This is a genomic window from Streptomyces sp. NPDC001709 (assembly GCF_053596375.1).
Window position 1 is genome coordinate 1 of the sequence record NZ_JBSFGB010000007.1, and the last position, 57671, is coordinate 57671.

The window sequence follows — 57671 nt, forward strand, 5'->3', positions numbered from 1 at the left end:
GCAGCCCGATCGGCCCCGTGACATACGGCAGCTCGTCACTGAGCACGTCCTTGCCGAGCAGCGCCTTCGCCACGCCCGCGCCGAGCAGCTCGTCTCGGTCGGCTGGGAGGGCGCCGTCACGGGGTCCGACTCGGGCGGATGAGAAGGCGCCCCGTCACGGGCCCGACTCGGGTAGCTGGGAGGGCATCCGTCATCGGGTCCGAATCGGGCGGATGAGAAGGACCATCACGGGGCCCGACTCGGACAGTTGAGAAAGCGCCCTCATGGAGTCCGAATCGACCAGCCGAGACGGCACCATCACGGGCCCGTCACGAGGCCCGGCTCGGGCGGATGAGAAGGCACCATCACAGGCCCGTCTCGGTCGGCCGGGAGGGCGCCGTCATGGGGTCCGGGTCGGGGCGCTCGGTGGTGGTTCTCAGATCACCGCTCGTGCCAGGCGGGTCGCCATCGCCGCCCTCGGGCCGCTGTCCGGCGGGCGGCGTTTCGGGTGGACCGTGTTGGCCAGCAGGACCAGGAACGTGTCCGTTCTCGGGTCGAGGACGAGGGACGTGCCGGTGAAGCCCGTGTGCCCCGCCGCGCCGCGCCCGGACAGCTCGCCCATGAACCACGGCTGGTCGACGGCGAAGCCCAGCCCCGGTGGGGTCAGCAGCAGCTCGACGAAGTCGGGGCCGAGGATGCGGGCGGGGCCGTAGGAGCCGCCGGCGAGCAGGGCGCGGCAGAAGACGGCCAGGTCGCGGGCGGAAGAGAAGAGCCCGGCATGGCCGGCGACGCCGCCGAACGCGAAGGCGTTCTCGTCGTGGACCACGCCCCGCAGCATCCCGCGGTCCGCCTTGGCCCACGGCCGCCGCTGGTCCTCGGTGGCGGCGGCGCCGGGGCACGGCCCGAAGCAGGTGGCCGTCATGCCGAGCGGGCGCGTGATGCCGTCCTGGACGAGGACGTCGAGGGTCCGGCCGGTGATGCGCTCCAGCACCGACTGGAGCAGGAGCATGTTCAGGTCGGAGTACAGGTAGCGGCCCGGCTCGCTCGTCGGAGGCTCGGCGCGCAGCAGGGCCAGCCGGCTCGCGTCGTCGGGGCAGTCGTACAGGGGCAGTTCGGGGCGGAGCCCGGAGGTGTGGGTGAGCAGGTGCCGCACGGTGATGCCGTGGGCGGCCGCGGCGTGGAAGTCGGGCAGGTAGTCGCCGACCCGGGCGTCCATCCCGAGGGTGCCGCGCTCGATCTGCTGTACGGCGGCGACGGAGGTGAACAGCTTGGTGAGGGAGGCCAGGTCGAAGGGCGTGTCGACGGTGGCCGGGACCCGGGCGGCGGGCGGCAGTTCGACGCCGGTGTCGGTCTTGGGGTCGTAGGCGGAGTAGCGCACGGCCCAGCCCGCGGCCTCGGCCACGGCGATCACCGGTCCGCGGCCGGCCAGCACGACGGCACCGGCCGCCCAGGGTCGGTCTCCGGCGGTGAGGGCGTGCACATCGCCGATCAGGTGGCCGAGTTCCACGGGGTCGAGCCCGGCCCGCTCCGGTGTGTCGGCGCGCAGTTTCGGTGCGCTCAGTTCTCGTCTCCCTCCGGCCCCGCACATGTGTTCCCACGCGTGCTCCAGGGACGGCACATTCCCACGAAGCAGGCCGTCGCGACCAGTGCTCCCACCAGTTGGACCACCGCCATGGGCACGGCGCTGTGCTCTCCGGCGACGCCGACGAGCGGCGAGGCGACCGCCCCGACGAGGAAGGAGGAGGTGCCGAGCAGCGCGGAGGCGGAGCCCGCGGCATGGCGGGTGCGCAGCAGGGCGAGGGACTGGGCGTTGGGGAGCGTGATGCCCATGGCGGACATCAGGACGAAGAGCGCGGTGGCGACGGGGGCGAGGCCGACCTCGCCGAAGGCACCGGCGGACATCAGCAGCAGGGCGCTCGCGGCGACCACGATCACCGCGAGGCCGCAGGCCAGCACCTTGTCCAGGCCGACCCGGCCGACCAGCACCTTGCCGTTGACCTGCCCGGCGATCACCAGGCCGACCGAGTTGAGGCCGAACAGCAGGCTGAAGGTCTGCGGGGAGGCGCCGTAGATCTCCTGGATCACGAACGGGGACGCGGATATGTAGGCGAACAGCCCGGCGAAGGCGAAGCCGCCGGCCAGCATGTAGCCGGTGAAGGGGAGGTCGGCGAGCAGGGCACGCATGGAGCGCAGGGCCGCACCCGCTCCCCCGGCGTGCCGGTGCGCGGGCGGCAGGGTCTCCGGCAGCCGCAGCCGGACGAGGGCGGCGAGCAGCGCGCCGACCGCCGTCAGGACCACGAACACGCCCCGCCAGTCGGTCAGCCGGAGGATCTGCCCGCCGATCAGTGGCGCCACGATCGGCGCGACCCCGGAGATCAGCATCAGGGTGGAGAAGAAGCGGGCCATGGCCACCCCGTCGTACAGGTCGCGTACGACGGCACGGGCGATGACGATCCCGGCCGCGCCCGCGAGGCCCTGCGCCAGCCGGAAGGCGATCAGCGTCTCGACGTTCGGCGCGAGGGCGCACAGGGCGGTCGCGAGGACGTAGACGGCGAGGCCGGCGAGCAGCGGCCGACGGCGGCCCCAGCGGTCGCTCAGCGGGCCGACGATCAGCTGCCCGAGGGCCATGCCCAGCAGGCAGGCGGTGAGGGTGAGCTGGACGGCCGCGGCGGGCGCGTTCAGGGATCCGGTGACCTGCGGCAGGGACGGGAGGTACATGTCCATCGCGAGCGGGGGTGTCGCGGTGAGGCCGCCGAGGACGAGAGTGACGAGCGGGCCGGTGCGGCGGGCTGCGCCGGACTGCGCCGGGGCAGGGGTGGATGTGAGCCGTCTCTTCGGTGTCGGTGCCGCCGTGCGCCCGTGCATGCGCCCCTCCCTTGTTCAGAAGTCACCTGTCGTACGCGACCGGCACCCATGCTCTCAGCTCGCACAGACTGCCGGGGCACGCATGAGCGGGTGCGGTACCCCGGGGAACCGGTGGCCGTCCTTGCCGGATAACCGTATGGCGGACATGGCGTTCCGCATGGCGGATTTGCCGCCTACGCTGCGGAGCCATGACTGACAGGCAATCGAAGATCGCGGTGGTGACCGGCGCCGGTTCCGGCATCGGGCGGGCCGTCGCCGTGGAGCTGCTGCGGGCCGGCTGGTCGGTGGCGCTGGCCGGCCGGCGCACCGAGACGCTCGAGGAGACGGCGGGAGTGGTGCCGGAGGGCACCTCCCTCGCCGTACGCACCGACGTGTCGCGGCCCGAGGACGTGGACGCGCTGTTCGCGGCGACGGTGGACCGGTTCGGCCGCGTGGACCTGCTGTTCAACAACGCGGGGACCTTCGGGCCCGGCGGCGTCCCGGTCGAGGAGCTGTCCTACGACGCCTGGCGGCACGTGGTGGACACCAACCTCAACGGGGCGTTCCTGTGCGCGCAGGCGGCGTACCGGCGGATGAAGGAGCAGGATCCGCAGGGCGGCCGGATCATCAACAACGGCTCCATCTCGGCGCACACGCCCCGCCCGCTCTCGGTCGCCTACACCGCGACCAAGCATGCGCTGACCGGCCTGACCAAGTCGCTGTCCCTGGACGGGCGGGCGTACAACATCGCCGTCGGGCAGATCGACATCGGCAACGCGGCGACCCACATGACGGCCCGGATGCAGACCGGAGCGCTCCAGGCGAACGGTGAGGTGGTGCCGGAGCCGGTGATGGACGTGGCCGATGTGGCACGCACCGTGCGACACATGGCCGAGCTGCCGCTGGAGGCGAACGTGCAGTTCGCGACGGTGCTGGCGACGGCGATGCCGTACATCGGGCGGGGCTGAGGCCGCTTCGGGCCGGGGTGACCCCATTACCACAAACGGAATTTGAACATCCATGGTATTGCGGCCGGTCGAGCACGTATGCTCAACTTTCCTCCACAAGAGCTTCACAGTTGGGGCACACGGATTCCGCGGCCAACACCGAGGGGGGAGGCGGCGGCCGTTCCACCGGGCCGGAGTTGGGGGTGGACCTCGCGCGGACGCGGGGTACACGCCGGCCGGTGGAACGGCCACCGCACTGTTCAGCGCCGGTGCCGGCCGCCGGGCTCCGTGGCCTCCGCGGCCTCGGCGGCCCCCGCGTCCGGCTCGGCCATCGCGGCCGCCGCGACCGCCCTGCGGCGCCGCTTCACCATCATCACCGCCCCCGCCGTCAGCAGCAGCGCCGTGATCCCCGCCCCTTCCGCCACCCGCCCGGTGGACAACCCTCCGGAGTCCGGCCCGGCCGCGCCGACCCCCGCCTGGGCCGCCTTGCGCGCCGGCGCCGGGCTCGCGCTCGCCCCGCCCTCGCTGAGCGGATCGACCAGCGTGCCCACGGCCTGCACCGAACGCCCGCGCCCGAAGCCCCAGTCGAGCAGTGCGGCGGCCTGTTCGTAGACGGCGTTGCTGCCCTCGGTGGGATGCATGACCGTCACCAGCAGGGTGCGCCCGCCCCTCGTGGCCGCACCGGTGAAGGTGTTGCCGGCGTTGCTGGTGTAGCCGTTCTTGACGCCGATCAGGCCGTCGTACGTCTTCAGGCCCCACGCCCCGGTCAGCAGACGGTCGGTGTTCTGGATCTGGAAGGTCTTCTTGCCGCCCGCCGGGAAGTCGGCGGTCCGCGTGCCGCAGTAGCCGCGGAAGTCGGCGTCCTTCAGGCCGTGGCGGGCGAACAGCGTGAGGTCGTACGCCGAGGAGATCTGGCCCGGGTGGTCGAAGCCGTCGGGGCTGACCACATGGGTGTCCAGGGCCTGCAGGTCCTGCGCCTTCGCCTGCATCTCGGCGACGGTCTTGGCGATGCCGCCGTTCATGTGGGCGAGGACGTGCACGGCGTCGTTGCCGGAGCGCAGGAACACGCCCTGCCACAACTGGTCCACGGTGTAGGTGATGCCGGGTTTGATGCCGACCAGGCTGGAGCCGGCCGGGACGTCGGCGAGGTCGGCGTCGGTGACCTTGTAGCGCTCGGTACGGTCGAACTTCTTCAGCACGGTGTCCGCGAACAGCATCTTCAGCGTGGACGCGGGCGCGAGCCGCCGGTGCGCGTTGAACGAGGCGAGCACCTCGCCGCTCTCGAAGTCGGCGATCAGCCAGGAGCGGGCGGTGAGCTTGCCGGGCACTCCGGAGGCACCGCGCACCTGGACGCCGGTACGGGCCAGCCGGTCACCCCCGATGACGGTGGTCGCGGCGGCCTCGGTAGCCGTGGACAGCGGAAGGGCGGCGGCCGTCAGCCCGAGGACGGCACGCCGGCTGAGCCGGGAACATTCACGCACTCGGGGACCGTACACCGCACCCAGCAGGCAACTCCCCGATCACGGGCCGGGACGGCTCGGAATTTGCCGCGTTATGAAAATACGATGAGTCAGCCCGGTTTCCCGGACGTTCCTCCCCCTTCGCGATCGCGCCGGCGTTCTGCCCGGCGAACACGGCGGCGCGCTCGGGGTCGTCGGCGTCGTTATGCCTGTCCGGTCTCGAAGCGGGAGATCCGTCCGTCGTCCTCGACCGTGAAGGTCCACCGGGTACGCATCTCGCCCCAGGTGTCGTTGCGGTAGCGGGCGAGAAGGGCCCGGCCGCCGGAGGACTCGTTGTCGACGTCCATGTGGCCGTTGGAGGAGAAGATCTCCTGGTCGATCCACTCGGCGAGGTCACGGTCGGAGCCGTCGTCGGACATGGTCGCGCCGGGGGCGAGGAGCGCCATGAAGCCCTCGCGGTCATGGGAGTTGACGGCGTTGACGAAGGCCCGGACGGCCGGGTCGCTGAGTCTGGCTGGCTGAATCGTCATGGCGCAAGGTTCACACCGCCGTGCCGGACCCGCCACCCGAACGCCCGCCACGACGGGCCCACGGGTGCCGGAGCTGCGACGGTGGCTACACGTCCGCCTGTCTGCATGGGAGTCATCGTGACCTGTTACGACCGACGTGATCTGGGCCTGCTGCTGCTCCGGCTGGGGACCGGCGGGGTACTGGCCGCGCACGGCGCGCAGAAGCTGCTCGGCTGGTTCGGCGGGCACGGTCTGGAGGGCACCGGCCAGTTCATGGAGTCCGTCGGCTACGCCCCCGGCAGGGCGAGCGCGACGGCGGCGGGCCTCGCGGAGGCGGGCGGCGGTACCCTCCTCGCCCTGGGCCTGGCGACCCCGGCGGCGGGCTCGGCGGCGGCCGGCGCGATGGCGGGGGCGGCCGCGGTCCACGCACCCAACGGCTTCTTCGCCCAGGAGGGCGGCTACGAGTACGCGGCGACCCTGGGCCTCGCGGCAGCGGGCCTGGCGATCGCGGGCCCCGGCCGCCTCTCCCTCGACCACGCCTCCGGCCACGTCTTCGACCGCGGCTGGATGGTACCGCTGGCCCTGGGGGCCACGGCGGCGGTCACGGCGCTGGTGGTGGGGGCGCGGAACCAGCGGGTGAGGGCGAAGGCGGAGGGCGAGCAGGAGGTGTTGTTCGAGGAGTTCGAGGAGTAGCGGGGGTTTCCGCGACCGGGGCCCGTGGCCGCACTGCGAGGCAGGCAGGCTGCGCAGGCGTGGCAGGCTGCGGGACATGACCGATCTGGACACCACCCCCGCCGCCCTCTGGCCGGCCGTCGACGAGCTCTGGACCTTCCTGGAGGCCACCCGCAAGCACCCCGGCACCGAGGGCCTCCTCCTGCGCGTCCTGAAACTCTCGGAGGAGGTCGGCGAGGTCGCGGAGGCGATCATCGGCGCGACCGGCCAGAACCCCCGCAAGGGCGTCACCCACACCTGGGAGGACGTACAGGCGGAACTGTGCGACGTGGTGATCACGGCCCTGGTGGCGCTGCGCACGCTGACGCCGCAGGCGCGGGAGGTGTTCGAGGGGCAGCTGGACCGGGTGGTACGGCGAACTCGAGGTGCGTGCACGGATGGCGACGGGTAGGACTCCCTCCGTGACGAGCACCGCTGCGCCGGGCACGACGGCGGACACCGCCGGCGCGCGATCCGGGATGCCACGGGCCGGGGTCGTCCGCCTGGGCTTCACCGGCCACCGCGCCGTCCCCGCCTCGCTGCTGCCTTACGTCCGCTCCCGGATGGCGGAGATGCTGGGTGGGCAGGGCCGTGTGGAGGTGGTGACCAGCCTCGCCGCCGGAGCCGACCAGATCTTCGCCGAGGTGGCTCTCGGCCGCGGTGTCCCGGTGACGGCCGTGATCCCGGGCATGGACTTCGAGGGCCACCTCGGTGACGCCGAGACGCGGGCGGCGTACCGGCGGCTGCTCAGGGCGTGTGCCGCACGCGTCGACCTTCCCGTGGAGGCGACGCACGAGGCGGCCTACCGTGCGGCGGGCCGGTGGATCGTCGAGCACGCGGACCGTCTCATCGCCGTCTGGGACGGCTGCCCCGCCCGCGGCCCCGGCGGCACCGGCGACGTCGTGGCGTACGCCCGCGCGTCGGGTGTCCCGGTGACGATACTGTGGCAAACCGGCGTACACCGCGACTGACCGACGCACCCCACACCCCACCGCTCTCGCAGCCCGCCCTCCCCCCATGCCCTCAGCCCTCGTACCGGGCCAGCCAGTCGGTGTACTGGGGGGACATGAGCCGTTCCGCCTCGGTGACCGCGTTGGACCAGGCGGCCTCGGTGATGGTTGCGGTCGTGGCGCGGTGGAAGGTCTCCAGGTCCTGTTCGACCAGGGAGTGCGCGTAGGTCAGCGGACGGTGCCGTCGCACCTCCTGCCAGGCAACCCCGGCGGCGGCCGCGGCGCTGAGCAGCCCGGTCAGGTCCCAGTTCAGCGCGCCCAGGGCCCGGCACGCCGCGGCGACGAGGGCGAGCGAGGTCAGGGCGGTGCCGGCGGCCGACCAGCGCACCGCGGCCTGGCGGGCCTCGGCGGCCCGGTTGCGGTACCACGCGAGCTGTTCGAGCACCCGGTCCCGCAGATAGATGTCACGGCGTGCCACGAACGGCTTGGCCCGCACCCTCCTCATCGCGGGGGTGATCTGGGCCGTGGCCAGGCCGCCGGTGCCCGCGCACCGGTCCTCCCAGCCGACCTTCCGCAGTTCGCGCAGCCGGTCCTCCAGCCGCTCGGCGAACAGCGCGTCCGGGTCGGGTACTTGGGAGTGGAACGGCCCGCCGTGGACCATGTACTGCCAGCCCAGCGACTTCACCGTCTCGGCGGCCGCACGGTGGAGCTGCCAGTGGGCGCGTGCCCGGCGTCTGGAGGTGTGCAGGCCGAGGACGACGGACAGCGCGTACAGCAGGGCGGCGACGACCGCCGGCGCCCGGTTGTGGATCCGGTCGGCCAGTGTGGCGGCGGCGGTCGCCAGGAGCAGTACGGCCAACTGGTGCCGGACAGCGCGGAAGGACTCGCTCTGCCGGTCGATCGCATGCTGGTCGCTGCTGCGGAAGAGCGGAGGTAAGTCGCTCTCGCTCACGGTGGTGCTGGGACCCGGAGTGGCCCTCATCAACGCCCCCGAAGTGGTTGTTTCCCCCGGCACTTTCGAGTATGGAGCCCGATGTGACGGGTGGCCACCCTCGTCGCGGGTCCGGGCATCGCGCCGTCGGCGCGGGATGTCGGCGGAGGGTACTGTGCACCCGATGACCGGCTGTCCGTCCCGCCTCGCCATTCTCATCGGCGGTGCCGCGGGACGACAGGCGGATGAGCAGGAGTAAGGAAGCGCTGTGCCCGATCCCGCGAGTCTCATACGACTTCTCACCGGTCTGGGCGTCCGCCGCGGTGGCGTCCTCATGGTCCATTCCTCCCTCAGCGGCACCGGACTGAGTGCCCTTCAGGTCCGGGACGCACTGCTGAGCGTCCTCGGCCCCGACGGCACATTGATCACGCCCGCCTTCACCCCGGAGAACTCGGACACCTCGCGCGAGCACCTGGCGGCCGTCCGGGGGCTGACCAGGTGGGAGATACGCGAGTTCCGCGCGGCGATGCCCCCCTTCGAACCGGACGCCACGCCCTGTCTCAGCATGGGGGCGCTCGCCGAGTGCGTACGGACGACACCGGGCGCCGTGCGCAGCTCGCACCCGCACACGTCGATGGCCGGACTGGGCCGCCGGGCCGCGGAGTTGCTCGCCCGCCACCATCCGCACTGCCATCTGGGCGAGGACTCCCCGCTGGCCGCGCTGTACGAGGCGGACGCCCGGATTCTGTTGCTCCGCGTGGGGTTCGGGGTGTGCAGCGCGTTTCATCTCGCCGAGTACCGGCTGACCCCGCCGCCACCACCGCGCGTCTACCGGTGCGTGACCGGGCGGAAGGGGAACTGGACGTCGTACGAGGACATCGCCCTGGACGACCGTGACTTCGCGGACGTCGGAGCCGCGCTGCCGCGTGGTCTTCTGGCGGAAGGGGAATGGGCGGGAAAGGCCGTCGTCGTCATCGGAATGCGCGCTGCCGTCGACAACGCGTGTGCAGTAATGTCCCGTATGCGGGCACAAGCCGCCTGAAAAAACGATCCCGTCTGCCCCATCGCCCGCCCTTTCCGGCCAGGTGGCCATTTCCGGCAGGCATCGCACCCTGCACCGGCTTCCCCCACTTGTGCTGTGGACGTGCGAAGAGCACTGACAGAGCATGGACATGGAATCCATCGGGGCACCATCTCGTCAGCAGGCAATACCTAGGGACGCTCAGGGTCAGGGGGAGCAGCAACGTATGGATGCGCCTCAGGAAAGCAGCCGCACCACAGCTCTGGTGGACATCGCCGGAGTGTCACCTCGCCTCTTGGAAACGGCGGCCGCCATGGACACTGCGCTCGGTCATGCCCTGCGGCGCCGGCTTCAGGAGGCCGACCGACCGCAGCGGACGATCGACGTCGTCTTCGACAGCGCGCTGTGAGGGAGGCGGAGCGCGAAACCCTCGCGCCGGGGGACACGCCAGGCGTCCCCTTCCGCCAGTTCCTGCTCAAGATCCACAGCAGGTGCAATCTGGCCTGCGACTACTGTTACGTCTACTTCGCCGCCGACCAAAGTTGGCGGGAGCGGCCCGGTGTGATGGCCCTCGACATCGTGCGCAGGGCCGTGGACCGTATCGCGGAGCACGCGAAGGAGTACCGGCTGCCGTTCGTCCGCGTCATCCTGCACGGGGGCGAGCCGCTCCTGGTGGGAAAGAGACATCTCGCCGATGTCCTCGGCCTCCTCCACGACCGTCTCGCCGGCGTGGCGGAGGTCCACTACTCGCTCCAGACGAACGGAACGCTCCTCGACGAGGAGTTTCTCGATCTGCTGCTCGGCCACCGGGTGGGTGTGGCGGTGAGTCTGGACGGCTCACCCGCCGCGCACGACCGGCACCGGCGGCACGCCGACGGCCGCCCCAGCCACCACCGGGTGGCGGCGGCCCTGCGCCTGCTGAACCGGCCCCGCTACCGGGACCTGTTCGTGGGGATCCTGTGCACGGTGGATCTGGCCAACGATCCGGTCGAGACGTACGAGGCCCTGCTCGGCTTCACTCCGCCGCGCGTCGACTTCCTGTTGCCGCACGGCACGTGGCAGCATCCGCCACCGGGCCTCGAGGGCCGCGTCGAGCCGCCGCTGGGGCCCCCGGATCCCGAGGCGCCGCACGACCCGGTGCCGTACACGCGCTGGCTGACGCGGGCGTTCGACCGCTGGTTCGACGCGCCCCGCAGGGAGACCCGGGTCCGCATGTTCGAGGAGTTGATGTCCGGGCTGCTCGGCGGTGCCGTGAACACGGAGGCCTTCGGGACGGCGCCCGCCGATCTCGTGGTCGTCGAGGCCGACGGGACGCTGGAGAACTCCGATTCCCTGAAGGTCGTCGCGCCCGGGGCCCCGGCCACCGGTCTGGACGTCTTCCGGCACTCGTTCTCCGACGCGCTGCGGACCGAGACCGTGCGGCAGCGCCAGGCCGGCCCCGCCGGCCTGGCACAGGCCTGCCGGGACTGTGTGTTCGGCGGGGTCTGCGGCGGCGGCCTGTACACCCACCGCCACCATCCCGCCACGGGGTTCACGAACCCCTCCGTGTACTGCCCGGATCTGGCGGCGCTGATCGGCCACATCCGCCGCCGGATGGGCGAGGCCGTTTCTGCGCCCCCGTGAGCCGGGCGCGTGATGGCACGCGCCCCGCCGGCCTCCGCATCGCGCGACCGACCGGACGCGTTGAACGCTGCCGAAGGGGGGATATACGGATACGAACTCGGGCTCCGGCACAGGGGGTTCGGGCGGAAAGGGGATGGGGGTATCGTTCGCTGTCTCGGCACGGCTCAACCATGGCGACGACTGAGGGGCACCGGCTGGGGGGTGATGAGGTGTGCAGGCGCGCGGTCCCATACTCGCTTCCGTCGGCGCCGGACGGCGTTCACGGCGCGCACGGCGCCTTGTCCCACGGCCTGAGTCCCGCGAACGCTGCAGGTCAGGGATGCATTGGAACCCTACTTCTTCCTGAGCTACGCGCGCAGGCGAGGACCCCGGGTCCTCATCAAACGGTTTTACGACGACCTCTGCTCGGAGCTGCGCCGATTAGGCGCGGGCGGCAACGGCTCCTTCGGCCGCCCGTTCCTCGACGTCCAGTCCATACAGGTCGGCCAGGACTGGAACGTGGCCCTGGGCCACGCCCTGGGGCACTGCCGGAGCATGGTGGCCCTCTACACCCCGGACTACTTCCGCAGCGACTTCTGCGGACGGGAGTGGAAGGTCTTCGAGGACCGGCAGCACCTCCTGCGGGAGGTGGCGGGCGTGGACGCGCGGGCCCTCATTCCGGTGCTGTGGGAACCCGTGCCGTCCGTCCCCGCCGCTGCCGCCCACATACAGTACGAGAGCATCGACTTCGGCGAGGACTACGCCCGGTGGGGCCTGCGGCGCATTCTGACCGCGGACCCCGGTGGGGAGTACGGCCGCATCGTGCGGCTGCTGGCGCGCCAGGTCCTCGTGGCGGCGGAGCACTTCCGCATACCGGTCTCGACCGACGTGGACCTCACCGCACCGAAGTCGGCCGGCCCGTTCCCGGCCGGCGGCGACCGGGCGGAGCCGGGGAGCCACGCCCTGGTGCTGGTCGCCGCCCGTACGGCGGACGCCGCGCATCCGAGGTCGCGGGACCCCGGCTGCCACGGAAACAGCCCGGCCGACTGGAATCCGTACCACTCCGAACACGCCGAGCCCCTGATCACGCGCACGAGACGGCTCCTGGAGGAGCTCGGTTTCACGGTGCGCACCGAGATCGTCTCGGACCTGCTGGGCCGGCACCTCGACGAGGCCCGCGCGCGAGGGCAGGTCGCGGTCCTCCTGGTGGAGGCGTGGGCCGCGGCTGATCCGGCGTACCGCGACGCCATCCGGAGATACGACCGGGAGAACCACCCCGGCAGTGTCGCCATCGTCCCGTGCGGTCCGGACGACGCAGGCGAGCCCCCGCAGAGCAAGGCCTACTGGGAGACGGTGCGTGGTGCCTTGCCGCTGAGCTGGGCCAGTGGCGCGGGCGAGCCGCTGCCGCTGCTGCAATCGGGGGTTTGCTCCGAGGCATTCGAAGGGATCCTCCATGCGGTCATTGCCAAGGCGCGCAACCACCTTTTCTCTTACTCAGAGGTGCCCGAGCCCGACTCCGCTCCTCTGCCCGTTCTGAACGCCGCGACTTGCCGCCCCCGTACCTTCGAGAGCCGGAGCTAGGAGCAGGACCGATGACCCATGACGACCGCGGCCGGGGCACGATCATCACCTTCTACTCCTTCAAGGGCGGCACCGGGCGCACCATGGCGCTGGTGAACACCGCTTGGATCCTTGCGAGCAACGGCCTGCGGGTCCTCGTGGCCGACTGGGATCTTGAAGCCCCGGGGCTTCATACCTATCTCCAGCCGTTGCTCGCGGATCCCGAGCTGACCGAGAGCCCGGGCGTGATCGAGATGGTCCGGGACTTCGCCCAGCAGACGGTGGCGCCGCCCGTGGGCTCCCGCAGCGATGCCGGGGGCCGGGCCGAGCCGATATTCCCGGACCGTGGAATGCTGCGCGAGCACGCGCGGGTCGACCAGTACGTGGTGGGCACGGAACTGCAGCTGCCGCCGGGCGGGAAGCTGGATCTGCTGCCCGCGGGCGTCCAGGACCCGGACACGTACGCCGTGACCGTCAGTACCTTCGACTGGGGCAAATTCTACCGGATGGGCGGCAACACGCTGCTGACCGCGCTCCGCGAGGACATGGCGGCGCGCTACGACTACGTCCTGATCGACAGCAGGACCGGGCTGAGCGACACGGCGGGCATCTGCACGGTCGTCCTCCCCGACGTCGTCGTGGACTGCTTCACCCTGAGCCGGCAGGGCGTCAACGGCGCCGTCCGGGTGGCCGAGTCGATCCGCCGCAACTCCCACGCCGAACGCAGCATCCGGATCGTCCCCGTGCCGATGCGCGTCGAGGACGCAGGTCAGGACCGGCTGGAGGCCGGCCGCTACCAGGCGCGCAGCCTGTTCGCGCCGTTCCTGGACTGGCTGCCGGCGGAGAAGCAGGACGAGTACTGGAGCAGCGTCGAGATCCCCTACAAGCCGAGCTACGCGTACGAGGAGATCCCCGCCACCGTCGGCGAGCGACGCCAGGACGGCACGCTGCTCGCCGCCTTCGAACGGCTCACCGCCCGGCTCACCGATGACCGGGTGACCCGGCTGAACAACATGCCCGAGAAGTACCGCCAGCATCTGCGGACCCAGTACGAGCGCTCCTCACCGGTCATCCGCAAGGACTTCTACGTCAGTTACGCGAGCGCGGACCGGCTCTGGGCGGACTGGACGGTGGCCGCGCTGCGCTCCGCGGGCCTGGAGGCGAAGCTGGCACCGGTCGAGGCGAGCGACCTGGCCACGGCGACCGCGGCGCTGACCGGTCTGGGGAGCACCCTGGCCGGCGAATCCCGGCTGGTGGTGCTGCTCTCCTCGCAGTACACGGCGCTGCCACAGGCGCAGGAGATCTGGCGGGAGATCAAACGGCGGGATCCGCACGGCTCGACCGCGATGGCCGTACAGGTCCGGGTCGACGACTCCGCGCGCCCGCCGGAGTTCGCGGCGCCGCTCCCGGCCGCGAGCATCTCCGGGGTGCCCGCCGAGGAGGCGGTGCTGCGCCTGCTGGCCGCCGTCGAGGGCAGCGGCCAGACCGAGTCCGGCGCCCGGCATCTGCCTCCGGGTGCGATCCCGGCGGCCAGGCTGCCGGGAACCCCGTCGGTGGTGTCCCGGCTGCCCCAGCGCAACGCCGCTTTCACCGGCCGCCGCGCGCTGATCGAGCGCCTGCGGGACAGTCTGCTCGCCGGTGGCTCCACCGCCGTGCTCCCCCAGGCCCTGTACGGTCTCGGCGGCGTCGGCAAGACGCAGATCGCCCTGGAGTACGCGCACCGCTTCAGCTCCGACTACGACCTGGTCTGGTGGATCAACGCCGCCGAGCGGCAGCAGATCCGCCAGGACCTCAGCGCGCTGGCGCCGCACCTCGACGTGGCCACCGGCGGCAAGGACATGCGATCCATATGCAACGAAGTGCTGGACAGGCTGCGTCGTGGCACGCCCCACCCCCGGTGGCTGCTCGTCTACGACAACGCCGAGAAGGCGGCCGACCTCGACGGCCTGGTTCCGGTGAGCGGATCCGGCCGGCACGTCCTCATCACCTCCCGCAATCCCGGCTGGGAGGAGCGGGCGGCCCGGCTCGAGGTCGACCTGTTCACCCGTGACGAAAGCATCGCCCTGCTCAGCCGCTACAACCACGGGCTGGAGCGGGCCGACGCCAACCGGGTCGCGAAGGAACTCGGCGACTTCCCGCTCGCCGTGAGCCTCGCCGCAGCCTCGCTCCAGCAGTCGGCCCTGCCCGTGGAAACGTATGTGGAGATGCTTCGTAGCCAGATGACCGACATTCTGCGCAGCCAGCCTGCACCCGACTATCCGAGTTCCGCCGCGGCCACCTGGCTGCTCTCCCACAACCAGCTACGGGAGCGCAAGCCCGCCGCCGCGGCACTCCTGCAACTGTGCGCCTTCTTCGGCCCCGACCCCATCCCGCGGAGCCTGCTCAGCGGCAACGCCGCGCTCGAACTGCTGCAACAGTACGACCCGACCGTGTCCGAGCAGCTGCTGATGATGCCGCTCTACACGGAGATCACCCGCCACGGGCTCGCACAGGTCGACCAGCGCGCCGACACCCTCACCCTGCACCGTCTGGTCCAGCGGGTCCTGCGGGACCAGCTCAGTGCCGAGGAGCAGAGCGCGATGCGCGGTCGGGTCCATCGCGTGCTCGCCCAGGGAAACCCCAACAACCCCGACGAGAACGTCAACTGGGACCGCTACGCCGCCCTGCTCCCGCATCTGCGCCCGACACAGGCGGAGGAGAGCGACGAGCGGATCGTACGCCAGTGGATCTGCGACACGGTGCGCTACCTGTGGCGCAGCGGCGACCCGGGGACCGCCGACCAGACGGCCGAGCGCGTGCTGAGCACCTGGACGGCCCGGTTCGGCGACGACGACGAGTTCGTTCTGCGGCTGCGCACCGAGCTCGGCAACGCCCTGCGTGACCAGGGCCGGCTGCCGGAGGCGTTCGCCGTCACCCGGGACGCCTACGAGCGGGCCAGCCGCGTTCTCGGCGAGGACCACCCCTACACCCTGAACGCTGCCATGAGCCTGGGCTCCGACCTGCGTGGTGCGGGCCGGTACCAGGAGGCCATGGAGAGCGACCGGGAGGCGCTGCAGCGGGCCCGCCGCGTCTTCGGGGACACCCACACCCGGACCCTGAGGGCGGCCAACAACCTGGCCGTGTCCGAGTTCCTCTCCGGCGACCGGCAGGCCGCCCGCAACACCAACCGGGAGATCCTCAAGCAGCATCAGGAGATCTCCGGCCCCGACCAGCGCTCCACCCTGAACTCGGCCACGAACTACGCCCGTGACCTGCGCGCCGCGGGAGAGTTCCACGAGGCGCTGAAACTCATCGAGGACACGCTCGAGCGCAGCCGCCGCGCCCTCGGGAGCGATCACCTGATCACCTTCCGGGCCTCGCTCGGGGCCGCTGTGCTCTACCGCCGCCTCGGCGACTTCTCCCGGGCCTACCAGCTGACGAGCGAGACCTACGCCCAGTGCGAGAAACAGCTCGGCCCGGACCATCCCGACACGCTGGCCGTCGCCCAGAACCTCTGCTCGGACCGGTACGACCGGGGAGAGGGCGTGGAGGCGCGGGATCTCGCCAAGGAGACGTACGAGCGCTACCAGCGCGGGTTCGGCCCGGACCACGTCTTCACCCTGACCAGCGCCAGCAACCTCGCGGTGCTGCTGCGCCTCACGGGTGAGCGGGCCGAGGCGCTGGAGCTGTCGGGGCAGACGGTGGAACGGCTGCGCGCGCTCCTCGGGCCCCGTCACCCGTACACGCTCACCGGCATGCTGAATCACGCGACGGACCTGTCCGAGCACGAGCGTCGTGCGGAGGCCGTCGCGACGGCCCGGGAGGCGTACGAAGGGCTCAGGGACGTGCTCGGTGCCGAGCACTACCTGGCCATCGCGGCCGCCTCCAACCTCGCCGCGGAACTGCGGCAGGACGAACCGGAGGAGGCCCGGCGCCTGCACGACGAGGCGGAACGGCTCGCCCGGGAGAGCAGGGAGCTGGGCGGCGAGCATCCGATGACCCGCTCGGTCACCGCGTGGCGCCGTATCGACGCGGACATCGAACCGCCGGTGACCTGACGGGAATTGACGCGACGAGCGGGCGGGCCCGGATGCCGGGCCCGCCCGCCCGCCTGTTCACACGCCGAGCATTCTCAGCGGCGCGTCCCGGACGATCTCGGTGATCCGCGCCTCGTCCAGGCCCGCCTTCGCGAACCAGTCCTGGCTGCCGGTCCGCCACTCCTCGATGTCCATCTGGGAGGTCTGTCCCAGGTCGGAGCTGTAGACCACCCGCGGGACCCGGGCGAGGACGGCGGAGAAGTCGTCCCAGTCCTGGTAGTCCAGCAGGTGGGTGAGTGCGGTCTGCTCGGTCCACACCTGTTCCGCCGACGCGATGTCCAGCAGGTCGGAGCAGGTCAGGCCGGTGAGCGGGTTGGCCGGCTGGTTGAGCATCAGACGGGGTACGCCGAGCTTCACCGCTTCGTCGACCAGCAGGCGTACCTCGTGTCCGTCGGCGTGGCCGGTGGAGATCACGAGCGGCAGGTCGCGGGCCATGTGCAGGATCTCGCGCACCTCGGGGCGCAGTGTGCCGCCCTCGTCGGTGACGGTGAGCGGACGCAGACCCTCCCGGGCCAGCAGCGGGTGGGCCGGGGTTCGGGCCAGACGGCTCTTGTGGGCGCGTCCGGTCACCGTGGGGAGATGGACGACGAGCCGCAGACCGCTGTCCTCCCCGTGCTGGATGACCGCCTGCTCGACGAGCCGGGGGTCCAGGCCGCCCGCGATGTCGTTGAGCACGATCGACCCCGAGACGGGCAGACCCTGTTGACGGGCCTCCCACGCCTGGGCCGCGGTGGATCCCAGGTGGTTCTTCAGGACCACCCATCCGCCGAGCCGGGCGTAGCGGGCGCCGGCCGAGGCCGCGGTGTGCCGTCGTACGTAGGCGTCCGGGCCGACGTGGTAGTGGACGTCGACGAACCCGGCCTGATCGGGGCTGGTGGGCCGGGGGTCAGTGAGCGTCATCGTGCCCCTCGTCCTCCCACGGGCGGGCGTAGCCGAATCGGGCCCGGGCCTCGTCGAGGCGGGTGCCGTCCTGGGCGGCCTCCCGGATGCGCCGTTCGGTGCGTTCGACCGCCTCGGCCCGGCGGACGACCTCCTCGACGAGGCCGGCGGGGATGCGCAGCGCGCCGTTGTCGTCGGCGAAGACCAGGTCGCCGGGCTCGACGACGGTGCCGGCGATGTCCAGGGCGACGCCGGTGCGGTCCAGCACCACCCGGTTCTTGCCGCTGACCATGGTGACGGCCGAGCTGAACAGCGGGTATCCGGACTCGCGGGTCTCGCGCACATCGCGGACGGCGCCGTGCACGACGGTGCCCGCGACCTCCCGGCGCAGCGCCACGGAGGTGAGCAGGGACCCCCAGTTGGTGCAGGCGCCGGTACCGCCGTTGTCGACGACCACCACGGAACCGGGCGGCACGTCGTCGATGTAGTTGGCGGCGTTGTGGAACGCGCCGTCGTCCGCCAGGGGCCGGTAGCGCACGGTGAACGCCGGACCGAACGCCACGGTGCCGGGGACGCGCGCCGCGACGCCCGGCAGCACGCAGGGCGCCGCCCGCAGGCTGTCCACCGCGTCGGAGAGGGCGGCGGTGTCCAGCCGGGCCAGGCGGGCACGCAGGGCGCTGTCCAGGAAGGGGCCGGCGGGTGCGGTGGTCATGCGGTCTCCTCCACAAGACGGCGGGCGAGGGTCCAGGCGGCGAACTGGCAGGCGTACGCGGTGACTTCGGGGCCCCGGTTGGGGACGGTCAGTTCGCCGGTGTGCTTCTGTGCGGGGTCGTTCAGGGTGCACCGGAGGCGGACGGTGCCGCTGTGGTCGTCCGGGCCGCCGCCGTCCCAGGTCGCGTCGAGCGTCACGGAGAGCCGGCCGGATGCGGTCCCGGGCCCGGCCGTGCGCCGTTCGGCGGCCAGCTCGGCCGCGAACCGGCCGCCGGTGACACGGTCGTCCGTCTCCAGGGCCAGGCCGCGGGCGTCGAGCAGTTCGGCCAGTTCCTGGACGGCGGTGCGCTCCCGGCTGGTGACCACGTACGCCCCGAGCATGTCGTCCAGTCGCTTGGCGAGCTCCGCGGCGCTGCCCGGCGGGCAGTCGATCCGGATGTCCACGTAGGGGTAGTGCCAGCGGTAGGCGGGCTTGACGTTCAGCCCCAGGTCGCGGACGAGGGCGTCGACCGCGGCGGCGGCGTCCGCCTCGATGACTCCGAGGGTGCGGCGGAACACCGTGGTGACGGGCTCCGGTTCGGGAAGGTGGCGCAGGCCGTCACGCAAGACGGCGTCGAGCATGGGCAGGCACTCGCGCGGCGGGCCGGGGAGCATCACCACCGTGGTGCCCCGGATGTCGAGGCGGCAGCCCCAGGCGGTGCCGTTGGTGTTGGGCAGCAGGTCCGCGCCCTGCGGGAACTGCGCCTGGCGCCGGTTGTCGTCGTGGACGGCGACACCGAAGCGGGTGAGCCGCTCGACGACACCCTGCCAGGCCTCCTCGCGGTGCTCCAGCGGCAGGCCGAGTGCGCGGGCGACGCCGATCCGGGTCACGTCGTCCGAGGTGGGACCGAGACCGCCGATGACCACGACGACGTCGTCCCGGCCGATGGAGGCGCGCACGGCGTCCGCGATCGCCGCCTCGTCGTCACCGACGGTGTGCCGGATCCGGAGGGGCACCGCGCGGTCGGCGAGCCTGCGGGACGCCTCGCCGGCGTTGGTGTCGTCCAGGGCGGCCCGCAGCAGTTCGTCCCCGACGGTGACGACGGCGGCGCTGTGGGTGCGCGGTACGGCGCCGCAGGCGTCCAGCACGGACGCGGCGCACTCGGTGGTGGTGGCCGTACCGCCGAGGTCGTACGTCACCCGGTCGCGGCGGCGTGTGACGTGCGAGACCGCGCCCCGCACCTCGCCCGCGGCCTCGCCGAACCCCAGGTGTTCCAGCAGCAGGCCGATGGTGAGGAAGGCGGCGAGCGGGTTGGCCCGGCCGGTGCCGGCGAGGGCCGGGGCGCTGCCGTGCACCGGCTCGAAGTAGTTGCCGTTCTCCCCGATGTTGGCGCTGGGGGCGAGGCCGAGCCCGCCCATCACTCCGCCGCCGAGGTCGGAGAGGATGTCGCCGAACATGTTCTCGGCGACGATGACACCGAAGCGCTCCGGGCGCCGGGCCATCCACAGCGCCACGGCGTCCACGTTGAGGATCTCGTACTCGATCTCCGGGTACTGGGCCGCGATCTCCTCCAGCCGCTCGCGGGCGTACGCGCTGCTGTGCCGCAGGACGTTCGGTTTGTCGGCGAGGGTGACGCGGGGGTGCCCGTGGGCGCGGGCGTGTTCGAAGGCGAAGCGCAGGATGCGGTCGAGGCCGTGCCGGGTGAGCATCCGTACGCTCGCCGTGGTGCCGTCCGGGCCGCTGAGCCGGGCGTTGGGGTGGTCGGCGACGAGCGGCCACAGCTCCTCGGGCACCCGGTCCCAGTCGAGTCCGGCGTAGAGGCCCTCGGTGTTCTCGCGCACGACGCAGAAGCGGTACGGGGTGCCGCCGAGGTGGTTCTCGACCGGCCGGAGGTTGGCGAACAGGTCGAGGCGCTGGCGGAGTTGGATGATGGGGGAGATGTAGCGCGGGGACTGTTCGCGCAGGTGCGGTTCGAGGTCGGCGAGGGCCTCGCGCCCCGGCTTGCTGGTGGTGGCTCCGAGCAGTACGGCGTCGGAGCGGCCGATCAGGTCCCAGGTGCGCTGCGGCACCGGGTCGCCCTCGGTGCGCCAGAACTCCCACCCGATGTCCCCGTGTTCCAGGGTGAGGGGCAGTCCGAGGGCGTCGATCACCGGGAGGGCCGCATCGAGTACTTCGGGGCCGATGCCATCACCTGGAAGGACTGCGACGGTCTTGCTGTTCATGTGTCCTCTTCGTTGGCGGGTCGTTCCAGGAAAGCGGTGATGGCGCGCCGGGTGGCTTCCGGCTGGTCGGCGTGGGGGCGCATGCCTGCCCGTGGGATGCCGACGCGGGTGTGCCCGGGGCCGGTGGCGAGGTGGTGGTGCTGGACAAGGTTCGACTCGGTGCCGTAGACGTGCAGCAGCCTGCCGGGGAAGGCCTCGACGCCGCGGCGGGCGTCGGCGCGGCGCAGCAGGCGCAGTCCGGTGGCCAGTCGCCATCCGTACCGCGGGTCGTCATCGAGGTCGTGGGGGTCTTCCGCACGGGCGGGGACGGGTCCCGCCGGGCCACGTACCACCTCGTCGAGCAGGCGCAGTGCGGTTGTCGTGCCGTGGGAGTGCACGGCGGCGGCGATGCGTTCCAGGGTGGCGTCGAGCAGCCCGTCGGCCACCGTGGGGGCGGAGAGCAGGACGACGCGGGCCCGATGGGTCCACGGCTGGTCGAGGAGCTGCTGGACGAGGGCGCCGCCCAGGGCGTTGCCGACGAGCAGATCGGGCTGCTCGGCACGGAGGATCTCCGCCCAGCGGCCGGCGAGCGCCGCGAGGTCGTCGCCCTCGCGCAGCAGCGACAGGGTGTCGTAGACCGTCACCCGGTGGCCGGCCGCGGTCAGCGCCCCGGCGACGGGTAGGAGGAAGGTTCCGTGGTCCCACTGGGCCATGACGGGGGCGAGCACGCACGCGGTGTGCGGGGCCCGCTCGTCGCCCAGGCTTACGGCGACCGGGGCCGGTGCCGACGCGGTGGTGTGCGTCGGCACCGGTGTCGCGGACTGCGAGGTCACGCCGCTACCGCCGGGGAGGTGAGCTCGCGGGCGGCGCTGAAGGCGGCGCCGATGTGGTCCGCGGGCAGCTTGCCGCGCTCCTCCACGGAGAGGTCGAAGTGACCGAGGACCAGGTCGGGCAGCGGCAGCGAGGGCCTGGCCTCGGCGATCTCGGACTCCATGCGGTGCGCGAGGGTGAGGATCCGGCCGAGGTCGTACCGGTCGGCCCGGCCGGCGCGCCCGAGGTAGGCCAGCCACTGCTCGGTGATCAGGTTGCCGGGGCCCTTGCCCATGCCGAGGACCGAGGAGTCGATCCAGGTGGCGCCCGCGTCGACGGCCGCGATGGAGTTGGCGAGGGCCAGGCCCAGGTTGTTGTGGGCGTGCAGGCCGATGGCGGAGCCGGTCACCGAGCGCACCAGGGTGACCAGGCGGGAGACCTCGTCCGGCAGGAGGCTGCCGTTGGAGTCCGCCAGGTAGATGACGTCCGCGCCGGCGTCCTCGGACAGCGCGGCGAGTTCCACGAGCCGCCGCCGGTCGAGCTGGCTTACGCGGGTGATGTTCACGGTGGTGGTGAAGCCGATGTCCGCCGCCTTGCGCAGCATGGCGAGCCCCGGCTCGGGTGTCTTGGACGGCAGGCAGAACCGTACGAGCCGGACGCCCGCCTCGAACATCTGCGTGAGGTCGGCGTCCTCGATGTTCTTCGGGTGCAGGATCATGCAGATACGCTCGGGCGGTATGACCTCGGCCACGGCCCGTATGTAGTCGTCGGCGCCCACGCCCGTCAGCCCCACGCCCGGCTTGGGCTGGAAGGATCCCTTGCGGTACCCGATCTCCACCCACTCGACGCCGGCAGCCACGCTCTCACTGGCGTGGTGCAGGGCGTAGTCGAGCGAGAAGCCGAAGTTGTTCCGGTAACCCCCGTCCCGCAGCGTCACATCGAGATTGGTGACCATGTCTCCTCCGTTGAATGTCCGAGGTGGCGGCGGTGAGGACGAGGGGTGCTCGGCGTTGAGCAATCGGCCGCGGGCGATGGTTTGCATCGCGAACCGCGACGGAAAACCGGCATTGCCAGCCGGTTAACGACACTGATGATCTCCCCCGTGCCCCGTTGCCTTGGTCGTGCTTCAACGGGCCCGTATGACACATCGGCAAATTTCCGCATGGGAATACTGCCGGACGGACCCGGAGTTCTCGGTGGTGCACCGATTACGCAATCACATCGCTAACCCGCGACCCCCGAAGGCGTAATGAACGTATCGCCGTCAACATCGGCGGCGCAAGTCGCGCTGGTTTACAGGCGTATGAACTCGGGCTACCCTCGCGAGTCTTTTCACGGCAGGGACTTACGATTCGCATACGCCCCGCAGCCACGGTGATACGCGCGCAGTACGAACGTAAGAGGCATGACTGTCCCCCGATCAGGCATGACGAGCTACCGGACGGTTGGCGCCGCTGTCCGCGGAACGCACCGCCGCCACCAAGTTCAGCACCGATGCCCGGACCGTCCAAGACTCAATCTGTTCTGACAGCCATCATGATTGGTGATGAGCCGTGCGCCGGCCCGGCACCCCGCCCCAAGGCGCGGCGGATCCGGCCATTCTGACCAGAACTCATCCTTGCATCGCCCCGGAACCAAATGTAACGATCAACGAAAGCGGCCATCTGCGGATGATTTTCCGCGCTCGCTTCCCGACCACGCTTCACATATTCCGAAGTGACCCGGGACCGCCCCGCGACAGCGCGCGGCCAGTCATTTCGAGTGGCGACAGAATCGCATACCCTGCAGTGAACCAGAACGGGGAAATCATGGGAACCCTGGCGGCCCCTGTCCTTTCGCGCCTCCTTACGGACGGCTTCACCCGCTACGCCGGCGACACCTTCCTGAGCCGTGTCGAGGACGACGACCCGGGCGCGCTCCACAAACAACTGTCGGATGCCTTCACCGAACTGCCGCCCGACCCGTACGGGCAGGGCACGAACCGCTACCGCCGGTACGGCCGCGCCGTGTACGTCCCGTGGGAACACACGTTGATGTGGACGCCGCCGGTCGACGACCCGGCCGCGGGGCCGGTGACCGTGTACTACCAGGGCACGCACAACCCCGAGCACGCGGGCGAGTACCGCCGCTTCCCCGCCATACCGGCCGAGATCCAGGCGAACGAACTGCTGCGCCAGATCATCCTCTTCGACGCCGCCGAGGCCGCCCAGTCGGAAGAACTCCGCACCGGTCTCGTGCACGTCGGCGTCCACTTCGTGAAGCTGGCCGTCGACCAGGCCGACGTCGAAGCCGTGTCCTCCCCGAACGAACTCCACCAGGACGGCGAGCCGTTCACCTTCGCCCACCTGATCAGCCGTGACAACGTTACCGGCGGGGTGAACGTGATCGCTCCGCCCCGGTGCGCGGGCCTGCGCCCCGAAGAGGTGGCCGGGGAACTGCTGCAGGCCCAGTTCACGCTCGAAAACCCCCTGGACTCCTACGCCGTCCACGACCCGCGGGTCAGCCACTACGTCAGTCCCGTCCGGCGAGGCCCCGAGCCCCGTCGCGGAGAACGCTGCGTCCTGCTGGTCGACTTCACCCCTTACGTGCCGCAGATCTGAGTGCTGCGCCGTTCTCCCTGCCCGCACTCCTGAAAGGAAGTCCGGTGTTCACCAAGACATCGGCGAAGCGGTACCTGATCGTCCCCATGCAGCCGACACCCAACGGGCGCATGCACATCGGTCATGCCGCGGGCGCCTACCTGCGCGGCGATGTGATCGCCCGGCACCTGCGTCGTGAAGGCCATGACGTCTCCGTGATCAGCGGTACCGACGCCTACGAGAACTGGATCCAGCTGGAGGCGCTGACCGCGCACCGCAGTCCGGCGGAGACCTGCTGGCGCTACCACTCGCTGATCGGAGACGATCTGCGCAGTCTCGGTGTCGAGCTCGACCAGTGGGTCTCACCGCTGGACGAGAACCACACCCGCCCTTACACCGAAGTCCACGAAGAGCTGCTGAAGGCGCTGGCCGCCCGGGGCACCGCGAAGAGGATCGCCGACCCCGTACCCCGCTCCAAGGACTCCGGCCGGTACGTCATCGGCGTCTGGCTCCAGGGCACCTGCCCGCACTGCCGTACCCCGGGCGGCGGGAACGCCTGTGAGGAGTGCGGCTACCACTACCAGCCCTCGGAGATCCTTCAGCCCCGGTCCCGGCTCGACGAAGGCCCGCTCGTGTGGGAGGAGTTCGACAGCTGGTACCTCAGCCCGCCGAATGTCGAGGACATCATCGACAGGGTCCGGTCGGCCGACGTGGCCGGCGACTTCGCCGACATCGCCGTCGCGTATCTGCGGCAGACCGGAGGGCGGGTACGGCTGTCCCAGCCGGGCGACTGGGGCATCGAGAGCGAGCTGGCGGGACCGGACGGCGTGCTGAGCAACCCCTACTTCGGGTTCAGCCTGTACTGCGGTGAGCTGTACCGCCGGCTGCGGAACGCGGCGTCCAACCCGTTCCACCGGGAGTCCGACGTGATCACCGTCGGCCTGTTCGGGATCGACAACGCCGTGGGCGGGGTGGGCGCCAGTCACGCCCTCGCCCTCGCCCACGGGGACCTGAAGCCGTTCGACCACATGGTGACGAACTACTTCCTCAACTTCGAGGGGGAGAAGGTCTCCACCAGCCGCAAGCACGGCATCTGGCTGAACGAGCTCCTGTCGCGGACCTCCGCGAGCGCCGACGAACTCCGGTACCACCTGAGCCACGTCGCTCTGGAGACCGGCAGCGGCAACTTCACCGCGGACGGATTCGCCGAGTCCGTCAACCGGCTGCGCACCCGCCTGGCGGACCCGCTCCCCCGGCCCGGCTCCGGCGAGGTCTCGGGCGAGGAGGCCGAACGGATCGTACGCACCGTCGCGGAGCAGGGACGGCATCTGCAGCCGGGGGCCGCCTTCTCGCTGCCGTCCGCGGTGGCCGTGCTCGACGCATGGCTGGACGGCCGTCCCGCGCTGCCCGACGCCGGCTGGCTCACCGGTCTCGCGCTGCTGGCCGAACCCTTCATGCCCACGCTCGCGGCGGACCTGTGGGCCGGCCTCGGACGGCTCGGGCGTCCCAGTCTGCCCGCGCTCGGCCGGGACACCATCGACGGGCCCGGCGCCTGGCCCGCACCCACTGCCCCACTGACCGCACAGGAACTGGCCGGCGTCAGCCACGTGAGGAGCGACCATGTCTGAGCCCCAGACAGCAGACCGACCCGTCGAGGAACTCGATGTCCTGGGCATCGGCGTGGGACCGTTCAACCTGAGTACGGCCGCCCTGCTGACGAAGGCCGACGACCTCACCGCCCGGTTCCTCGACCGCAAGGAGGAGTTCAGCTGGCATCCGGGGCTGCTCTTCCGCGACGCCACCCTGCAGTCGCCCTATCTCAAGGACTGCGTGACGCTCGCCGACCCCACCAACCCCTACAGCTTCCTGAACTACCTCGCACAACAGCGCAGGCTGAACCGGTTCATCGTCGCCGATTACCCCAATGTGCGGCGTGCGGAGTTCAGTGACTACTTCCGGTGGATCTGCCGGAGCCTCGACACCGTCCAGTTCGGCACCGATGTGCGGAGCCTGGAGCACGCCGACGGGGCCTTCCTGGCCGACACCGACCGGGGCCGGTACCGCGCGAAGGACGTGGTGATCGGCGTCGGCCGCGAGCCCTACGTGCCCGAGGGTGCCCGTGAGCACCTGGGCACCACCGTCTTCCACGGAACGGAGTACCTGCTGCGGGACCTGGACGTGCACGGCAAGCGCGTCGCCGTGATCGGGGGCGGCCAGACGGGTGCGGAGATATTCCACGACCTGATCAGCGGCACCTCCCGGCTGCCCGGCGAGGTCACCTGGGTGACCCGGCGCAGCAACTTCGCGCCCTTCGACGAGTCCCCCTTCGCGAACGAGCTGTACGTCCCCGGCTACACCCGCCACTTCTACGCACAGCCGCTCCAGGAGCGGCAACGGCTGCTGCCCTTGCAGAAGTTGTCCAGTGACGCCATCCTCCAGCCGCTGCTGGAGGACATCCACCGGCGGCTGTACGAGCTCGACTACCTGGAGACACACCGGCTGCGGCACCGGCTGCTGGTGGACCGCGAGTTCACCAAGGTCTCCCCGGCCGCCTCCGGCTGGCTGGTGCAGATGGAGGGGCCCACCGGTACCGAGGCCGTGGAAGCCGACATCGTGATCCTGGCCACCGGGTTCTCCAACGCCGTCCCGGCCGTCCTCGACCGGCTGCGCCACCGGCTGTCCCTGGACGCGGACGGCCTGCTGGAGGTCGACGAGGACTTCTCCCTGCGCTGGGACGGACCGCCGGACAACCGCGTCTTCGTCCACAACATGGCCCTGCACACCCATGGCTGGATCGACCCCAACTTCGCCGGTATGGCCTGGCGCAGCGCGGTGATCGTCAACAGTCTGGCCGGCCGCTACCTCTACGACGTCGACGTCGACGGCACCACGATCGACTGGGGCGGCAAGACGACGACCTCGCGCGAACTGCCTCGCACGGTACCCACCGAGGCTGGTCTATGACCGGGCGGCACCACCGGGCGGCCCCGCCGGCGATCACCGGCTGGGCCGCCCACCCCACCGGCCTGTGCGCTCTGGCCTGGTCCTCGGACGGCCGCCGGCTGGCCACCGGAGGCAACGACGGCCTGATCCATCTGTGGCGGCTCGATGACGGCACGGCCGAGAAGCTGACCACCCTCGCCGGGCACGACGGCTCCGTCCGCACCCTGGCGTGGACCCCGGACGGCGGGCGCCTGGCCTCGGGGGCCGAGGACGGCGTGGTGGCCGTATGGGACACCACCACGGGCGAGCGCGTGTCGACACCCCAGCAGGGCCGACGGTGGGTCAACGCCGTCGCCTGGTCCCCGGACGGCCGCTCGCTGGCGGCTGCGGGCGGCGACCGCCGCACCATGGTCACCGACCAGTACGGCCATCCGGTGACCGCCCCGCTGTCCAGCCCGTACGGGGTCCTGCTCAGCCTCGCCTGGTCGCCCGACGGCGCCCACCTGGCCGCGACCTGCCGGGGTTCCGCCCTGACGATCTGGGACACGGCCCGGTGGCAGGTCGCCGAGCGGCTCGACTCGGGCGGCGGGGCGATCTGGACCGTGTGCTGGTGGCGCGACGGGCTGGCCGTCGGCGACGCGGCCGGGCAACTCCGCGTCTGGGACACCGATCCGGTCCGGCCGCGCCTGCTGCTCGGCGCCCACGGCGGCGCGGTCGCCCGGGTCACCGTGCACCACACCGGCGGCGTCCTCGCCACGCTCTCCCACGATCAGACCATCGGCGTGTGGGACGCCCGCACCGGACGGCCGCTGTGGCACGTGCAGGACGCCTACCCCGGATGGACCGGCTGCCTGGAGGCCAGCCCCACCGCGGATCTCCTCGCGGGCACCGACACCAGCGGCCGGGAGGTGCGCATCTGGCCGCTGTCCGATCCCGGCCCGGTCTGCGAGCCGGCCTGCCCGCCCCTGGCCGAAGAGCTACGGCAGGCCATCCGGGACGCGGACAGCGCCGGCCGGGGGTACGCCGTGCTCCACGACGTGGCCGGCATCATCGCCGGCCGCCTGCCGGACCTGCGCAAACCGGAAGGCTGGGCACGCGCGGCCGTCGAACGGGGCACGGCGACCGGTGACTTCGCGCTCCTGGGCGGTCGGGTGGCCGCGACCGACACGCGTGCGGTGGCCGAAGCGGCCGGAGCCGCGATCCGGGCCGCCACGGCGACCGGTGAAGACACCGTGGACCTGCGCCGGCACCCGCCGCTGCCCCGGTCCGGCACGGCGCTGGCGGGCGCGCTGCTCGTGCACACGAGCCGGGCGTGGATCCACAGCACCGGGCAGCCCTGGGTCCTGCACAGCCCCGAGGCGCTGCCGAGCACCCCGCCCGCCCGTGCCGGCCTCGGCAGCCGACCGGCGGTTCGGCTGCGGTGGGACCGCGGGGTACGCACCACGGCGGCCCAGGTGTTCGGCCACATCGTCAACACCACCTTGTTCCGGCACTGGTCGGCCACCCGGCAGGCCCTGACCGCTGCCACCGAGGGGCAGCACCGGGTATGGGTCGAAGCCGAACGCGACGGCCAGGAGGGGCTGACGGTACGCGTGGCGGCCGACACCGAGACGCACCGGGAGCTGCTCACCGAACTGCTCGTACGGCGCATCACCCGCGAGAACCCCGGGGCGGGACAGCCGTTGCGCGGGACGGCCACCGTCACCGGATGGACAGCGGACCGGCCGCACCGCTGGGACCCGGCGGCCACGGGGACGTGGGCGCTCGGCGAGGAGGACCTGCCGGACGGGTTCGACGACCGTATCGCCGTACTCGACGAGCGGATCGACGACGAGCGGCAGCGGCAGGAACGGCTGCTGCTCGGCGCGGAACTGCCGCTGCCGGACCATGCCGACGTCACCGTCTGGCACCTGCCCGGCGACCGGGACACGGCGGGTGCGCTCGTCTCGCAACTGGCCATCCTCGGCCTGCGCACCGCCCACGGCATCGCCGAGCCCGCGCGGCTGGTGAGCACGAGCGAGCGCTCCACGGCGAGCATCCTGCTGATCACCGACGCCCTGCGGCACTGGTCCACGAGCCCGCTCGCGGCTCCCTATGCGCAACTCACCTCGCATACCGAGGCGCAGGGGCGACGCATACGATGGCTGCCAGTCATCGTGAACGCCGCCGCGCCACCCGCCGACCTCCCCGACCACTTGCACAGCTTCGACTGGTACCGGCACGAGGGCATCGACCGTGCCGGACGACGACGGCATCTGCACGCCTTGCTCGGCGGCATACTCGTAGACAGGACCCGTTCATGACCGCTGAGCAGACTCCCGGCGCCGCCACCGGCACCCGACCCGTCCGGCCGGACACCGCCCGCGCCACATCCGTCCGGGTCTGGCTCGCCCTCGGTGTCGCCCTCACCCTGTGGTCGTCCGCGTTCGTCGGGATCAAGGCGATCCTGCACGACTTCAGCCCCGGGCCGATGGCGTTGCTGCGGTACACCGTGGCCTCGGTCAGCGTCATCGCGATCTGGGTGGTCACCGCCCGCCGCCGCCTGAGGCTGCCCGCACTCCGTGACCTCCCGCTGCTCCTGCTGTGCGCCCTGCTGCTCATCGTCATCTACAACCTGGGCGTCAACTACGGTGAATCGACGGTCAGTCCGGGTACGGCCAGCTTCATCGTCGGGCAGGTTCCCGTGTTCAGCACCATCCTGGCCGCCTTCATGCTGGGCGAGAGGGTGGCGGTGGTCGGCTGGGTGGGTGTCGGCCTCGGTGTGGCCGGCACCGTGGCGATGCTCTTCGCCGACCAGGCCGGGGTGCAGATCAACGTCGGCGCGTTCTACGTCCTCGCCGCGGCGATCGCCGAAAGCCTGTACTTCGTGCTGTCCAAGCCGCTGCTCGGGCGGTACAGCTCGGCGGAGTTCAACGCCTTCGTGACGGTGCTGGGAACCGTGATGATGCTCCCCTACCTGGGCCGGCTCGGCCATGAGGTGGGCGCGGCCTCCGCCGGGAGCATCGCCGTGGTCGTCTACCTGGGTGTGTTCCCGGCGGCCATCGCCTACCTGCTGTGGAACTACGCCATGACCCGGCTCAGCGTCTCCACCACGACCTCGTCCCTGTACGCGCTGCCCGTGATCACCATCGTCGTCTCCCTGGTCCTCCTCCACACGCTGCCCACCGCTCTGGGACTGATCGGCGGGGTGATCTCGCTCATCGGCGCGGCACTCGTCAACAGCCAACGCTCGCGCTGAACTTCCTGGCGGACGGAATTCCCGCGGCTGCCTGGCCTTTCCGAAGAGAAAGCCTCGGTCAGGCCGGCCGTCGGTTTTCTTCCGCAATCTTTCGGCGAACTCGTGCGGCTGTCGCGGTGAGCAGTTCGAGACGCGCCGGGTCGGCGTTTTCCCGCAGGGCGAGAAACATGCGCATGGTGACGGGTTCCCCGTCCAGCGGAAGCAGCGCTATCCGGCGTGAGGAGACCGTGTCGGCCGCGGTCGGATACATCAGCGTCCAGCCGTCGGCGCCCGCGCCGATCTCGGCGAGGGTGTCCTGGAGCCCGGTGAAGGGCGGGCCGAGGGTGGGTTCGAAGCCCACCTTCCGGCAGGCGGCGACCACGGTGTCGTAGAGCACGGGGTTCTCGCTGCGGGACGCGATGCGCAGCGGCAGTCCCGCGAGGTCGGCGAGGCTCAGGCTCGCCCGTTCGGCCAGCGGGTGCGCGGCGGGCAGCGCCGCCACCAAGGGGTCGTACCAGAGGGTGAGGAGCCGCAGGCCGGGGGCGCTTTCGACGCCACGGACGAACGCCGCGTCCAGCCGCCCGGCCCGCACCTCCTCCAGCCGGCTGTGGGCATCGAGGGTCTGGAACTCGAAGCGGGTGCCGGACCCGGAACCGGGCAGTGCGTCCAGGAAGTCGTCCAGCCTCTGCCCGAGGGCGGAGCTGATCCCGACGCGGAAGGTGGCCTCGTTCTGGGTGGCCAGCCGCTGCGCCTTGGCGACGAAGGAGTCCAGCGCCTTCAGCAGTTCACGGCCCTCGGGCAGCAGCGCCTGGCCCGCCGGGGTGAGCGTGACGGTGCGGCTGGACCGGTCGAACAGCTGGGTGCGCAGCTCCCGCTCCAGCCGGCGCACCTGCTGGCTGACCGCGGGCTGGCCGATGTGCAGCCGCTCCGCCGCCCTGCCGAAATGCAGTTCCTCGGCGACGGCGACGAAGTACTGGATCTGGCGCAGTTCCACAGGCCCCCCCAATCCTCGTGTGGGCGACTCCTGTGGTTGAACGAAAAAGCATTCACCCGGGATTGAATAGCGGAATATCCGCTTTCGGAACCGCCGCAGGGGAATCCTCGCACATACGGCAGCGGTGCCCGAAACCGGGGCGGGCACCGCTGCCCGTGCTCGTACAGCCCTTAACCCGCACGGCCCTTAGTCCGCGGCCGCTCCCTCCAAATCGGCGACCGGCCTGTTGTCGCCGGGGATATGGCCGGTTTTGGCGGGTGCCGCGGCCGTCTGCCGGGCCGCGAGGGAAAGGAACAGGGCGAAGGCGCAGATTCCCAGCACCGCGGCGGCCAGGACGAACCAGCCGAGGGCGAACAGGTCGCCCGCCGGCAGCCGGCTGGAGAGGTAGATGCCCAGTGAGGCGGCCAGCAGCTGGAGTGCGCCCATCAGGCCGGAGGCCGAGCCGGCGGTCGAGCGGAACGTGGTCACCCCGGCGCTCATCGACAGCGGCAGCAGGAAGCCGTTGCCGTACGTCATCACCGGCATGAAGAGCAGCACCAGCAGGCCCCAGCGCCCGCCCGCCCCGCTGAGTCCCAGCCCCAGCATCATCAGTGCCCCGACGAGGAAGAAGCCGTGGCCGACCCACAGCAGCCGGTTGACGGACCGGGTGCGGACCAGGGTGCGCGAGGTGAGGTTGCCCGCGACGTACGCGATCGAGACGGTGATGTAGCAGTAGCTGGTGGTCTCGGTGGCCAGCCGCATCTTCTCGAACACCAGCGGGGAGGCCGCCAGATAGCCGAAGTAACCCCCGTACGCCACGCACAGGTTGACGGTGTAGGCCCAGAACAGCGGGCGGCCCAGCAGCTTCGGGTAGCCCCTGAGCGTGGCCCCCAGGTGCTTGCTGCGCCGCTCCGGCGGCAGGCTCTCGGGGATCGCGGTCACCATCACGACCAGGGTCACCAGACCGATCAGCGCGGTGACCACGAACGGCGCGCGCCAGGAGACGTAGGTGGTCAGATAGCCGCCGATCAGCGGGGCGACGGACGGGGAGACACCGACGATCGGCATGACCGTGGCGAACATCCGGGCCGCGTCCTTCTCCTCGTACAGGTCACTGATCACCGCCCGGCCGAGCACCATGCCCGAGCCGGCGCCCAGCGCCTGCAGGAGCCGGCCGGCGCCGAACACCTCGACCGTGGGCGCCGCGGCACACACCAGCGAGGCGAGGACGAACAGGCCGAGCCCGGAGACGATGACGCGCTTGCGGCCGTAGGCGTCCGAGATCGGCCCGTAGACGGCCTGCGAGACCGCGATGCCGATCATGAACGCGCTGAACGTCCACTGCACGGACGCGACCGGGGTGTGGAAGGCGTGCGCGGTGGCCGGTACGCCCGGCAGGTTGATGTCGGAGGCGAACAGGCCACCCGCGTTCAGCGAGGACAGGACGGCGAGCAACAGCGCGTACGGCGTGCGTGTTGATGCGGTCTTCATGGCACGTGGCAACTTCCTTGGTCAGGGATGAGTCGATGGTGGACTCAGCCGGCGGGAACCGGCGCCCGGGCGATCTCCGCCCCGGCCATCCGGCCGAAGGTCAGCGCCCGCAGCACCGAAGTGGCCCCCGGATAGCGGCTGTAGTAGAGCCCGGCCGTCTCGCCGATGGCGTACAGGCCCGCGATGGGCTCGCCCTTCTCGGTCAGCACCCGCGAGCGGGCGTCGATGCGCACTCCCCCGAAGGTGAAGGTGATCGCACAGTGCACCGGCCAGGCCATGAACGGCGCCGAGTCCAGCGGCACCGCCCAGTTGGACTTCTGGGGCACCAGGCCCACCGTGTGCTTGCCGTCCAGCCGGGTCGGATCGTAGGGAGCGGTGGGCCGGCAGGCGTCGTTGAACCGGTCCACGGTCCAGCCGAGCTCGTCCGGCGGGAGGTCCAGCTTGCCGGCCAGCTCGTCGATGGTGGGTGCGGTGATCGGGTCCTTGTCCGTCAGCAGCGACCGCTCGTGGCCCTCGATCCGCAGCAGCTTGGCGTCGCAGATCAGGTAGGCGGACTGCCGGGCCTCCCGCCAGATCCGGTAGGCGACCTCCTCGAACGTGTTGTCCGGGGTGTCCGAGCCCTCGTCCAGGAAGCGGCGCCCGTCGGCGTTGACGAGGATCCCGTACGGATAGGCCATGACGAGCGCCTCGGCCTGGTGACTGCGCGGGTCCACCGGCTCGCCGTGGAAGCGGTCGTACTGTCCGCTGCGGGCGGCTCCCACCGCCACCGCCATCTCGATGCCCTCGCCCTTGTTGTTCTTGCCGCCGGGTGCGATGGGCCGCAACGCGCCGCCGGTCGGGCCGACATGGCGCTCCAGCAGTTCCGGGTTGCCCTGGAAGCCCCCGCACGCCAGCACGACGCACCGCGCGGAGATGTGCCGGGTCCTGCCGCTCTCCTGGACGTGGACGCCGTCGACCGCTCCGAGGGCGTCGGTGCTCAGCGAGACGGCCCGTGCCCCGTAGGTGATCGAACCGCCCAGCCTCTCCAGGGACTTGGCGAGCTTGTCCACGAGGCCGGCGCCGCCTCCGGCGGGCATCAGCCGGGGGCCGCGCGCCGTGACGAAGTAGGTCGGCCGGGTCTCGAACTCCACACCGTGCCGGCCGGCGAGCCAGCGCACGGTGGGCTCCGCGTTCTCGCACAGGGCCGAGATGTACTCGGGGTCGGACTGCCCCTCGCTCAGCTCGTGCATCCGGCTCTCGAAGTCGTCCGCCGGTGTGCCGTCCGCGGCGAGCCGGAAGAACGAGCCGGTCCAGGTGGTGTTGCCGCCGCGGTTGTAGCGGCTGGACCGCTCCAGGACCAGCACCCGCCTGCCCGGGGCGTTCTCGGCGAAGCTGACCGCGGTCGCAAGGCCGGCCGCACCGCACCCCACGACCAGCAGATCGACGGGCTCGGTGGGATCGGCTGCGGCTGCGGACGGTACGGCGGTGTCAAGCACGTCACTCACGGCGGCTCATCAACTCCTGTCCGAAGAGGGGAGCCGTTTCCGGGTGAAACGGGGGATATTCGGCCCGGAAACGGCGGCTTGGGGGGCCGGCCCGTCGGCCCGTCCTTGACCGACGGGCCGGCCCGGGGGGGGGTCAGCCCTTGGCGGCACGGGCGGCGAGCGTCTCGCCGGCGATCGACCAGCTGTCGGTGCCGATCTCCTGCACGGTCACCCACACGCTCTCCGGCTTGCTGCCGGTGGCCTTGACGTACGCGTCGGTCAGCTCACGGACCAGCTCGGCCTTCTGCTCGGCGGTCTTGCCGGGGGTCTGCTGCACGTGGATGAGAGGCATCGTGGTTCTCCGGGTTCGAGGGTTGTACCGATGACGCACGGTCCCCGGCCGATGACCCGGGATCCGTCGTGGATCCAGTCCAGCACCGGGCCCTGGGCCGTCCAAGACGCAATCCGCTCTGGGAATCATCACGATTCGTGATACGTGCAGGCTGGGGGCGGTCGCTCAGATCTCGCGTACGGCGATCAGAGCCGCCAGGCCCATCGAGACGAGGCACACCGCGACCACGCCCGGCCACCCGGCGCCGTGGTAGACGGAGGCGGCCAGGGTGCCGCCGACGCTGTTGCCGATGTAGTAGATCGTCAGGTAGAGGGCGGAGGCCTGGGCGCGGCCGGTGGTCGCGGTGCCGCTCACCGAACTCGACGCGATGACATGGCCGGTGAAGAAGCCGAACGTGACCAGGACGAGCCCCACCACGATCGCCGCGATGCTGTCGAGGACGGTGACCACGACACCCGCGGAGGCCACCGCGATGCCCGCGTAGAGGACGGTACGGCGCCCGAAGCGCTCGGCGAGCCGGCCGACATAGGTCGAGGTCACCGTTCCGACCAGGTAGATCAGGAAGAACGCGCCGATCACCCCCTCGGGCAGGCCGAACGGTGCCGCCGACAGCCGGTAGCCCAGCACCGTGAACACCGCGCCGAAGACCGCCATGAACAGGGCGCCGAGGAGGTACAGCCGCAGCAGCAGCGGAGTGCGTAGATGCCCCAGGGCCGAGCGGGCCACCGCCGCCGGATTGACGGGCGCGGGGCGGAAGTTGGCGGCCGGGGGCACGGTGAGCCGGAAGACCGCCGCGCACAGGAGCGCCAGGGCGCCGAGCACGCCGAGCGAGACCCGCCAGTCGGTCCACTGCGCGACCAGGCCCGCCACGAAGCGCGAGCTCATGCCGCCGATGCTGTTGCCGGCCAGGTACAGGCCGATCGCCGACGAGAGAGCCGGGGCCGAGACCTCCTCCGCGAGGTAGGCCATGGCCGTGGCGGGAAGCCCGGCCACGGCCACGCCCTGGAGGGCGCGCAGCGCGACGAAGGCACGGATGTCGGTGACGAACGGAAGCGCCAGCCCGATCACGGTCGCCGTGAACACGGAGGCGGTCATGACCCGCGTGCGCCCGTACTTCTCCGACAGCGCGCTGAGCGGCAGCAGCGCGACGGCGATCGCGGCGGTGGTCGCCGAGACCGTGAGACTGGCCTCGGCCGGGCTGATCCGCAGTTCGGCGGAGATCTCGGGCAGCAGGCCCTGAGTGACGTACAGCAGCAGGAAGACGGCGACGCCGGCGGCGAAGAGCGCGGTGGTGGCGCGGCGGTAGGCACGCGTTCCGGGGACGAGCTTAGAGTCGTCGGTCGGCGGCGAGAGCGGGGCGGGGGCATCGGCCCCCTTATGTGTATCCACCATGTACGTGACGCTAGGGAGCACCGATCGATGCGTCCAATGGAAGAACACCGCGATACTGATGCAGATTCGCATGAGTGCAGGAAGGACGCCGGCGAGCGCGCCGAGGCGCCGGTCGTACTGGCTCCGGATGCGGCGGCGCTGCTGCTCTCGCCCCGGCTGGCCCAGTTCGTGGCCGTGGCCCGGGCCCAGCACATCACCCGGGCCGCCGCCGAACTGGGCGTGCCGCAGCCGACGTTGAGCCGGAGCATCGCCCGCCTGGAGGCCGATCTGGGGGTGCAGCTGCTGTCCCGGCACGGTCGCAGTGTCCGGCTCACCGCCTCGGGCCGCACACTGCTCGCGCACGCCGAACGCGCCCTGGTGCACGCCGAGCGCGGCGGCCGGGCCGTGCGGGAGGACGCCGATCCGCACAGCGGCCGGATCAGCTTCGGCTTCCCGCACACCCTCGGCCCGTCCACCGTGCCCGACCTGCTGCGCGCGTTCAGTGCGCACCGTCCGCGCATCCGCTTCCAGTTGATGCAGGACTACGGGGCCGCGCTGCTGTCCCGGCTGCGGTCCGGGGAGCTGGACCTCGCGCTCATCTCACCGCCGCCCGACGAGCCCGATGTGACCGCCCGCCGGGTGCACCGGCAGCGGCTGCGCCTCGTCGTGCCCGAGGGCCACCACCTGGCGGGGCGCCGCCGGGCCCGGTTGCCGGAGGTCCGGGACGACGCCTTCGTGTGCCTGCCCTCGGGCTACGGCCTCAGGCAGCTCACCGACCGGCTGTGCGCCGAGGCCGGCTTCACCGCGCGGGTCGCCTTCGAGGGCGAAGAGGTGGAGACCCTCCGCGGCCTGGTGGCCGCCGGCCTGGGCGTGGCCCTGCTGCCCGCCCCCGCGGTCCCGCGGCCCGGCGTCGTGGAACTGGACGTCGACGACCCGGGCGTACTCAGGGACATCGCCCTGATCTGGCTGCGCGGCCGCCAAGTGACGGCTCCGGTGGCGGAGTTCAGGAACTTCCTGCTGGCCCACCGGGACCGCCTACTGCGGGACTGACCGGCAGACCGTCAAGTCGGATTGGCCCCTACGGAACTCGCCGACGCGGCGTCCGTTCCAGCCCGGAAGGTCTCGGACCGCTGCGGCCCGATCTGCGCCGCGTGCGCGTGGCGATCAGGTGAGCCTTCGGCATGTCGGTGCGCGGGACGGGGGGATGCGGCCGAGCAAGGGCTGAGTATCCGATCCCACGGGGCGCACCGTGCGCACGGCCGCCGCCTCGAAACCGACACCCGCCAGAAGCATGGGAGAGGCACAGATGATGACCGATGTACGACGGTGGGGGGCCGCGGTCCTTGCCGCGGGCGCCGCGCTCACCCTGGGCAGCGGCCCTGCCCCGGCCACTGCCGCACCAGGCACGCCGCAGCCGCACTGGGGAACCGACAGCCCCCAGCGTCCGATCGCCCTCATCAAGTCGGGCGCGTCCGGCCCGGTGACGTTCGGGATCACGAAGACGGGGGACCTGCCCTCCCGCGTCGACAAGCTGACATTGACGGTGTACTCACCGGAACTCATGCGACTGGCCGACACCAAGGTGACCCCGGTCGGCAAAGCGCCGGGAGGGTGGTCCTGCCGGATGTACGACGGGATGACCCCCATGGAGCACAACGGCAAGCACATGGTCTGCACGGACCGCTACAGCGGGCCGCCGCCCGCCAAGGAATGGCACTGGAAGGTGAACATCGCGGTTCCCGCGGAGTTGCCGGCAGGCACTAGGAGCGCCAACGGCTGGGCGTCCTTGCGGCTGCACTCCCCCGGCCACGGCTCTGGCACCTGGTGGGACTCGAATGCGATGACCCTGGAAGCCCGTACGCCGGTCGCTGCGGCGACACCCTGACGGCTCCCCTTCCCCGGCAGCGCCCCGGCCGCAGTCCCTGCTCGATGCGCGCCCGGGGCTGCGTGCCCGGCCCGGCGTCCCCGTCAGCTCCGGGGACTCCGGTGATTCCCGTGGCCTGCCGCGGCGTTGATGGTGGTCCGCCGCGCCACTTTCCCGGTTCGCGGCTTGCCGGAAGTCCTGACCTTCAGGGACATGGTCGCCCAGACGGCCTTCCCGTGGTAGCTGAAGTGGAACGCGGCTCCCTGCTTGTAGGGGGTGCGGGACAGCGTTCCAGCCCGTGTGCCGGGCACGACCTTCATCTTGACCTGCCAGGCGGCCGTTCCGCCCGCGCGGGCGACCAGCCCGTGGCGGTCGGAGAAGCAGCGCAGAATCGTGCTCTCGTACGGAACACCCGGCCGGTACGCCTCGCCCGTGCAGGCCCATCCACCCAGCGCCCCGTGGAGCGGGGTCAGGCTGTTCTCCGTGAAGCGGGTGCCGTAGGGGGCCCAGACCTCCATGTACATGCGCGCGTCGTTGCGCGCGCTCTGCCTGCCGGTGTTCTTGAGCTCGATCCTCGCCCGGCCCGTCCGACCGGGCTCGATGACCACGGGCCGCTTCTGCGGCTGGTCGACCAGCGTCGGATGGGGTTTCCCGGCGGCCACCGCCGGGTTCGCGCCCATGGTCGCCGCCGTACCCGCCAGTACGACCGTCGTGCACCACGTTCCGACCCGGCGGGCCCCGCTTCGGCGCGCCGAACGGCCGGCTCCCGTAGTCCCGGCCGGTTCCTGCCCATCCGTCATGACGAACGTCCTTTCCGTTGCCCTGAGCGGGCCGTGGCGGCTCGCCCCACCCTGAACCCGACCACGCATGATCCACCATCAAATGTATCAAACATGGCGATAAGCAAGAAAAGCGGACATGGCGGCGCGTCATGCGGTGCGCGGGCCCATGCCGCCAGAACCAGAAAGGCACCAATCGAACGAAATAAGTGGATTTTGATGGTTCATCAAATTTACGCGGTATACGTGACTCGGCGCGGCCGTGACGAACCGGGCATGCGCGACGCGGGGTGGCAGCGGCCGTCTGGACGGCCCAGGTGCCACCCACTCACCGGAGAGAAAGGAAGAACAGACGGATGACTGAGTCTGCAGAGATCACCGGCAGCGGCAGCGACCGCCGCGGGTTCATGAAGGGGGCGGCAGTCACCGCCGCGGCGGTCGGCGCCGGTGCTCTCGCGCCGGGTACCGCCCAGGCCGCGGAGGCGGAGCGGATCGCCGCCTTGCAGCCCTCGTTCCCGTTCGCGCTGCCGCCCGTGGGCGTGGACATCCCGTGCAGCTGCTACGCCTCCAACGTCCCGCTACAGCTCAACACCGGGGTCGTCAACCTCGACTTCAAGGGTGGCATCGACGTCTGCGTCCGTACGAGCAACGAGACCGGTCTCGTCCTGGAGGTCGTCGGTCACAAGGTGGTCGCGGACACCCCCACCCAGACGGTCACCATCGAGCAGTCGGACACCACGATCACGCCGCTGAGCCTGCTGCAGATGAACCCCGGCAACCCGACGGCGGTCCCCCCGGTCCCGCCGTTCCCGGAGATGATCATCAAGCTGCTCTTCAAGCTCACGGTCGCCCCGAAGGACGGCAGCCCGCCGCTGGTCCTGTCCACCGACCCGAACAACCCCGCCACGCTGAGCTCGGGCCTGCTCAAGGCGTTCCCGCCCGCCAACCAGGGGTACATGCTCGGCGGAAACGTGCCGCTCCTCGACCAGAACGGCAACCAGGCCGGCATGCTGCAGGGCTTCCCGGTCACGGTCAACCAGAGCGCCTGAGAACCGGGACCGGCGAACCGCGCCCCGCCACCTGACCGGCCCAGGGGCGCGGTTCGCCGTTCCCGCGCGGGCGGCTCACCGCGGCGTCCCGGCCGCTCACCGCCGCGGCCCCGGGGGCACGCCGCTTCAGGCCGCCGGCCGGAAAGCCTCGCCGAACACGGCCTTCATCAGATACGGCCCGGCCTCCTTCTGGAAGTCCACCTGTGGGGCGAAGGCTCGTACGGTGCCCTCCAGTACCAGCAGGGACAACAGGGGAAACACGAACTCCGGTGCGGCATACAGGTCGTGGCGGCGCTGGATGTCGAACAGCGAGGCGCCGAACGACACCAGGTCGAAGTCCCCCGCGGACACCCCGCTGTTCTCCCGTACCAGCGCGGCGAGTTCGCGGGTGAAGCCGTCCGTGTCGGCGCTCGGCCCGGGGGTCGCCGTCTTCAGGACGATCTGGGCGCAGGCCTCCCCGTCCCCCACGGACATCTGCAGGAAGAACCATGCGAACGCGGCGCGTGTCCGCTCGTCCAGGCGCACGGTGAAGCCGGCGTCCACCAGCACCACCTCGCCGTCCGGCAGGAAGTAGAGGTTGCCGGGGTGCAGGTCGCAGTGGACCAGCCCGTCGATGAAGAGCATCCGGTAGATCCCGTGCAGCGTCGACCGCACCGCCCGCTCGCGGACCCCGTCCGGGAACTCGTGAGGCTCGCGGCGTCGCAGGCCCTCCACGAACTCCATGACCAGAACGCCGTCGTGGCTCAGTTCCCGGTGCACCGCGGGTACCCGGAGGCCGGACTCCTGCGCCAGGTTCTCCTGGAACTCCTCCAGGAGGCGCGCCTCCCGCAGGAAGTCCAGCTGGTCGTGGACCGCCTGCGCCATCTGGTCGACGACGGCGACGGCCGGGAGACCGCGCATCCGGGGCAGCCGGGCCACCAGCCGGGTACCCCTGCGCATGAGTTCCAGGTCCAGCGCCAGCTGCCGGGCGACCTCGGGGCGCCGCAGCTTCACCGCGATCCTGCGACCGTCGGGGGCGGTCGCACGGTAGACGCAGGCGATGCTGCCGGCGGCGACCGGGCGGGCGATCCCGTCGGTCCCCCGGTCCAGTACGAGGCCGGTGTCCCGCAGTTCGTCGGCCACGCCCGTCAGTGGCACGGGACGGACACCGTCGTGCAGGCGGGCGAGCGCGGCGCACACGCGTGGCGGCAGCACGTCCACCCGGGTGGCCAGCAGTTGGGCGGCCTTGACGAAGGCGGGTCCGAGCCGGGTGACCAGGTCCACCAGCCAGCGGTCCCTGCGGGTACGAAGGTCGCGGCGCAGGACCCCGAGCGCCGTCTGCCGGGCGAGTGCCGCGCCGCCGCGCAGCAGGAGCAGCAGGAGGAGTGCCGCGCGCCCGACGAGCGCTCGGCGCGGGACGGTGGCGACCGGGTCCGCGTGCGGCCGGACGGTGTCGGCGTTCATCGATGACTCCGAGAGGACTTTGAGATGGCTCTGATGGTTCCGAGACGGCTCCGGGACGACTCCTTGGCGGGCGCGGCGGCGTGTCAGTCCCCGCTTCCCACCGGAACCTCGATCTGCGACGGCGTCAGGTCGATCGACGACGCCTCGTCGGGCGAGAGCGCCGCCGATGCCGCCCTGCGCGTGCGCACCCGGTCGCGCCAGACGATCACGGACAGCGACACGGCGAACAGGGCGGTCATCGGCACGGCGAGGACCATCATGGTGAGCGGGTCACCCGTGGGGGTGGCCAGCGCCGAGAACACGAAGATCAGCATGACGATGGTGCGCCAGCGGGCCAGCAGGCTCCCGGCGCTCACGACGCCCGCGAAGTTGAGCAGCACCAGCAGCAGCGGCATCTCGAAGGAGACGCCGAATACCAGGATCATCCTGATGAAGAACTCCAGGAACTGATCGCCCTGGAGAAAGTTGCTGAAGGAACCCGGCGTGAACCCGAGCAGGATCCGCAGGGCCTTCGGGAACACCCAGTAGGCCAGCCCCGCCCCGGACAGGAACAGCGGTACGGCGGCGGCGACGAACCCGAGTGTGTAGCGCTTCTCGTGGCGGTGCAGCCCCGGCGCCGCGAAGGCCCACAGCTGGTACGACCAGAACGGGCTGGAGATCACCACTCCGGCGGCCAGGGCCACCTTGAAGGTGAAGGTCAGCGGGGTCATCACGCCCTGCATCACCATCAGCCCGTTGGGGCAGGCCGAGGTCCCGGGCGCGATCCCGTGCAGACCGGGGAGGTGGCAGCTGGGACCCGTCAGTTCGCTGATCAGCCAGGGGTGGAGGTACCAGCCGGCCACCGTGCCGAGGAACACGAAGAGCAGGGCCTTCGCCAAGCGGTTCCGAAGCTCTCGCAGATGCTCACGCAGAGGCATCCGGCCGCCCGGGGAGGCCGGGGTCCGGGGTTTGTCGAGTCGGTTCGTGTCCACGGGGTCGGAACTCCTCATGCGTGAGCGACGAGATCAGCGGTCGTGAATCCGTACGCCCTCGCCGCGCTCGGACACGGATGCCTGCACAGCGGACGCCTGCACAGCGGGTGCCTGCGCCACCGGTGCTCCCTCCGCAGCCGCCTGTGACGCTTCCTCAGCGGGCTTCTGTGGCACCGCGTCCGCCGAGGTGTCCTGCGACGGCGACGAGGTCCGCTCCCGCGGGATGGGTGCGCTGAACGGGTCAGCCCCCTCGTCCATGCCCATCTCGGCGGCCGAGGGGAACGGCACGTGCTCCGGCCAGCCCTCGGGCTTCGGGCCCGACTGCCACTGCGGCTTCGGCGGGTCCCAGGGCCTGTCGTCCGCCAGCAGGTGCCTCGCGACGAACGCCCGCGGATTGAGGTCGCGCAGGCGCAGATCCTGGTACTCGGGACCCAGCTCCCGCCGTACCCCGTCGGAGGCGCCGCGCAGCACCGTACGCAGCCTGCGCAGGCCACGGGCCGCCTCCCCGACGGCCTTGGGCAGCCTGTCGGGGCCGTAGAGGAACATCGCGATCAGAGCGAGAGCGACCAGGGTGAACGGGCTCAGGTTGAACACCATCACTCCAAGAGGTACAGCGAGGTCGCTGAATCCGGCGAATACGTATCATGACAACATTTCACACCACATATCATGACAAACAGGCGCCGTGTGGCCGGGGATTCACTCGTTCGCCCATGGCGTTGCCGCGTCAACTCGACGCCCGCACGGGCATCCCGATCCGGTGAACTCGCGGGGGCCTTCACGCCCCGCGGCTTGTCGGGAGGCATGGGGCTTCCTATGGTCCGACCATGAGCATCCCCACGGAGCCGATCGGCAGCATCCCCCGCCCGCGCGCCCTGCAGCAGGCTCTCGGTGAGCACGCCCAAGGCCGGTTGAGCGACAAGGAACTGACGGAGCTTCAGGATCAGGCGGCGGCGGACACGCTCGCCCGCCTCGAACAGCTGGGCTGCCCCGTCCTCGTCGACGGCGAGCAGGCCAAGCCCAGCTTCGCCACCTACCCGATCGCGAGCCTGGCCACCCTCGCCCCGGACGGCGTCACCATCCCGTTCGCCGACGGCCACACCCGGCAGCTGCCGCATCTGACCGAGGGACCGTTCCGCTACCAGGTTCGCGCGGAGTCGTATCTGCGCGACGCCCGGCGGCACACCGACCGCCCCCTCAAGCAGGCGGTCATCGCGCCCTCGGCGCTCAGCCTGCTCTACCCGGCCGAGTCCATCGCGGGCTACTCCCGCGAGGCGTTCCTGAGGGACCTGGCCGACGAGGCGGAGGCCGACATCCGCGGCTGCCTGGAGGCGGGCGCGCACGTGGTCCAGCTCGACTTCACCGAGGGCCGCCTCTCGCTCAAGCTCGATCCGAGCGGCGCGATTCTCGACGACTTCATCGCTCTCAACAACGAGGTGCTCGGCCGGTTCGGCGAGGAGGAGCGGGCCCGCCTCGGGGTGCACACCTGCCCCGGCGGCGACCACGACTCCACCCACAGCCTGGACGTCGACTACGCCGGACTGCTGCCCAAGCTCTTCCAGCTGAAGGTGGGCAACTTCTACGTCCAGCTGGCCAGCGAGGCCGATCCCGAGCGGGTCCTTCGCATCATCGCCGACCAACTGCGCCCCGGCATCCGGGTGTTCGTCGGCGTGACCGATCCCATCGGCACGACGGTGGAGACCCCGGAGGAGGTACGCGACCGGGTGCTGCTCGCCGCCCGCCACATCCCGGTGGACCAGCTGGGCACCTGCGACGACTGCGGCTTCTCGCCGTTCGCCGACGACACGTCCACCTCCCGGGACCTGGCCTTCGCCAAGATCGACGCACGTGTACGGGGAACCGCCCTGGCCGCCGAGGCGCTGGGCGCCTGACCGGACGTGCGGCATGATCGCCACACCGGCGCCGGGGCCGCCGCGCTCGCGGCGGGTGTCCGCTGGGCCTGGCACTCACCGGCATGCCGGGGGTGACCGTCGCCACCATCGAGCCGTTCACCGTACTGGCCGAGCACTCCTGACGCGAGCGCCGCTCTCTCTCCCCCCCCCCCGGCGGAGGGCGTATTTCGGCCGTGCCGCGGGCGAGCAGGATGACGGCCTGTCAGAACCGAAGGAGCCCTGTATGCCGCACATCGAGCTGGGCAACGACCTGCCCGGGATCGTGTCGCTGTTCGCCTTCCGGCCCGAGACGGCCACGCCGCTGAGCGAGCTGGCCGAGGTCCTGCTGCGCGGGCCCAGCACCCTGAGCCGGGGCGAGCGGGAGCTGATCGCCGCCCGGGTCTCCCACCTCAACGGCTGCCGCTTCTGCGCCGACTCCCACGCCGCGTTCGCCGCCGTCCAGCTGGACCAGGGCATGCCCCTGGTCCACCAGGTCCGCGCCGACCCGGCCGCAGCGCCCGTCTCCGACAAGCTCAAAGCTCTGCTCGCCGTGGCCGACGCGGTCCAGGAGAGCGGCCGCGCGGTCACCGACGAGCACATCAAGACCGCCCGCGCCGCCGGGGCGACGGACACGGAGATCCATGACACCGTGCTGATCGCGGCGGCGTTCTGCATGTTCAACCGCTACGTCGACGGCCTGGCCACCACCGCCCCGGACCAGGCGGCCGCGTACACCGAGATGGCCCGTCACATCACCGCCCACGGCTACCGCGACGCCGTGCCCCTCCAGCCCTGACGGCCCCGCGACACGGTTACGTACCGTCCTGCGCCCAGAACGCCGTCAGCGTTCCGGCGAGGGCATCGGGGTTGTCGTGGTGCGGCAGATGTCCGGCCCCGGGGACGACACCGTGGCGTGCACCGAGTTGCCGGGCCAGTTCCGCGGTGCGGTCCACCGGGGCCAGCGGGTCCTCCGCGCCGCCCACCACCAGCATCCGGATACCTTCGGCGCGTAGTGCGGGGACGAGATCCGGTCCGGCGGCGGCCGAAGCCAGGTGCTCGAGGCTCATCGGGTGGCTGCGGGCCAGCCGCTGCCGGATCGCGGCACGGCGCTCGCCGGCCATGGTGCCGCCGCGGTGCTGCCGCGCCACCAGCAGCTCCCAGTCGGCGGGCTGCGCGTCACCGGCCGTCATGGGCCCGTCCCAGCAGGGGGCGACGAGGGTGAGGCTGAGGTACGTCGACGGTGCGAACCTCTCCCGGGAGCGGGCCTGCAGCACGGCGGTGGCCGCCACGAGGGCGCCGGCACCGTGGCCGACGAGGTGCACGGGCTTACGGGCGCACGCCGCCGTGATCGCGACGGCCAGGTCGGTGGCCAACGCGCCGATACCGTACGCGGCGGGATCGTCAGGGCCAGGGGTCTCGTTCTGGCCGCGCAGATCCACCGCGAAGAGCCGGCGTCCCTCCTCGGCCAGGCGGTGCATCAGCGGCAGGAAGTCCTCCTTGGCGCCCCCCGCTCCGGACACCAGCGCCACCCTGCTGCCGTTCCAGTGGGGGCCGGACGGACCCGGACGGCGGATCTCGACGCCCGCGAGCGGACCGTGCGGAGCGGGCATCAGCATCGGGATGAGCGTCCTCCCGTCTGCTTCCTTGCAATCAGAGACGAGCGTTCCGGACATGGGCGCCCTCCTTCAGGCTGTCGGCGGATCGATGACTCACGTCCAGTGACGGTTCAGGGGCGCAGGATCCGGCATCCCACCAAGCCGGTACGCCCCGACTGCGCGTCGATGTGGCACAGCAGTTGGGCCAGGTGCTCCAGCCAGCGGGCATGCGTGAGAGGTCCCGCCGGCACGGCCTCGAAACCCAGCGCCTCCACCCAGGCGCAGACCAGTCGCTGCGCCGACGGATCGTCCACGGCAACGGGTACGCTCGGCCGGCGCCACTCCCCCGAGGGCACCGGCCCAAGCCGTCCGAGGGCCTTGGCCGAGACCGTGTTCAGCGCCTTCGCCACGCGCGTCCGGGGCAGGCGGCGGGCCAGCAGCTCCGCCTCACTCGGCCCCCAGGGCCCGCGCGGTGCGGGCATGTCACGCTTGGGCATCACGGGGTTGGACAGCTCCAGCACCACCTTGCCGGCCAGGACCGGTTCCAACTGCTCCGCCAGCTGCCGCAGCGGTTCGCCCGGCGGCACCGCGAGCACCACCAGCTCGGCCGCCGCCGCGGCTTTTCCGGGCGCCAGCTGCACCACCTCCGGCGGCACACCGGGCCGTCTGCGGTGGTGCTCGCGCACCCCGGCCAGCACCTGAAGGCCCTGCCGCAGCGCGGCGCGCAGCAGAGCGGACCCCATGCGTCCGCACCCCACCACGGCGGTGCAGGCGGGCAGCGGCGAGGCCGCGGAGACGGCGCGACCGGGGCGGGCGTCCGGTTCAGACACTCCGGGCCACCGCCAGGACGGGTTCCCGCTCGACGGGTTCCCGCTCGTAGGGGCGCAGCGCCTCGGCGAACTCCTCGGGCACGTCGATCGGCTCCATCCCCTCGGCGGTGCGCCGCATGCAGGCGATGGTCTGTTCTCCCCGAGCCACCAGCTGAGCCGTCCCGCCCTGCACCCGGTAGTAGTCGAAGACCATGGTGACCTGGTTCGACTCGCGTGCGCCGAGCGACATCCGCACCTCCACCTCCTCGGCGGCGTACAGCTCGGCGAGGAAGTCACAGCGGCTGGAGACGGTGACCATGGCGAAGTCCTCGCGCAGGGCCCGGAGCACTCCCGGTGCCCGCTCGGCCAGGAAGCGCTCGCGGCAATGCCCCTGCCACAGGAAGTAGTTACTGAAGTACACGTTCCCAACGAGGTTCGTCTCTTCCAGCATCACCAGATGCCGGTGGTTGTACGTCGTGCGCTGCCACATGTCTGCCTCCCGCTCCTGTCATGACGGCCACGGCGATCACCGGGCCCGACACTTCGCCGGTGCCCGGCCCACCGCCGACGTACGGATCCGGATCCGGTTCCGGCACGCCCTCGGGCGCCAGCCGATCCGGCAGCACCGCGGTCGCGATGAGCGAACGCCCGCTGCGGAAGCGGACCCAGCCGTCCTCGAAGACCCCGTCCACGGTCACCGGCGCGGTGGGGCCGCACCCCGCCTTGCTGCCGCACTCGGCCACCGTCCACAGCCTTGCCGCGATGGCGTGGTCCGGTTCGTCCAGCGCCAGGCGCAACTTCCTCCACAGGCCCTCGTACGGGGCGCCGAGCGCCGAGCGCACCCCGTCCGCCTCGGCGGGGGCGATCCGCTGCCAGTCCACGGCGACTCCGCCCGGCGCCGTGGCGACCAGGGTCAGCGGACCACAATGGCTGCGCGAGGTGCCGTACGGCGGCCGCACCGGAGGGACGGTGCGTTCCCGCGGTGCGCCCGACTCGATGCCGAGTGTCAGGGCGGGGTCCAGGCCGAGCGCGAGCGCGCCCCGTTCCAGGTGCACCGCGAGCAGCGGTCTGCTCCAGCGCTCCCGGCGCGGCAGCGGGCCCACGTCCAGCAGCCGCAGCCGACGCCAGCGGACCAGGACCCGGCCGCCCTCGTTCACGGCCTCGACGTCCCATTCGTAAGCACCGCCCTCGGACCGGCGCTCCCGGGCATGCACCGTGACGCCACCGTCCGCACCGGCCGAGCCCTGTTCAGTGCCCTCTTCGACGGCCTGGAACTCCTCGCAGCCCACGGGCAGCAGCCGCCGGCCCGGGACACAGGCCTGCAGCGCGTGGATGATCGCGTCATTGCGCCCGGGGCTGCCGAGGAGCAGGCCCTTGGCCAGTCCCTGGGCGAACCAGCCCGCCTCGACGGCCGGGCCCAGCCGGGCTCTGACCTGCCGGGCCCGCAGGGCGTTCAACCGCTCGACCCGCCGGAAGCGGCCGGTGTGGAAGTAGAGCGGCCCGTAGAGGTCGGCGGCCGGGACCTCGGGGTCGTCGCCGGTCACCGGCGGCAGGGACGGCGCGTCGCCCGCCGGCTCCGTATCGCCGTCGCCGTCCGGCAGCGGGAACACGGCGCGGAAGTGGTCCGCCCGGAACGCCGTCTCGTCGCTGCGCAGGGCCACGGTGACGGCGCCGCCCTCGGCGAGCGCGCACAGCCGCAGGGTGCGCGTGCCGTCGGCCGCCGACGTGACGGGCCGGTCGAACGTCACCTCGCGGCAGCGGCGCAGCGGCCGGCCGGCCAGTACGGAGGCGGCCTGGGCCATCGCCTCCAGACCGACGACGGCGGGCAGCACCGGCAGCCCGTCGACGCGATGGTCGCTCAGATACGGGTCGGTGGCCTCGGTCATCGCGTTGTCCACGACGAGTTCCACGCCCGGGTAGTGGACGCGCGGACGCGTCAGGAACCGGGCCGCGGGGCCGAACGCGTCCGCGGGCAGCGGGCGCGGCGGCAGTCCCATGCGCCCGTGCACGGTCACCGCCACGGGCAGGCCCGGAGCGGCGGCCAGCCGCAGCAACAGCTCCAGGCCCCGCTCGGCGGGGATCGGCGTAACGTCGCTGCGGGCCAACTGGTCCAGCACGCCGAGCCGTTCCCCCATGCCCACACCTGCCCACACCGACCAGTCGAGCACCAGGGTGCGACATCCGGGCAGGCCACGGGCCTCGTCCTGGAGCATCTGGCGCAGCCGGCCGTTGGCGAGCGCGTAGTGGCACTCGCCCGCCAGCCCGTAGCGGCCGATCACCGAGCCGAATCCGATCAGCAGACGCAGCCGGCCGCGGTCCACCGCGGCCAGCAGGTGGGCCAGACCCGTTGTCTTCGGTGCCAGGTGCGCTCGTACGTCGCTTTCGGTGAGGTCGTCGAAGCGCTGCGGCCGGTTGATCCCGGCCGCGTGCAGCACAGCGGTGACCGGGCCCAGTGCGCGCTCCACCTCGGCGACCGCGTGCGCGGTGGCGCGCGGGTCGGTGATGTCCGCCCGCTGGTAGCGGACCGTGGCGCCGAGTTCGGCGAGCCGTTCCAGGTTCTGCCGCAGCGCCGCGTCCCGAGCCGGATCGCCGCGGCCGAGCAGGGCGAGCGAGACACCCGTCGTACGGGCGAAGGCGGCGGCTGCCTCGAAGCCCAGGCCCTTGCCGCCGCCGCTGACCAGCAGTACGTCCTCCGGGCCGAGCACCGGTTCAGCTACGGCGTCCGGTTCGGGCAGAGGCGTGGCGACCGGCTCGGCACAGGTGCCGTCCTCGAGCACCACCAGTTCCCGCAGCACCCCGGGCTCGGCCCCCGCGAAGGCTGCGGCGGCCGCCAGGCCCGCCTCGGTCGGCGGGACCCGGAGCAGGGTGATGCCGAGCCGCGGGTGTTCCTGGTGCAGGCTGCCCGCGAAGCCGGACAGGCCCGAACCATGCGTGACCAGGACGAGCCGGCCGCCACCGGCGATGGCCGAGCGGGCCGCGCCGAGGAGCCCGGCGAGCCCTTCCGGCGCCTCCGCGTCGGGAACGTACAGCAGTTCGGCCTGGCCCGCCGGCTCGGCGGCCGCCAACCGGAAGGCACCGGGCGTCGCTCCCCGAGGTGCCGCCACGGTGACCCGGCCCGGGCGGTCGGCGGGGTCCGGGGCGGGCGGCGCTACGGGACGAAGTTCCTCGGTGAAGCAGCGGATCCAGGGCGCGACCCCCGGGGCGATCGCGTCCGGCCCGTCGCCGCTGCCGGCTCCGGGGAGCGCGCGCACCATCTCGATGATCTCGGCGAGCGACGCGTCCGCCATGGTCAGCGGCGCGGCCGGAGGCTCACGGCCCGCCGCGCGGGCGGCCTCGGCGACCAGCTGGGTGACCTTCAGCGACGACAGATGGAGGTCGCTGAGCAGACGCTGGTCCGGCGTGAGCGCCGCCGGATCGAACTCCGTGGCCCGGGCGACCGCGCGCAGCACGATGTCGGCGACATCCTCCTCGGAGGGGTGGACGTCGGGCTCGTCCGGACCGGCGGAAGTGAACGGATGGGCGGGTGCGTGCTGTTCGGAAAGGAGGGAGGCGAACGGCTGTGCGAGCAGGTCCGGTTCCGGGCGTACGGCCGACTCGGCGGACGCGGAAGCGGCCCGCTCGACGGGCACGGAAGCGAACGGCTCGACGGATGCGAACCGTTCGGCAGGCACGGCAGCTGAGGACGGGGCAGCCGGTGAGGTGCCCCGACCGGATGCGGGCCTGGCGCAGGGGTTGCCGATGAACACCCGCTCCCGCCACGGGTCCACGGGGCGGCTCTCGCGGCCCTCGAACAGCGCCTCCGCCGAGGCGAGCGCGCCGCAGGCGAAGAGCGCGGCCGCTGTCTGCGCGCGCGGCCCCGGCCCCGCCGCCCCGACGTCCAGGGACACCGTGGGCACGCCGCTGGGGGCGGCGAGCGCGGCCAGGGCGCGGCCGGGACCGGTCTCGCAGAACAGGTCCGTCCGGTCGGCGACCGCGCGGACCGCATCCCAGAACCGCACCGGCGCCGTCATCTGCGCACACAGCAGTTCCTGCAGCTCCGCTTCCCCGGCGCGGAACACGCCGCCCGTCACACCGGAGAGCAGTGTGCGGCGGGGTGGCGCGCATCCGGTGGCGCGGACCAGGGGGGCGAACTTCTGAGCCGCGGCGGCGACGGCGGGCGAGTGGAAGGCGTGCGCGACGGGCAGCGGCTGTGCGTCGATCCCGCGCTCGGCCGCGCGCCGGGCCAGCCCGGCCAGTTCGTCGGCGGGCCCGGCGACGACGTGGGCCAGCGGCCCGTTGTACGCGGCGACCACCAGCGAGGTGCCCCGGCACAGCTCCTCGGCGGCAGCGGCGTCGACGGTGAGCGCCAGCATCCCCGTACCGGGAGCGCAGAGTTCGGCCATCGTCCGGCCGCGCCGGTCGACCAGCTCCAGGCTCTCCCCCGCGCCCAGACAGCCCGCCCAGACGAGCGCGGCGTACTCGCCCAGGCTGTGCCCGAGCGCCGCCTCGGCCCGCACGCCCAGCTTCTGAAGCCACCTCAGGCCCGTGAGCGAGGCCCGGTGGACGACCGACTGGGCGGCGGCCGTGTCGGCGACCGGGCCGGGTTCGTGGGCGAGGGGTGGGTGGAATCCGTCGGCGGGGTGAAACCCGCTCGCCCCGTCCTCGGCCAGGTCGGCGCCGATCGCACCCGGGCCGGCGGGCAGCGGGGCCCCCTGGCCCGGGAACAGCAGGGTGACCCGGCCCGGGCAGGCGTTCCCGGCCCACACGCCGGGACGCCGGGCGAGCGTGCCCGGCGGGGCCTCGGCGAGGGCGGCCGCGGCGGCCTCGGCGCGCTGGGCGAGTTGCTCGGGGGAAGCCGCGATCAGGGCGGCCCGGACCGGGCCGGGGTGGGGTGCGCGGCCCCAGGCGCATGCGAGGTCGTGGAGTTCGGCGTCGCACAGCCGCGGGGCGAGCCGTGCCAGGCGTCGCAGCCGGTCCGACAGCTCCTCGGGGCTGTCCGAGCTGAGCAGGATCAGCTCCTGCTCCGGGTCGGCCCGGCGGGCGCGGGGCACGGCGGCGAGGGCGGTGGCCCGCGGCCCCGGGTGCCGGGGCTCGCTCAGCACCACATGGGTGTTGATGCCGCCGAACCCGAAGGCGCTCACCCCGGCGACGCGCGGCCCGGGCGGCCACTCCGCCGCGTCGGCAAGGATCCGCAGCACCGCGCCCTCGCCGGTGAGTTCGTCCCGTGGGCTGTCGCACCCCGTGGTCGGCGGCAGCACTGCGCCGTGCACGCTCAGACACGCCTTGATCAGCCCGGCCAGTCCGGCCGCGGCCTTGGTGTGGCCGATATTGGCCTTGATCGATCCGAGCGCGGCCGGCCGCGGGGACCCGGCGCGCAGGGCGCGCAGCGCCTGCAGCTCGATCGCGTCGCCCACGGCCGTACCGGTTCCGTGCCCCTCCAGCAGCCCCGTGGCGGCCGGGTCGAGACCCGCGTGGGCGTAGGCCCGGCGCAGCGCCAGGAGCTGGCCCCGTTGATCGGGGCGGGTGATGCCGCCCGCGCCGTCCGAGGAGATCCCCCAGCCCCGGATCTCGGCGTAGACGGGCATCCCCGCGGCGGCCGCGTCCCGGGCGCGCATCAGGGCGACGACCCCGCATCCCTCGCCGGGCAGGAAGCCGGTGGCCTCCTTGTCGTAGATCCGCATCCGGTCCTCGGCCAGCGCGCCGAGCCGCGAGAACCCGACGAGTTCGAACGGGTCGAGGCTGATGTCCACGCCTCCGGCCAGCACCAGGTCGGCGCTGCCCTCGCGCAGCCGCCCGCAGGCCGTGGTCACGGCGAGCAGCGAGGAGGCGCAGGCACCGTCCACGGTGAATCCGCCGCCGTGGAAGTCGAACTGGTTGCAGATCCGGCCCGCGATGGTGTTGGCGAGGCCGCCGGCCAGGAACTCGTCGTCGGGTGCGGGGAACGGCTCCAGGTAGCGCTCCGCGGTCCGGGCGAGCACCTTCTGGCGCTGTGTCCCGGTAAAACCCTCCTCGGACAGGACGGCGTCGAGCACGGCCCGCACATACGGCCAGCGCAGCCGCATGGTGCGGGCGCGAGTGACCTCGCCGGTGAGGGTGTTGCCGATGACCACCGCGACCCGGTCCCGGTCGAGGCCGGCGCCGCCGGGGACCCCGGCGTCCTCCAGCGCGCGAGCCGCGGTCTCCAGCGCGAGCCAGTGGGCGGGATCCGTGGCGCGGTGCACCGCGCCGGGGACGCGGAAGGCACCCCGGTCGAAGCGCCAGCCCTCCAGCAGGGCGGCCCTGGTCCCGTAGATGCCGTCCGGGTCGCGGCGCGTCGGGTCGGCGTAGTCCTCGACGGCGAGGCGCTCCGCGGGCAGCCGCCGGAACGCGCGCCGCCGGCGCATGACGAGGTCCCACAGCTGTGCGGGGTCGTCGGCATCGGGGTAGCGGCAGGCCATCCCCACTACGGCGATGCCGTCGTGGGATGCCTCGCCGGCCTTCTCGTACGGGGACAACGGCGACTCTCCTCAAGCCACTCAGGACGCGTCGGCGACCGCGGCGCCGGCGCCGGAAGCGGCCGTGGCACGGGCGTTCTGGGCGTCGGCCTGTCCGGCTTCCTGGCGCGGGGCCGGGATACCGCTGGCGCCGCGCGCCGAGAGGAAGGCCAGCAGTGCCGCGCGCAGCACGCAGGCGATGACCAGGGCGAAGAACAGGCCGAAGACGACGTGCAGTTGCACGAGCACGCCGTACGCCGCGGCGATGGTCGCGCCGAAGACGACCTGGTTGCGTGGACGCCACGGCGAGGTGCCCGGATCGGTGATCATGTAGTTGGTGAACAGCACGAAGGCCGTACCGGTCATCGGCAGCAGGGCACTGACGGTGGAGATGTCGGTGAGCGCGCCGCGGAGCAGCGCCTGCGCCACGAAGCCGCCCGCCCAGCCGAGGATCAGCGGCACTTTGCCGGTCAGCTTGCCGTTCAGCAGGGTGCCGAGAGCCAGCACCACCATCGGCGGGACCGCACCCCACCAGCCGTTCAGCCACTCGGTGAACTCGTACGGTGGTGCGATGCCCACCCACGGGAACAACAGCAGGACCGTGACGATGCCGAAGTTGCTGGGGTTGAGGACGTGCCGGGCCTTGCCCATCATCCGTACCCGGAACAGGTACTTGCCGGACACACCGACGATCGCGGCCAGCAGCGTGGGCCAGATGCGGCTGTTGGCGTACAGCAGCATCGCGCAGGCCAGGCCCCCGATGTAGGCGGGCAGCAGGAAGTCGACCGCTTCGCCGAGAGGCCGCCGGTACCGGGCCGGGCGCCGTAGGCCCCATGCCTCGACCGTTTCCAGGAGCAGTTCGGTGAGCACCGCGGCCAGGACGGAGAACAGCGGTGTGGCATAGGCCTGTTCGAAGCCCAGGACGGTGTGACCGAGCACGGTGGCGGCCGTGATGGACATCGCGAAGCGGCGCAGCGCCTTGCTGCGTCGGCACGGGGCGCAGGGCTTACCGGTGTCGACGGCGCAGGTGTGGTCGGTCGTCATGCGGGAACCTCCGCGATGGTTCCGTCGGCTGCCAGCACGAGGGTGTGCCAGCCCGGTGGGAGGGTTGCGGTGCGCTCGTGCCGTACTCCGTGGAGGTCTCGCCAGGAGAGGTCCACGCGCATCGGGCGGGCCGGGTGCTCTCCGCCCAGGCCGAAGTGCAGGTCCGGAGCGGCGACTCCGCCGTGCCCGTTGGCGGGGTAGAGCTGCTGCTCGGTCACCTTCCCGTCGGGCAGGTGCAGCCGGGCGACGGCGCCGATGGCCGGGGTGGTGGCGTGCCGTGAGCCGGTGGGCAGCCGCAGGTGCAGCCCGAGGAAGGGGGCCGCCTTGGACTGGTTCCGGTAGAGCACCGACTGTCCCCACTGATTGGCCGCGATGAAGTCGAGCCGTCCGTCACCGGTGACGTCACCAACGGCGAATCCCCGGGTGACGGCGGTGGACGCGACCCCGGCTTCCCTGGCCAGGTTCACATAGCGGCCCCGGGGTGTCCGGACGAAGAAGGTGTTCGGGTCGTGGCCGGAGAGATCGTCCCCCGGTTCCACGTTGGGCCAGAGTTCGGGGTGCCGCAGGATCAGGTCGTTGGACATCGCCGCCTCCTGCAGCTGCGCCCAGCGATCGGTCCTGCCCGCCAGGAATCCGGTGGCGTGCATCACCTGGGGGTAGCCCGAGTTGTCGAAGTCGGCCGCGACGAGGTCCCACGTCCAGCCGGAGCGGGACAGCCCCATGCCCTCGCTGTGGTCGTCGTAGGGGGCCTCGCCGCGGTGGAGCAGGGCGCCCAGCCGGTCGCGGGGCACCGTGGGCCGGAAGACGAAGTTGCTCTCCTGGAGTGCGTAGGGCTCGGTGATGTTGCCCACCAGGATGGACTGGGTTCCGCTGCGGTCCAGGTCGGCGAAGGCGACGCCCATGCCCTTGAACGAGCCGTTGCCCAGCTGCTTGGACTTCGGGGTGGTGAAGTGGCGGGTTCCCGTGGCCAGACGGAACGTGGGGGCGCCGGGCCTGGACTCGTTGATCAGCAGCCGGCCTCGGCCGAAGTCGTTCGCCTGGTAGAGGTCCGGCAGTCCGTCGCCGTCCAGGTCCTGGGCGCCGAGAGCCAGCGTCCAGCCGGTCGGGGGCTTCGGCCCGAAGGCGCCCTGCACCTCCGCGAAGCGGGCATCGGGCTTCCGGCCGGAACGGCCGCCGGTGAAGCGGAAGTAGCGCAGTGTGCCGCCGTTCAGCGCGTGGGACATCGACGACGGCATCTGGAGTTCGGGCTGCCTGGCGGTGGGGTCCAGTACCCGGGCCCCGTCCTTGAAGTAGTTGCCCACGACGAGGTCGAGGTGCCCGTTGCCCTCGAAGTCGCCCAGGGTCATCGCGTTGGTGTTCCACACCGGGTGGCCGGGGACCAGTTCCCGCGGCACGAAGTCGGCCCGGGAGGGAGCGGCGCCGGACCCGCGCAGGAAGAGCACGGGCGAGCGGCCCCAGTAGTAGACCACCAGGTCCTGCCGGCCGTCCTGGTTCAGGTCGGCCGGCATGCAGCCCATCGGGGCCGCGTACGACGGCATGTACAGGCCCTTCGCCGCAAGGGTGAAGGGACGATAGCGCTTCCCGGTACCGGGCGCCGGCTCGACGGTGACCGTGTCCGTGCGCGGGTCGACCAGGCACACGTCGTGCGCGACCGTCCCGCCGTCGGCGGCGAACAGCCCGGCGCCGGCGCCGACCGAGGAGATCCACGACCGGATGTGGTGGAAGGCCGGCGCCACCGGCCGCAGCCGCCGCTCGCCCGGCCGGTCGGGGTCGTTCAGCGCGTGTGCGGTGAAGTGAAAGGGTGCCGCCGCAGCCGCCCGGTCGGCCGCGGACACCGTGTCCGGCAGGGCCAGCCCGAAGGCCGTGAGACAACAGCACAGCGCCACGGCCTTGGCGGCATGCGCTCTCGCATGACAGGCGAGCGAGTTCATCGGCTCCTCCGAGAGCGGGGCGCGGACACGGCGGCCTCGGTGGTCCGGGAGTCCTGGGCAGGGCGCTGCGTGGGGGCATCGGTCGGACCGGAACCGTGGTGGGCCGCCCACAGCCGCCTGATCCCGGCCCGCCACTCCTCGTAGTGCCGTCCCGTGCGGGGGTCGGGGCCCAGGTCGGCGAGTGCGGTGTCGGTCCAGTCGGCCGCGGTCTTCGCCGGCACCCCGGCCAGAGCCAGAACCCCACGGTCGCAGTGCTCGGGCAGGGGGGTACGGGCGCGCAGCCGGGCCGCGGCGGCGAAGGCGGCACCCTGGGCCAGGTGGGCCCTGCAGTCGCCCGCCGCCTCGACCAGCGCGCACAGTTCGTCCTGGTCCGCACCCCCTGCGTACACGGCCGCGAGGCCGATGCCGCTCCACAGATCCGCCCGCCGCCACGCGGGGAACCCGGCCACCCGCAGGCCCAGCGCCTCGGGGTCCGCGCATTCGTGGAACCACAGGCACCGCCCGAGCCCCTGATCCCGCACGGCACGCTGCCACGGGTCGAGGCCCCGCTCCGACCGCTGCCCCGCCACGACCCGGTCCGAGTCGAAGAACCCCTGGTAGAAGCCGAATCCGTCCCAGGCGAGCCAGCGCAGCAAGGGGTCACCGGCGCGGAGTCCGCGCCAGGGGCGCAGGCGCATTTTGCCGAAGGCCCAGCCGGCACCCACATGGATCAGATGCGGATAGTCGACGCCCGGTCCCTCAAGAAATTCCCGCAGTCTGCGCCCCCGGGACAGGGTGAGCAGATCGAGCAGCGCGCAGCCCATGCCCGCACCCTCGAAGGCGAACCCTCGGAGTTCTTCGGGGACACCGTCGAGTGCCGCGCCGAGCGCATCCGTATTGTGCGCATCCACCGAGTGGTTGAAGCCCTCGAGAAAGGCTCTTCCGGAATCCTCCAACCGCTGCCGGGACGGACCCGAGCGAAGCCTGAATCGGCGCGCCCCGAAATCAACTTGCCGCATGTCCTGCCGCAGCAACCGGGGAACCAAGAACGGCACTATTATTTCCCCTCCAGCACGTCATCTATTGCGACTAATAGCCTCGGGGCAACTTGGCGCCGCCTTGATCCGCTGAAAGAGTGCATCTGACCGGCCCTGCATCCAACAGGTGAACCACACCCGACGGCCACTGATCAAACGGGTAGGACTCCGGAAAAGGTGACAATAACCATGCCGTCACGCCGCAGGAATGATGAGTCCACACCAGCCGAAGAAGGTCGCAATGCTGGAAAACCGTCTGCTCGAAATCATTATTATCGCCCTGGTCGTCATGGTTCTGTTCGGAGCGAAGCGGCTCCCGGACACCGCGCGCTCGCTGGGAAAGTCGCTGCGCATCCTCAAAGCCGAGACCCGAGCCGGCCGCGAAGAGGCGGAGCGGGAGGCGTCGTCCGCGTCGTCCACGCCGACCGAGCCACCCGCGCTCACGAGGGCGGGGACACCCCCGCAGCCGCACATCGTCGTCGCGGAGGCCACCGGGAAGGGGCGGGAAGCGCTCCACGACTGACACGCGCCCCGGGCCACGTGACGCAGGGCGATCGCACACGGTATCCGGCCATTGACGCGTGGTAGCCACCTTGTCACAGTGTTTCCCGGTGTTTCCCGGCACCGGTTCCGAGAGGTGGGGATCCATGGGACATCGCGTCGACTTCGCTCGACCGGGCTGGTTCCGGTGCGGCGCCCTCCTGTGCCTCGCGGGCACGCTGGGCCACCTGCCGATGTACGGGCACCTCGCCCGCCCGCCGGGGCATCCGGCCTCCATGGCGGGCAGCGACTCGACCCCGCTCATGGTGATCAGCATGACGCTGGTCCTGGCCGGGGTGGCGGCGTGCGCCTACGGAATCGTCGGCCCCCGCCGGACGACCGGCGACGACGGGCAGGGACCGCTCCGGGCGAGTTTCACCGACGATGTGCCGCTGACACGAGCACACTGCGCGCTGGCGGTGGTGATGACGCTCGCCGTGGCCATCGACGTCATGAAGCCCATGACGCTGAGTTTCGTCGTACCGGGAGTGGCCAAGGAATACGGGTTGCGTTCGGCGGTCCATCCGCACGGCGGCCTGCCCGTCGCACTGCTGCCGCTCTCCGGAATCGGCGGAACCGTCATCGGCTCCTTCCTGTGGGGCGGATTCGGCGACCGCATCGGCCGCCGCCCCGCCATCCTGCTGGCCAGTGTCGTCTTTCTCGCGACCTCCGTCTGCGGAGCCATGCCGCTGTTCTGGATGAACATCCTCATGTGCTTCCTGATGG

At 71.8% G+C, this 57671-nt stretch carries 47 protein-coding genes (1 of these 47 running past the window's edge); 21 read left to right on the forward strand and 26 right to left on the reverse strand.

What is annotated here, in order from left to right; all coding sequences use genetic code 11:
• Positions 1-415: 415 nt before the first annotated feature.
• Positions 416-1567, reverse strand: a complete 1152-nt coding sequence (locus ACWC0C_RS12590; protein ID WP_450863658.1) for a serine hydrolase domain-containing protein — start codon at positions 1565-1567, stop codon at positions 416-418.
• Entirely contained in the window at positions 1537-2844 is a 1308-nt protein-coding gene (locus tag ACWC0C_RS12595) for a multidrug effflux MFS transporter (protein WP_450863659.1), read from the reverse strand. The genes ACWC0C_RS12590 and ACWC0C_RS12595 overlap by 31 nt, the downstream gene beginning before the upstream one ends.
• A gap of 188 nt (positions 2845-3032) precedes the next feature.
• On the opposite strand from ACWC0C_RS12595, the gene ACWC0C_RS12600 reads away from it, so the two are divergent.
• Positions 3033-3791: an SDR family oxidoreductase gene (locus ACWC0C_RS12600; RefSeq protein WP_450863660.1), complete on the forward strand. Its 759-nt coding sequence runs from the start codon at positions 3033-3035 to the stop codon at positions 3789-3791.
• Positions 3792-4030: 239 nt separating this feature from the next.
• On the opposite strand, the gene ACWC0C_RS12605 is transcribed toward ACWC0C_RS12600, so the two are convergent.
• Both ACWC0C_RS12605 and ACWC0C_RS12610 read right to left on the reverse strand, forming a co-directional pair.
• Positions 4031-5251 carry a D-alanyl-D-alanine carboxypeptidase family protein gene (locus tag ACWC0C_RS12605; RefSeq protein WP_450863662.1) on the reverse strand — a complete coding sequence of 407 codons (1221 nt, stop codon included), beginning with the start codon at positions 5249-5251 and terminating at the stop codon, positions 4031-4033.
• Between the two features lie 182 nt (positions 5252-5433).
• Positions 5434-5760 carry a nuclear transport factor 2 family protein gene (locus tag ACWC0C_RS12610; RefSeq protein ID WP_449200162.1) on the reverse strand — a complete coding sequence of 109 codons (327 nt, stop codon included), beginning with the start codon at positions 5758-5760 and terminating at the stop codon, positions 5434-5436.
• A 117-nt stretch (positions 5761-5877) separates the two neighbouring features.
• Between ACWC0C_RS12610 and ACWC0C_RS12615 the strand changes: the two genes are divergently transcribed.
• From ACWC0C_RS12615 to ACWC0C_RS12625, 3 genes are all read left to right on the forward strand, one after another.
• Positions 5878-6432, forward strand: a complete 555-nt coding sequence (locus tag ACWC0C_RS12615; protein WP_450863665.1) for a DoxX family membrane protein — start codon at positions 5878-5880, stop codon at positions 6430-6432.
• 76 nt (positions 6433-6508) lie between these two features.
• Complete coding sequence (locus ACWC0C_RS12620) at positions 6509-6862, forward strand: MazG-like family protein (RefSeq protein WP_450863667.1); 354 nt, start codon at positions 6509-6511, stop codon at positions 6860-6862.
• Positions 6863-6929: 67 nt separating this feature from the next.
• Positions 6930-7421, forward strand: a complete 492-nt coding sequence (locus tag ACWC0C_RS12625; protein ID WP_449200226.1) for a hypothetical protein — start codon at positions 6930-6932, stop codon at positions 7419-7421.
• A gap of 52 nt (positions 7422-7473) precedes the next feature.
• Here ACWC0C_RS12625 and ACWC0C_RS12630 read toward each other — a convergent pair whose 3' ends face one another.
• A complete protein-coding gene (locus ACWC0C_RS12630; protein WP_450863668.1) occupies positions 7474-8382 on the reverse strand; it encodes a DUF4231 domain-containing protein in 909 nt (302 codons plus the stop codon).
• A 217-nt stretch (positions 8383-8599) separates the two neighbouring features.
• Here ACWC0C_RS12630 and ACWC0C_RS12635 point away from each other — a divergent pair, with 217 nt between their 5' ends.
• The 5 genes from ACWC0C_RS12635 (at position 8600) to fxsT (ending at position 16551) form a co-directional block, all read left to right on the forward strand.
• Entirely contained in the window at positions 8600-9373 is a 774-nt protein-coding gene (locus ACWC0C_RS12635; protein ID WP_450863670.1) for an AAC(3) family N-acetyltransferase, read from the forward strand.
• 205 nt (positions 9374-9578) lie between these two features.
• Positions 9579-9761, forward strand: a complete 183-nt coding sequence (locus ACWC0C_RS12640; RefSeq protein WP_449200166.1) for an FxSxx-COOH cyclophane-containing RiPP peptide — start codon at positions 9579-9581, stop codon at positions 9759-9761.
• Entirely contained in the window at positions 9758-10975 is a 1218-nt protein-coding gene (locus ACWC0C_RS12645; protein WP_450863672.1) for an FxsB family cyclophane-forming radical SAM/SPASM peptide maturase, read from the forward strand. Before ACWC0C_RS12640 ends, ACWC0C_RS12645 begins: the two co-directional genes overlap by 4 nt.
• 324 nt (positions 10976-11299) lie before the next feature.
• Positions 11300-12535, forward strand: a complete 1236-nt coding sequence (locus ACWC0C_RS12650) for a TIR-like protein FxsC (RefSeq protein WP_449200168.1) — start codon at positions 11300-11302, stop codon at positions 12533-12535.
• 11 nt (positions 12536-12546) lie between these two features.
• The gene (gene fxsT / locus ACWC0C_RS12655; RefSeq protein ID WP_450863674.1) at positions 12547-16551 is read left to right on the forward strand and encodes an FxSxx-COOH system tetratricopeptide repeat protein; all 4005 of its coding nucleotides are present in this window, start codon (positions 12547-12549) and stop codon (positions 16549-16551) included.
• A gap of 57 nt (positions 16552-16608) precedes the next feature.
• Here fxsT and ACWC0C_RS12660 read toward each other — a convergent pair whose 3' ends face one another.
• Genes ACWC0C_RS12660 through ACWC0C_RS12680 form a run of 5 tightly spaced genes read right to left on the reverse strand, consistent with a single transcriptional unit; the run spans position 16609 to position 22126 of the window.
• Positions 16609-17490, reverse strand: a complete 882-nt coding sequence (locus ACWC0C_RS12660) for a DUF6282 family protein (RefSeq protein ID WP_450863676.1) — start codon at positions 17488-17490, stop codon at positions 16609-16611.
• Entirely contained in the window at positions 17477-18181 is a 705-nt protein-coding gene (locus tag ACWC0C_RS12665) for an RraA family protein (protein WP_450863678.1), read from the reverse strand. Before ACWC0C_RS12665 ends, ACWC0C_RS12660 begins: the two co-directional genes overlap by 14 nt.
• Entirely contained in the window at positions 18178-20382 is a 2205-nt protein-coding gene (locus ACWC0C_RS12670) for an isocitrate/isopropylmalate family dehydrogenase (RefSeq protein ID WP_450863680.1), read from the reverse strand. Before ACWC0C_RS12670 ends, ACWC0C_RS12665 begins: the two co-directional genes overlap by 4 nt.
• Positions 20379-21194, reverse strand: a complete 816-nt coding sequence (locus ACWC0C_RS12675) for an alpha/beta fold hydrolase (RefSeq protein ID WP_450863682.1) — start codon at positions 21192-21194, stop codon at positions 20379-20381. The genes ACWC0C_RS12670 and ACWC0C_RS12675 overlap by 4 nt, the downstream gene beginning before the upstream one ends.
• Positions 21191-22126: a hypothetical protein gene (locus ACWC0C_RS12680; protein WP_450863683.1), complete on the reverse strand. Its 936-nt coding sequence runs from the start codon at positions 22124-22126 to the stop codon at positions 21191-21193. The genes ACWC0C_RS12675 and ACWC0C_RS12680 overlap by 4 nt, the downstream gene beginning before the upstream one ends.
• 853 nt (positions 22127-22979) lie before the next feature.
• Between ACWC0C_RS12680 and ACWC0C_RS12685 the strand changes: the two genes are divergently transcribed.
• From ACWC0C_RS12685 to ACWC0C_RS12705, 5 genes are read left to right on the forward strand one after another with little or no spacing between them, the layout of a single operon-like run.
• Positions 22980-23771, forward strand: coding sequence for a 2OG-Fe dioxygenase family protein (locus ACWC0C_RS12685; RefSeq protein ID WP_450863685.1), 792 nt, complete (start codon positions 22980-22982; stop codon positions 23769-23771).
• Positions 23772-23815: 44 nt separating this feature from the next.
• Positions 23816-25378: a class I tRNA ligase family protein gene (locus ACWC0C_RS12690; RefSeq protein ID WP_450863686.1), complete on the forward strand. Its 1563-nt coding sequence runs from the start codon at positions 23816-23818 to the stop codon at positions 25376-25378.
• Positions 25371-26714, forward strand: a complete 1344-nt coding sequence (locus ACWC0C_RS12695) for a lysine N(6)-hydroxylase/L-ornithine N(5)-oxygenase family protein (RefSeq protein WP_450863688.1) — start codon at positions 25371-25373, stop codon at positions 26712-26714. The genes ACWC0C_RS12690 and ACWC0C_RS12695 overlap by 8 nt, the downstream gene beginning before the upstream one ends.
• Positions 26711-28996 carry a WD40 repeat domain-containing protein gene (locus ACWC0C_RS12700; RefSeq protein ID WP_450863689.1) on the forward strand — a complete coding sequence of 762 codons (2286 nt, stop codon included), beginning with the start codon at positions 26711-26713 and terminating at the stop codon, positions 28994-28996. Before ACWC0C_RS12695 ends, ACWC0C_RS12700 begins: the two co-directional genes overlap by 4 nt.
• On the forward strand, positions 28993-29931 hold the full coding sequence (locus ACWC0C_RS12705) for a DMT family transporter (RefSeq protein WP_450863691.1): 939 nt from the start codon (positions 28993-28995) through the stop codon (positions 29929-29931). The genes ACWC0C_RS12700 and ACWC0C_RS12705 overlap by 4 nt, the downstream gene beginning before the upstream one ends.
• 58 nt (positions 29932-29989) lie before the next feature.
• On the opposite strand, the gene ACWC0C_RS12710 is transcribed toward ACWC0C_RS12705, so the two are convergent.
• From ACWC0C_RS12710 to ACWC0C_RS12730, 5 genes are all read right to left on the reverse strand, one after another.
• Complete coding sequence (locus ACWC0C_RS12710) at positions 29990-30904, reverse strand: LysR family transcriptional regulator (protein WP_449200180.1); 915 nt, start codon at positions 30902-30904, stop codon at positions 29990-29992.
• 186 nt (positions 30905-31090) lie between these two features.
• Positions 31091-32374 carry a multidrug effflux MFS transporter gene (locus ACWC0C_RS12715; protein ID WP_449200181.1) on the reverse strand — a complete coding sequence of 428 codons (1284 nt, stop codon included), beginning with the start codon at positions 32372-32374 and terminating at the stop codon, positions 31091-31093.
• Positions 32375-32418: 44 nt separating this feature from the next.
• Entirely contained in the window at positions 32419-33858 is a 1440-nt protein-coding gene (locus ACWC0C_RS12720) for an FAD-dependent oxidoreductase (protein WP_450863694.1), read from the reverse strand.
• 133 nt (positions 33859-33991) lie between these two features.
• On the reverse strand, positions 33992-34318 hold the full coding sequence (locus tag ACWC0C_RS12725; protein ID WP_449200183.1) for a tautomerase family protein: 327 nt from the start codon (positions 34316-34318) through the stop codon (positions 33992-33994).
• Between the two features lie 36 nt (positions 34319-34354).
• The gene (locus tag ACWC0C_RS12730) at positions 34355-35581 is read right to left on the reverse strand and encodes an MFS transporter (RefSeq protein WP_450863696.1); all 1227 of its coding nucleotides are present in this window, start codon (positions 35579-35581) and stop codon (positions 34355-34357) included.
• A gap of 27 nt (positions 35582-35608) precedes the next feature.
• Here ACWC0C_RS12730 and ACWC0C_RS12735 point away from each other — a divergent pair, with 27 nt between their 5' ends.
• Together ACWC0C_RS12735 and ACWC0C_RS12740 are read left to right on the forward strand one after the other, a co-directional pair.
• Positions 35609-36610, forward strand: a complete 1002-nt coding sequence (locus tag ACWC0C_RS12735) for a LysR family transcriptional regulator (RefSeq protein ID WP_450863698.1) — start codon at positions 35609-35611, stop codon at positions 36608-36610.
• A gap of 241 nt (positions 36611-36851) precedes the next feature.
• A complete protein-coding gene (locus tag ACWC0C_RS12740; RefSeq protein WP_450863700.1) occupies positions 36852-37445 on the forward strand; it encodes a hypothetical protein in 594 nt (197 codons plus the stop codon).
• An 83-nt stretch (positions 37446-37528) separates the two neighbouring features.
• Here ACWC0C_RS12740 and ACWC0C_RS12745 read toward each other — a convergent pair whose 3' ends face one another.
• Entirely contained in the window at positions 37529-38224 is a 696-nt protein-coding gene (locus ACWC0C_RS12745; RefSeq protein WP_449200187.1) for a hypothetical protein, read from the reverse strand.
• Between the two features lie 335 nt (positions 38225-38559).
• On the opposite strand from ACWC0C_RS12745, the gene ACWC0C_RS12750 reads away from it, so the two are divergent.
• Positions 38560-39252 (forward strand): twin-arginine translocation signal domain-containing protein, encoded by a 693-nt coding sequence (locus tag ACWC0C_RS12750; protein ID WP_449200188.1) that lies wholly within the window; start codon positions 38560-38562, stop codon positions 39250-39252.
• 126 nt (positions 39253-39378) lie between these two features.
• On the opposite strand, the gene ACWC0C_RS12755 is transcribed toward ACWC0C_RS12750, so the two are convergent.
• The 3 genes from ACWC0C_RS12755 to ACWC0C_RS12765 form a co-directional block, all read right to left on the reverse strand.
• Complete coding sequence (locus ACWC0C_RS12755) at positions 39379-40695, reverse strand: ABC1 kinase family protein (protein ID WP_450863703.1); 1317 nt, start codon at positions 40693-40695, stop codon at positions 39379-39381.
• Between the two features lie 83 nt (positions 40696-40778).
• A complete protein-coding gene (gene tatC, locus ACWC0C_RS12760; RefSeq protein WP_450863705.1) occupies positions 40779-41666 on the reverse strand; it encodes a twin-arginine translocase subunit TatC in 888 nt (295 codons plus the stop codon).
• 33 nt (positions 41667-41699) lie between these two features.
• The gene (locus ACWC0C_RS12765; RefSeq protein WP_449200191.1) at positions 41700-42263 is read right to left on the reverse strand and encodes a hypothetical protein; all 564 of its coding nucleotides are present in this window, start codon (positions 42261-42263) and stop codon (positions 41700-41702) included.
• 230 nt (positions 42264-42493) lie between these two features.
• On the opposite strand from ACWC0C_RS12765, the gene ACWC0C_RS12770 reads away from it, so the two are divergent.
• Complete coding sequence (locus tag ACWC0C_RS12770; protein ID WP_450863707.1) at positions 42494-43558, forward strand: cobalamin-independent methionine synthase II family protein; 1065 nt, start codon at positions 42494-42496, stop codon at positions 43556-43558.
• 244 nt (positions 43559-43802) lie between these two features.
• Positions 43803-44354, forward strand: a complete 552-nt coding sequence (locus ACWC0C_RS12775; RefSeq protein ID WP_450863709.1) for a carboxymuconolactone decarboxylase family protein — start codon at positions 43803-43805, stop codon at positions 44352-44354.
• A gap of 16 nt (positions 44355-44370) precedes the next feature.
• Here the strand turns inward: ACWC0C_RS12775 and ACWC0C_RS12780 are convergent, their stop codons facing one another.
• From ACWC0C_RS12780 to ACWC0C_RS12810, 7 genes are read right to left on the reverse strand one after another with little or no spacing between them, the layout of a single operon-like run.
• Positions 44371-45231: an alpha/beta fold hydrolase gene (locus ACWC0C_RS12780; RefSeq protein WP_450863711.1), complete on the reverse strand. Its 861-nt coding sequence runs from the start codon at positions 45229-45231 to the stop codon at positions 44371-44373.
• Between the two features lie 53 nt (positions 45232-45284).
• Entirely contained in the window at positions 45285-45983 is a 699-nt protein-coding gene (locus ACWC0C_RS12785; RefSeq protein WP_449200195.1) for an NADPH-dependent F420 reductase, read from the reverse strand.
• The gene (locus ACWC0C_RS12790) at positions 45976-46383 is read right to left on the reverse strand and encodes an acyl-CoA thioesterase (protein WP_449200196.1); all 408 of its coding nucleotides are present in this window, start codon (positions 46381-46383) and stop codon (positions 45976-45978) included. Before ACWC0C_RS12790 ends, ACWC0C_RS12785 begins: the two co-directional genes overlap by 8 nt.
• Complete coding sequence (locus tag ACWC0C_RS12795) at positions 46370-52435, reverse strand: SDR family NAD(P)-dependent oxidoreductase (RefSeq protein WP_450863714.1); 6066 nt, start codon at positions 52433-52435, stop codon at positions 46370-46372. Before ACWC0C_RS12795 ends, ACWC0C_RS12790 begins: the two co-directional genes overlap by 14 nt.
• A 21-nt stretch (positions 52436-52456) precedes the next feature.
• Positions 52457-53458 (reverse strand): enediyne biosynthesis protein, encoded by a 1002-nt coding sequence (locus tag ACWC0C_RS12800; protein WP_450863716.1) that lies wholly within the window; start codon positions 53456-53458, stop codon positions 52457-52459.
• Positions 53455-55389, reverse strand: a complete 1935-nt coding sequence (locus ACWC0C_RS12805; RefSeq protein ID WP_450863717.1) for a CRTAC1 family protein — start codon at positions 55387-55389, stop codon at positions 53455-53457. Before ACWC0C_RS12805 ends, ACWC0C_RS12800 begins: the two co-directional genes overlap by 4 nt.
• Positions 55386-56423: a DUF1702 family protein gene (locus ACWC0C_RS12810; protein WP_450863718.1), complete on the reverse strand. Its 1038-nt coding sequence runs from the start codon at positions 56421-56423 to the stop codon at positions 55386-55388. Before ACWC0C_RS12810 ends, ACWC0C_RS12805 begins: the two co-directional genes overlap by 4 nt.
• A gap of 223 nt (positions 56424-56646) precedes the next feature.
• Between ACWC0C_RS12810 and tatA the strand changes: the two genes are divergently transcribed.
• Complete coding sequence (gene tatA, locus ACWC0C_RS12815; protein ID WP_450863719.1) at positions 56647-56928, forward strand: Sec-independent protein translocase subunit TatA; 282 nt, start codon at positions 56647-56649, stop codon at positions 56926-56928.
• Positions 56929-57052: 124 nt separating this feature from the next.
• A protein-coding gene (locus ACWC0C_RS12820) for an MFS transporter (protein WP_450863720.1) crosses the window boundary here: on the forward strand, positions 57053-57671 show its 5' portion. 1019 nt of this gene lie beyond the right edge of the window; 619 of the gene's 1638 nt are visible here — the first part of the coding sequence; the start codon lies at positions 57053-57055; its stop codon lies beyond the right edge, outside the window.

Excerpts from the sequence above, each read along its gene's own strand:
- ACWC0C_RS12590 (WP_450863658.1), bottom strand. The coding sequence starts at position 1,567 with ATGTGCGGGGCCGGAGGGAGACGAGAACTGAGCGCACCGAAACTGCGC.
- ACWC0C_RS12595 (WP_450863659.1), bottom strand. The coding sequence starts at position 2,844 with ATGCACGGGCGCACGGCGGCACCGACACCGAAGAGACGGCTCACATCC.
- ACWC0C_RS12600 (WP_450863660.1), top strand. The coding sequence starts at position 3,033 with ATGACTGACAGGCAATCGAAGATCGCGGTGGTGACCGGCGCCGGTTCC.
- ACWC0C_RS12610 (WP_449200162.1), bottom strand. The coding sequence starts at position 5,760 with ATGACGATTCAGCCAGCCAGACTCAGCGACCCGGCCGTCCGGGCCTTC.
- ACWC0C_RS12620 (WP_450863667.1), top strand. The coding sequence starts at position 6,509 with ATGACCGATCTGGACACCACCCCCGCCGCCCTCTGGCCGGCCGTCGAC.
- ACWC0C_RS12625 (WP_449200226.1), top strand. The coding sequence starts at position 6,930 with ATGCCACGGGCCGGGGTCGTCCGCCTGGGCTTCACCGGCCACCGCGCC.
- ACWC0C_RS12630 (WP_450863668.1), bottom strand. The coding sequence starts at position 8,382 with ATGAGGGCCACTCCGGGTCCCAGCACCACCGTGAGCGAGAGCGACTTA.
- ACWC0C_RS12640 (WP_449200166.1), top strand. The coding sequence starts at position 9,579 with ATGGATGCGCCTCAGGAAAGCAGCCGCACCACAGCTCTGGTGGACATC.
- fxsT (WP_450863674.1), top strand. The coding sequence starts at position 12,547 with ATGACCCATGACGACCGCGGCCGGGGCACGATCATCACCTTCTACTCC.
- ACWC0C_RS12660 (WP_450863676.1), bottom strand. The coding sequence starts at position 17,490 with ATGACGCTCACTGACCCCCGGCCCACCAGCCCCGATCAGGCCGGGTTC.
- ACWC0C_RS12665 (WP_450863678.1), bottom strand. The coding sequence starts at position 18,181 with ATGACCACCGCACCCGCCGGCCCCTTCCTGGACAGCGCCCTGCGTGCC.
- ACWC0C_RS12670 (WP_450863680.1), bottom strand. The coding sequence starts at position 20,382 with ATGAACAGCAAGACCGTCGCAGTCCTTCCAGGTGATGGCATCGGCCCC.
- ACWC0C_RS12680 (WP_450863683.1), bottom strand. The coding sequence starts at position 22,126 with ATGGTCACCAATCTCGATGTGACGCTGCGGGACGGGGGTTACCGGAAC.
- ACWC0C_RS12685 (WP_450863685.1), top strand. The coding sequence starts at position 22,980 with ATGGGAACCCTGGCGGCCCCTGTCCTTTCGCGCCTCCTTACGGACGGC.
- ACWC0C_RS12695 (WP_450863688.1), top strand. The coding sequence starts at position 25,371 with ATGTCTGAGCCCCAGACAGCAGACCGACCCGTCGAGGAACTCGATGTC.
- ACWC0C_RS12700 (WP_450863689.1), top strand. The coding sequence starts at position 26,711 with ATGACCGGGCGGCACCACCGGGCGGCCCCGCCGGCGATCACCGGCTGG.
- ACWC0C_RS12705 (WP_450863691.1), top strand. The coding sequence starts at position 28,993 with ATGACCGCTGAGCAGACTCCCGGCGCCGCCACCGGCACCCGACCCGTC.
- ACWC0C_RS12715 (WP_449200181.1), bottom strand. The coding sequence starts at position 32,374 with ATGAAGACCGCATCAACACGCACGCCGTACGCGCTGTTGCTCGCCGTC.
- ACWC0C_RS12725 (WP_449200183.1), bottom strand. The coding sequence starts at position 34,318 with ATGATTCCCAGAGCGGATTGCGTCTTGGACGGCCCAGGGCCCGGTGCT.
- ACWC0C_RS12730 (WP_450863696.1), bottom strand. The coding sequence starts at position 35,581 with ATGGTGGATACACATAAGGGGGCCGATGCCCCCGCCCCGCTCTCGCCG.
- ACWC0C_RS12735 (WP_450863698.1), top strand. The coding sequence starts at position 35,609 with ATGCGTCCAATGGAAGAACACCGCGATACTGATGCAGATTCGCATGAG.
- ACWC0C_RS12740 (WP_450863700.1), top strand. The coding sequence starts at position 36,852 with ATGGGAGAGGCACAGATGATGACCGATGTACGACGGTGGGGGGCCGCG.
- ACWC0C_RS12745 (WP_449200187.1), bottom strand. The coding sequence starts at position 38,224 with ATGACGGATGGGCAGGAACCGGCCGGGACTACGGGAGCCGGCCGTTCG.
- ACWC0C_RS12750 (WP_449200188.1), top strand. The coding sequence starts at position 38,560 with ATGACTGAGTCTGCAGAGATCACCGGCAGCGGCAGCGACCGCCGCGGG.
- ACWC0C_RS12755 (WP_450863703.1), bottom strand. The coding sequence starts at position 40,695 with ATGAACGCCGACACCGTCCGGCCGCACGCGGACCCGGTCGCCACCGTC.
- ACWC0C_RS12765 (WP_449200191.1), bottom strand. The coding sequence starts at position 42,263 with ATGGTGTTCAACCTGAGCCCGTTCACCCTGGTCGCTCTCGCTCTGATC.
- ACWC0C_RS12770 (WP_450863707.1), top strand. The coding sequence starts at position 42,494 with ATGAGCATCCCCACGGAGCCGATCGGCAGCATCCCCCGCCCGCGCGCC.
- ACWC0C_RS12775 (WP_450863709.1), top strand. The coding sequence starts at position 43,803 with ATGCCGCACATCGAGCTGGGCAACGACCTGCCCGGGATCGTGTCGCTG.
- ACWC0C_RS12780 (WP_450863711.1), bottom strand. The coding sequence starts at position 45,231 with ATGTCCGGAACGCTCGTCTCTGATTGCAAGGAAGCAGACGGGAGGACG.
- ACWC0C_RS12800 (WP_450863716.1), bottom strand. The coding sequence starts at position 53,458 with ATGACGACCGACCACACCTGCGCCGTCGACACCGGTAAGCCCTGCGCC.
- ACWC0C_RS12805 (WP_450863717.1), bottom strand. The coding sequence starts at position 55,389 with ATGAACTCGCTCGCCTGTCATGCGAGAGCGCATGCCGCCAAGGCCGTG.
- tatA (WP_450863719.1), top strand. The coding sequence starts at position 56,647 with ATGCTGGAAAACCGTCTGCTCGAAATCATTATTATCGCCCTGGTCGTC.